This window comes from Sphingomonas sp. CD22 (genome assembly GCF_034556155.1).
Taxonomy (GTDB): domain Bacteria; phylum Pseudomonadota; class Alphaproteobacteria; order Sphingomonadales; family Sphingomonadaceae; genus Sphingomonas.
The window spans coordinates 1-55,139 of record NZ_JAYDYX010000013.1 but is presented as its reverse complement, the minus strand read 5'-3'; the positions used below and the strand labels follow the sequence as shown (position 1 = coordinate 55,139).

Below are 55,139 nucleotides of genomic sequence, written 5' to 3'. Positions count from 1 at the left end.
CCAAAGCACGCGCTTGCCGGACCGCGCCGCAGCGCGTGCGGCGATGCCGACCGAAAACAGCGTCGCCGCGGCATCGTCGGTCAGCGTCGGCGTCGCCGGCGACACCTCGTGCAGGCCGCCCAGCACGAGTCCGCCCTCGGCGAGCCGCGTGTCGAGCGCTTCGATGTCAAAGGGTAGAACCGCCAGCTTCGGCCCGCGCACGGCACCCAGCTCCTCGCGCAAGCGAGCCAGGGCATCGTCGGGTTGGGGGTTAGCGGACATGGCTGTTGCGACTCATCTGTTCGCTATATGTTCCAGAATTGTTGACGAAGGGTCAAGGCGTTACGGGAGGGATTCGGTGAACCGAAACGGGATCGACGCTGCCGGGTCCGCAGCTCCGACGGGGGGAGCGCGCGCGGACTACGACCATGTCGGACGCCGCCTGCGCACGCTCGAGCAATGCGCGCTGTACAAGCGGACGTTGCGCCTGACCTGTCCGCGTTGCGGTCATGTTCGGGTGCTGGATGCGGTATGCCTGTGGTGGATGTTCAACCGCCGCGGCTGGGACGATGGCCTGCCCGCCGTGGCAGCCCGCCTTTGCTGCGCCGGCTGCCGTGAGCAGAAAGCAATAGCGCGACCGCGCGTCACGGTCGGTCGCGAACCGCCGACCGGCGCGCCGCTGCCCTATCCGGACGAGGCGACGTGGAAGAAGCTTGTCTCGCGCCATCGCTCGTGATCGAAGACGAAGATGTGCAATCTCTATAACTTGAAGGTCGATCCGCGCGGCTATTTCGATGCGCTCGCCGCGGTCGACGACGCGGCCAACGTGCTGGGGATCGAGAAGGACTATGCCGCCCCCGGCAAGCCCGGCTATGTCGTGCGCTACGAAGATGGCCACCGCGTGCTGAGCACGATGCGCTGGGGCTTCCCGACACGGAAACCCCGCAAGCGTGCCGCTCGCGAGGGGGAACTGCCGTTCCTCTACGACTGGTGGACCAACGCCCGCAATCTGCACAATAATTTGTGGAAGCCCTGGCTGTTGCGGACCGAGCATCGCTGCCTCGTGCCCTTCACCCGCTTCGCCGAACCCAAGGCTGTCTCGGACAGGCAGGGGCCGGGCGACACCAACTGGTGGTTCACCGTCGAGGACCAGCCGGTGCCGTGCTTCGCCGGACTGTGGAAGGTCGATGCCGACCACGCCCGCGTCTATGCCTTCTGCACCACCGAGCCCAATCCGCTCGTCGCGCCGAAACACCCCAAGGCGATGCCGGTGATCCTGCTCGCCGAGGACCAGGAACGCTGGCTGACCACGCCGGTCGAGGAGGCGCTGACGCTGCTCACCGCCTATCCTTCGCAGTTGATGCAAGTCGCCTGACCGATGGCCCGCAATCGCTATTACGACGGCCCGCCGAGCGATCACTTCGACGGCATCCGCTTCTTCAATCCCGGTCAGGCAAGCACCGATCGCGGCCTCTCCGACATGCTGCGCTGGAAGCTCGGCGGCCGTGCGGCAAAATGGCCAGCGTCGGTGCTGACCGTCCCGGCCATACCCGAGGCACGCGTCGACGGGCTCGCATCACGATGGTCGGCCATGCCTCGCTGCTGATCCAGGCCGCAGAGGGATTTAGAGAGCTATAGCGTAGACATAGTGCTCATCCGGGTCTGGCGCGGCCCGCCACTTACTTGCTTCCTACAGTCTGAATTGGCCCGTCCCCCGGGTCGCGACGTATCGGTTGCCTGCGGTGGCCGTGGACAAAACGGGTACAAATGGTTAACGGCCGCGGATGGCGGCATCCTTGTTTCTCCTTCTGGCGGTGGTGTTGGCGTTTGCCGGGGGGAGCGGGCCGTGGATCATGATCGGGACGATCGTGCTGGCGGCAGCGGCGGGGACGCGGTTGCCCGATCTCGACACGCCGTTGCGGCTGCGGCATCGCAGCGCGCTGACGCACGGTATCCTGCCACTCGCGGTCGCGCTGCTCGATCAGCGGACATGGCCGGTCGCGGCGGGGCTGGGGTTCGGGATCGGCTTTCATCTCGCGGCGGATCTGTTTCCGAGCACGATGCGGGGTTATGCGACGATCAAGCTGCCATTGTGGGGTTCGATCGGCGTGGTCCCGTCCTATCTGTGGATCGTGGTCAACACGGCCGCCAATCTGATCGGCGGGATCATCATGCTGGAGCGGATCGCGACGCATCGGGTGGTCGCCGGCGCGCTGGCGGCGACCGGCGTGCTCGGCGCGGCGTATCTCCTGCGGGCGCAGGGCGGGTGGCCGGCACTGGCGATCCTGGCGCTGCTCGGCTGGCTGATGACGCGATAGCGCCGCCGCCCTGTGGCGCGGTCAGCGCAGGCGGGCGTGGTTGCGGTGCGCGGTGCGGATCAGGTTGCTGAAGATCAGGCGGACGAGGTCGACCTGCCGGTTGCTGCCGGTCTTAACGAACACCTGCTTGAGATAGCCGCGCGCGGTGCTGACCTTGACGTGGAGCGACTGCGCCGCCGCCGCAAGCGTCTGGCCCGAGGCGAGCAGGCAGGCGAGCTCGGTCTCGACCCGCGACAGGCGGAACAGCTTGCAGACCGGCTCGGCGAGTTGGTGGATGTCGAGCCCGGGATCGACGAAGAACAGGAGCGCGCCGCCTTCGTCGGGCGTTTCCGTCGAGCGCGGTGCGCAGACGAACGACGTCACCAGCGGCGGGCCGTGGTCGCGGTGCAGCATCAGCAGCGACATCGGCTCGAGCGCCGCGGTCGATCCCGAATGCGCCAGCACATGGCCGACCGCGGTGGAGAAGGCGCCGGCGTCGCCGCGATGCGTCGCCTGCACCTGGCCGCGGTGTTCGCGGATGCCGTCCTGCCGGTCCATCAGCACCCGCGCGGCATCGTTGGCGAAGACGATCTGCCCGTCGCCGGACAGCAGCACGATGCCGATCGCGATGAGGTTCAGCCCGGCGCTCACCCCCTCCGCGACGCGCCGCTCCAGCCGGGTCGATTGCCACAGGCGGAGATAGGCGGAGACGCTGGGCCATTCGCGCAGGCACGCGCGCTCGATCTCCGCGCGGCGGCCCTCGTCGACGTCGGCGAAGATCACATTGACGAAGATGGCGGCGTGGCCCGGCGTGTGCGGGACCGGGATCACCAGCGCGGCGGCGTCGTGCGGCGGCGCGAGCCGCTCGCACCAGACCGGCGCCGGCGGCCTGTGCCCCGGCGCGCAGTCGATCTGGTCGGCGATGCGCAGCAAGGGCGCCGCGAAGGTGTCGCCGAGGCCGGCGGCGGCGAGGCAGCTCGGCATCCCCTGGCGCGGCGAGCCGGTCAGCGCCCAGCCGTCGGCACCGAGCGTGCGGGCGAAATGGCCGGCGATCAGGGCGATGTCGTCTGCGGTGGAGGTCGGCTGGTCGTCGGTGTCCAATGTGATGCGGGCGATACGGTCGGCAACCGGTGCCGGCCCCGCCCTTGAATATAGCGTGCCCTGCTCGTCGTATGGCCGCAACACATCGCTGCGCAGCGCGGCCGTACGAAAGAGCAAGGGCAGATCTCTGTCTGCCGCCACCGAATCACCTCTCCATGCGTCGACCCGTTCGACTCTCGCCAGGCCTGTCTTTTTTACGCCGACTCATCGGTTGATTATTGACGCGCACGATAACTCATTTTGAAACAACAACAATAGGACGAATTTACCCCCTGTTTGGGGGTAAAGGCGGCCCCCAAACGGGCGGGATGATGAGTGGCAAAGGGGGGTAATCGTGAACGCAGCATTAACCCTATGAGTCGATCCGGCTCGGCCAGCAGCAGCATTGCCGGGCTTACCAGGATCGCCGGGGGTTACCGGCCAACAAGGGATGCCTGCCATGAAATCGCGCCTTCTGATCGCCGCATCACTCCCCGTCTTGGCATGGACCGCCTCGGTTCAGGCGCAGACGACCCAGCCGGGCTCCACCTATTCCACGACGACGACCAACACCGGCACCGCCGCGGGCGGCGACGCGGCCAACGGCTCGTACAATGCCGACAATTCGCGCGTCGACACCAACAGCTCGACCAACACCGATGCGTCGAACCGCTCGCTGACCTACAGTTACGCGTCGAACAAGGCGGTGACCGACAATACGACGCTCACCCACGCCGATACGGACAGTTCGGTCAACGACAGCAACAACACGGCGACCAACACCGACGCATCGAACCGCTCGACGACCGATGCATCGAACCGTTCGACGACCAACACCAACAATTCGATGAACGACAGCAACAACACCGCGACCAACACCGCCACCGACGCGTCGAACCGCTCGACCACCAACACCGACAATTCGAACCGCTCGCAGACCTCGATGGACAGCAGCGGGGCATCGGGCGCGCAGGTCGCCGCCAACAACGGCAGCACCGCGACGGACAGCCGCAACCAGTCGGTGACCAGCACCGACAATGCCGACCGGTCGTACACCGACAATTCGGACCGCTCGACCACGACGCACACCAGCACCACCAATTCGGCGGCAAGCGGCGCGCAGGTCGCGGCCAACAACGGCGCCAGCGCATCGGACAACCGCAACCAGTCGGTCACCAACACCGACAATGCCGACCGGTCGTACACCTATAACGACAATGCCGATCGCTCGACGGTGAACACCGACAATTCGGACCGCTCGACCACCAACACGACGCGCACCTCGTCCGCTTCGGGCGCACAGGTCGCCTCGAACGGCAGCGGCTCGGCGACCGACAGCCGCGATCAATCCGACAATTCGCACACGTCCAACACGACGACCAACACCGACAATTCGGATCGCTCGACCAACACGTCGACCAGCAGCGCGTCGGGCGCACAGGTCGCCTCGAACGGCAGCGGTTCGGCGACCGACAGCCGCAACCAGTCGACCACCGACAATTCCGACCGGTCGGACCGCTCGCAGAACAGCTCGGCGACGGGCGCGCAGGTGGCCGCGAGCAACGGCAACGCCACCGACAGCCGCAACCAGTCGACCAACGACAATTCGGATCGCTCCAGCCGCAACACCGCGCGCAACGAGGGCAGCGGTTCGGTCGCGACCGGCGGCGACGCCACCTACGCCGACAGCTCGTCGCGCAGCACCGGCTATGCCACTGCGGGCACCGGCGCCGCGTCAACCTCGAACGTGTTCGGCGCGAGCGCGGTCGTCTCGTCGGCGACGCTCGCCAGCTACGTCACCGGCGTCCGTGTCGATTACAACCAGACGCCGGGCGGCGCGAGCGGCGCGGTCGACAACAGCCTGACCACCGGCGACGGCGCGTTCCAGAACCTCGCCGGACTGCAGTCGCTCAACATGAACACCGGCGCGGGTGCATCGCAGAACTCGGCGGTCAACGTCAGCGTCTCGGCCGGGTCGATCAACCTCGGTCAATAAGCCGCACGGCGGAGGGGGTGGCGGTGCCGCCCCCTCCTTTTCCATCGATCGATAGGGAGACCCAGCCATGCGTATTCTCTTCATCGGCCCCGCGCTGCTGATGGTCGCGACGCCCGCCCTCGCCGGCGCACAGGCGGTGCCACCGGCGCCGGCGGCGAGCCCGTTCGACGCGGCGAAGCCGGTCGACGACAGCGCGCTGCATGCGGTGACCGGCCAGTCCGACCTGTCGCAGGTGATCCGCGCGCAGAACACCGGCGTGGTCAGCGGCAACAGCGTCAACGGCCATTCCGAAACCGGGACGATCAGCTTCGATTCCAGCGCGTTCCAGAACCTCAACGGACTGTCGCTGCTGAGTGCGAACACCGGGAACAACGTGTCGATCAATTCGTCGCTGAACGTGAACGTCGCGATCAACCAATGACGCGCGTGGCGATCGGTCTGGCGCTGGCGACGATGGCGGCGGGATGCACCGGCATGCCGCTGCCCGAAGGGGGCAACGGCGTGAACTTCTCGCCGACGCTCAACTTCGCCACGCCGGTGACCAGCCTGATCGGCCGCCGGTTCGAGACGGTGGTGCGCCAGCAATATGACTTCAGCTGCGGCTCGGCGGCGCTGGCGACGCTGCTGCGCTATCATTACGACGATCCGCAGAGCGAGCAGAGCGTGTTCCTCGGCATGTTCCGCGACGGCGATCAGGCGCAGATTCGGCGGCTGGGCTTCTCGCTGCTCGACATGAAACGCTATCTGGCGGCGCGCGGCATCGCCGCGGACGGCTTCAAGGTCAGCGTCGAACAGATCGCCAGGGCGGGGATACCAGGCGTCGCGTTGATCAACTTCGACGGTTATCGCCACTTCGTCGTCGTCAAGGGGATCGACGACCAGACGCTGCTGCTCGGCGACCCCTCGCTCGGGCTGCGGCGCGAGACCATCCGCCGGTTCGCGAAACAGTGGAACGGCGTGTTCTTCGTGCTGAGCGGCCGCAACGCGATCGGCCAGTCGCATTTCAACATGGCCGCCGATCTGATCCGCGCGCCGCACGGCCGTCCGTTCCTGACCGCCGATCCGCTGGAGAGCGCGCAACTGGCGCTGACCCGCCCGCAATTGGGAGAGTTCTGACATGCCGATCGCCTTGCTGATCGCCGCGGCGCTCGCCGGTGCCGCCGGGCCGGGTGACGATCCGCCCGCGGTGCCCGATGCGGAGCTGGCGACGATGCGCGGCGGGCTGCTGCTGCCCAACGGGCTGAACGTCGCGATCGGTATCGACATCCAGACGCGGATCGACGGCGTGCTCGCGCTCCACACCATCTATTCGAGCGAAGGGCCGAACGCCGGCGTGCGCGTCTATACCGACGGGACGACCAGCCCCAGCGCGGTGCCCGGCACCGTCACCGTCGCGACCGGCGATCCCGATTGGCCGACCGTCTCGGTCTCGCGGACGCCGACCGGCACGACGGTGACCGCGCCGGGACCGGACGCGCCGGCCAGCGTCAACATCGTCGCCGGTCCCGCGACGGGCTGGCTGGATGCCGCCGGCCAGACGCTGGTGCCGGTCACCGCCAACGGTCCGGCGGTGGCGGCGAGTTCGGGCAGCGTGCGGCTGACCAGCGACGATCGCGGGACGCAGGTCGCGCTCGTCACCCCGGCGACCGAGATCCGCCATCTCGTCGGCCAGGCGACCGGCGCGGTCATCGCGAATACCGGCAACGATCGTGCGATCGATACGGTCAGCACGATCAACGTCAATCTGGTCGGGCTGCCGGTCGCGCTGATGAACGGCGTGCTGCTGGTCAACCGGATCGCGACCGACGCCGCCGGACAGCGCTGAACCAAGACACTAGAGGGGATCACCATCGATGCGACCGGCCGTCTGCCATGCGTTTCTTCCACTCGGCCTGATCGCGCTGCCGGCATCGGCACAACAGACGGTGTCACCCGCCGCTGCCGCCGTGCCCGCCGCCGCGGTCGACGGCACCGACGATCTGCGCCGCACCCTGGCCGGCGAACGGCAGGAGCTGGAGCGGCAACAGCGGGCGCTGGACGAACAGCGCGCGCGTATCGACCGGCTCGAAGCGCGCCTGTCCGGGCGGAGCGAGCCCGATCGGCAGGTCGCGCAGACCGCGCTGCCGCCGGGCGGCGTGCCTTTGCCCGCGTCGCCGCCGCCCGCGCCGCCGCGCAGCGCATCCGCGGGACCGCAGGTGCAGACGGTCGGCGAGGCGCCGTCCGACCAGCGGCAGGTGCAGGTCGCGGTTCTCGCCGAACAGGGCGGCATCATCACCAAGGCGGGTCGCGCCACCGTCGAGGTCAATTTCGAATATGCCCGCGCCGATCGCAATCAAGTGGTGTTCCGCGGCGTGCAGATCCCGGAGGCGGTGCTGATCGGCGTGTTCGACATCAACGAAAGCCGGCAGGACGTGCTCACCGTCGGCACGGTCGGACGGCTGGGGCTGACCAGCCGGCTTGAGATCAACGGCCGGCTGCCGTTCGTCTATCGGTCGGACAAGTCGGTGCTGGCGCCCGTCGCCAACCCGAGCCAGCCCAATGCCGGGCAGCTCGACCGGCCGGTGAGTGGCGCCGACATCGGCGATATCGACTTCGGCCTTCGCTATCAGATCACCGACGGTCGCGATGGCGCACCCTATCTGATCGCCGGCGTCCAGGCGGTGTCACCGACCGGGACCGATCCGTTCAAGGTGCGGCGCGACGCGCTCGGCAATGCGCTGAAGGGGGCGACCGGCGCCGGATTCTGGGGCGTGACGCCGAACCTGACCGCGATCCTGCCGACCGATCCCGCCGTGCTGTTCGCGACGCTGGGCTATACCTACAATTTCGCCCGTGACATCAACCGGCAGATCGGCGCGGCCTATATCGAGCGCGTCGCGCCGGGCAATCAGCCGTCGGCCAGCGCAGGAATCGCGATCGCGCTCAACCCGCGCACGTCGATCAGCCTCGGCTATGCGCAGACCTGGGCGCTGGGCACCAAGACGCGGGTGCGCGCATTGAACCAGACGACGCAGGCGCTGGGCGAGGCGATGACCGCGGAAAGCCGCGACCTGCAGATCGGACGGCTGCTGTTCGGCGTGAGCTACCGCACCTCGCCCTCGACGACGCTCAACTGGAACGTCGAGGTCGGCGCCACCGACGATGCCGCCGATGTCCGCACGACGCTGCGCATTCCGTTCACCTTCACCGCATATTGATCCGCGGATCGGCTCAACCGACGCCGGTGGGACCGTCGATGACGCGGCGGACCTTGGTGGCCAGCTCAATGCGCTTATAGGGCTTCTGGATCAGCTCGAATTCGGCGCCGCGGGCGTCGACGCGCTCGATCGACGATTCGGCATAGCCGGTGGTGAGCAGCACGCGCATCCGCGGGCGGCGGCGCTTGACCTCGCGGGCGAGCATCACGCCGTTCATCCCGCCGGGCATGATCAGGTCGCTGAACAACAGGTCGATCGTACCGGCGCCGTCGAGCAGCTCCAGCGCCGTATCGGCATTATCGGCGCGCAGCACCGAATAGCCGAAGTCGGTCAGCACCGCCTCGGCATAGTCGCCGACATCGGCCTGATCCTCGACCAGCAGCACCGTCTCGTTGCCGCGCTTGTCGGCGAGCGGGCGCGACGGCTGCGATCCCTGCGGTTCGACCGCGGCGGCCTCGCAGGGGAACAGCATCCGCACGGTCGTGCCGTGGCCTTCCTCCGAATAGATGCGCAGCGAGCCGCCCGACTGTTTCATGAAACCATAGACCATCGACAGCCCGAGCCCCGTGCCCTTGCCCTGATCCTTGGTGGTGAAGAACGGCTCGGTGACGCGGGCGAGGATTTCCGGCGACATGCCGGTGCCCTGGTCGGCGATCGTCAGCATGACGTATTCGCCCGGTTCGAGCTCGCCAAAGCCCTTGTCGCCCGCCTCGATCGTGCGGTTGCGCGCCTCGATCGTGATCGTGCCGCCGTCGGGCATCGCGTCGCGCGCGTTGAGCAGGATGTTGATTACCGCCAGCTCGGCCTGGGTGGGATCGATGCGCGCGTTGCAGATGCCGGGGCCGCGGTGGATGTCGACCTTGATCGCGCCGCCGGCGGTGCGTTCGATCAGCGGCTGCAACTGGTCGAGCAGATCGTCGAGGTTGACGACGCGGCCCTGCAGCTTCTGCTTGCGCGAGAAGGCGAGCAATTGCTGGGTGAGCGACGCGCCACGTTCCGCCGCCTGCATCACCGCGCGCATCGAGCGCGCCGCCTTCTTGCGATCGAACTCGCCGTCGCGTTCCAGATTGGACAGGACGATGTCGCCGAAACCCTGGATCACCGTCAGCAGGTTGTTGAAGTCGTGCGCGACGCCGCCGGTGAGCTGGCCGACCGCCTCCATCTTCTGCGCCTGGCGCAGCGCGTCCTCGGCATCGCGGCGGCGGGTGACGTCGAGCTGCGACGCGAAATAATAGACCAGCTCGCCGTAGGCATCGAACACCGGCGACATGAACAACGCGTTCCAGAAGGCGGAGCCGTTCTTCTTGTAGTTGAGGATCTCGACCGAGGTCTCGTGGCGCTGCTCGATCGAGCGGCGCAGTTCGGCGATCGTGTCCTGGTCGGTATCCGGCCCTTGCAACAGGCGGCAATTGTGCCCGATCAGCTCGTCGAGACCGTAGCCGGTCATGTTGACGAACGCGGGATTGGCGAAGACGATGGGATTGTCGGGCTGGTGCGGATCGGTGACGATCATCGGCATCCGCGTCGTCGAAACCGCGGCGAAGAAGATGCCGTTCTTGTCGTCGCCCATGTCGTGGTTGACGATGCTCTGCAGGTGCGGCGGCGGGCCGCCCCGCGGTTTTTCCGGGGTACCGTCGGCCATGACGTTCCAAGCGCTAGAGTAAGGCTTGGCCTCGAGGCACCGCCGATCGAGCGGAAAAACCCACTTGGATTAGACTTGTTCCCGGACTGGCATGATCCAGATCAGAACGCGGGATCGTCGCCGGGCAGCGCCGAGACGTGGATGCCGCACTCGACCTTGTCCCAGCCGCGCCAGCGGCCGGCGCGCGGGTCTTCGCCCGGCTTGACCTTGCTCGTGCACGGCGCGCAGCCGATCGACAGATAGCCCTGCGCCTCCAGCGGGTGGCGCGGCAGGTCGTGCTCCGCGAAATAGGCGTCGAGCTGGCTTTTCGACCAATCGGCGAGCGGGTTGAGCTTGAGCCGGCCCTCGTCTTCCTCGAAGCGCGGCAGCGCGGTGCGCGTCCCCGCCTGGAAGCCCTTGCGGCCCGAGATCCACGCATCGAACGGCGCCAGTGCGCGGCGCAGCGGTTCGACCTTGCGGATCTCGCAGCAGCCGTCGGGATCGTAGGACCAGCGCATGCCGGTCGCATCCTTCAGCCCGAGCATGCGCGGATCGGGGCGGAAGACGCGCAGGTCGGTCAGGCCAAGCCGCTCGGACAGCTCGTCGCGATAGGCGAGCGTCTCGCCGAACATCTTCTGCGTGTTGGTGAAGACGACCGGCACGTCCTTGTCGATGCTCGCCACCATGTGCAGCAGCACCGCCGATTCTGCGCCGTAGGACGAGACGGAAGCGATGCGGCCGGCAAGCTCGCCGGTCAGCAGCTCGCGCAGCATGTCCGCGGCGGCCACGCCGGCGAAGCGGATCTGCATCGCGGCGGCATCGGCGGTGGTGAAGGGCGGGGCGACGTCCAACACGTCGAGCGCGCGGGCGGCTTCACCCATGACGCAGCTTCCATACTGGCACGATCGCATCGGCCGCGGGCTGGTAGCGATAGTCGTAGCGGTCGAGGCTGCGTTGCAGCGTGTCGGCATCGATCGGTGCTTCGGGGGCGAAGCTGTCGAAGCCGCAGCGGCGCATCAGCGGCACCTGGTCGACGAGCACGTCACCCGCCGCGCGCAGCTCGCCGGTATAGCCCGCCTCGCGCAGCACGCGGGCGGCGCTGTAGCCGCGGCCGTCGCGGAACGAGGGGAAGCTGACTTCGACCAGCGCGAGCTGGCCGAGCTGCGGCAGCAGCGCGCGCGCATCCTCGCCGGCTTCGAGCCGCACCGCGGTGGCGTTGCTCTGGCCGAGGAAGGCGTCGAGCGTCACCGCGGGCTCGTCATGCGGTTCGTCGTCGCGGAAGCGGAGCAGGGCTGCATCAACCATAGATCGCCTCCTTGAAGGGTTCGAAGCCGATGCGGCGATAGGTGTCGAGGAAGCGCTCGCCGGGCTCGCGCGTCGCGAGATAGCGGGCGGTGACCCGCTCGATCGCGTCGACGACGCCGTCCTCCGAGAAGCCGGGGCCGGTGATCTTGGCGAGGCTGACGTCCTCCGCGCCCGATCCGCCGAGCGAGAGCTGGTAGTTTTCGGTGCCCTTCTTGTCGACGCCGAGGATGCCGATGTGGCCGGCATGGTGGTGGCCGCAGGCGTTGATGCAGCCCGAGATCTTGAGCTTCAATTCGCCGAGGTCGCGCTGGCGGTCGCGATCGGCGAAGCGCGCGGCGATCTTCTGCGCCAGCGGGATCGAGCGGGCGTTGGCGAGGCTGCAATAATCGAGGCCGGGGCAGGCGATGATGTCGGTGATGAGATCGAGGTTGGGCTCGGCGAGACCGGCCTCCGCCAGTCTTCGCCAGACTTCACCAAGGTCGCGCTTAGCGACGTGCGGCAGGACGATGTTCTGCGCGTGCGTTACGCGTAACTCGTTGAAGGAGAACCTTTCTCCCAAATCGGCGAGCAGGTCGATCTGGTCGGCGGTGGCATCGCCCGGAATGCCGCCGGCGGGCTTCAGGCTGACGTTGACGATCGCATAGCCGGGTTGCTTGTGCGCGGCGACGTTCTGGTCGAGCCAGACCGCGAAATCGGGGTCGCTGCGGTCGATCTCGGCCGGCGCCTCCGCGTCGAAGGCGGGGGCGGCGAACATCGCGGTGATCCGGTCGAGCTCGGCGCGCGGCGGGTCGATGCCGAGCTGCTTGACCGCAAGGAATTCCTCCTCGACCTGGCGGCGATATTCGTCCGCGCCGATCTCGTGGAGCAGGATCTTGATCCGCGCCTTGTAGATATTGTCGCGCCGGCCGTAGCGATTGTAGACGCGCAACGCGGCTTCGAGATAGCTCATCAGATCGTCGGCGGCGACGAAATCGCGGATCAGATGGCTGATCATCGGCGTGCGGCCCATGCCGCCGCCGACATAGATCGCAGCGCCCAATTCGCCGTCGCGCGTGACCAGCTGGATGCCGATATCGTGCAGGCGCATCGCGGCGCGATCCTCCTGCGCGGCGATCACCGCGATCTTGAACTTGCGCGGCAGGTAGCTGAATTCGGGGTGGAAGGTGCTCCACTGGCGGATCAGCTCGGCCCACGGGCGGGGATCGGCGACCTCGTCCGCGGCGGCGCCGGCATATTGGTCGGCGCTGATGTTGCGGATGCAATTGCCGCTGGTCTGGATCGCATGCATCTCGACCGTCGCGAGGCGGGCGAGGATGTCGGGCGTGTCGGCGAGCTTGATCCAGTTGAACTGCAGGTTCTGGCGCGTGGTGAAATGACCATAGCCGCGGTCATATTCGCGCGCGATGCTGCCGAGCATCCGCATCTGGCGGCCGTCGAGCGTGCCATAGGGAATGGCGACGCGCAGCATGTACGCGTGGAGCTGGAGATAGAGGCCGTTCATCAGCCGCAACGGCTTGAACTGGTCCTCGGTGAGCTGGCCGGACAGGCGGCGCTCGACCTGATCGCGGAACTCGTCAACGCGGGCATCGACGATCGCCTGGTCGTATTGGTCGTATTTATACATGATCGGCTTTCCGGCCTGCGTGCGTGGCGAAGGCTGTTGGGTTCGCGCGAAGACGCGAAGACGCGGAGAGAAGAAGATTTTGGTTCGCGCGGAGGCGCGGAGGCGCGGAGGGGTTGCGCCGGTGGCGTGTGGGATGGCCGCCACGTCCCTTCGTCATCCCGGCGAAGGCCGGGACCCATGGTTGCGGTATCGATTTGGGGTGAGCTGGTGCCTCACCGCATTTCAACAGGCTTAATACTAGCGGGGTTGGGACGTGGGTGGCGCTGTCGTTCCGCGTCTCACCGGCGACCGCGTGTCCGTGGGTCCCGACTTTCGTCGGGATGACGATGGGGGTGGGGGAGGTCGGGTAGGCAATCGGGGTGGGGAAAGCGTCCGCCAGCGTCAGCCACGGTCCGGTTGCCCGTCGGCCGTGCGGGGGCGAGCCGGCTACGGCAGACGCAACCCCCCCGCGCCTCCGCGCCTCCGCGCGAACCAGAACCTTCCCTGCACGCCCGCGCGGCGTAGCATGCGTCATATCACCCAGCTTCCCGCCGACGGATCGGCCGGCTTGAGCGTGAGGTCGGGGCGCACGGTGGGACCTAGCGCGCGAATGCGGTCCTTGATGTGCGCGGGGCGTGGGCCGTCGGGCGTGGGGATCGCGTCGATGAGATAGGGCACGTTGACGCGGCGCGCGCCTTCCTCGGCGCGGAGGATGCCTTCGCCCTCGGTGCCGACGTCGACCGCATCCTCGACGTGGCGCGACCAGCCGGTGCCAGTCCACCACACCACGTCGCCGGTGGGGAGGTCGTTGCCCGTCAGCAGCCTCATGCCGCGGCCCCCTCCGCGATGCGCGCCCAGCGGGCGAGCTTGTCCTCGGCGTCGGAGAGTTCGACGACCTCGCCGACGACGATGATCGCCGGGCTCCGCACCGCCTCGCGCGTCACCATCGCGCCGAGATCGGCGAGCAGGGTGCGGATCGCGCGGCTGCCCGCGAGCGTACCGCGTTCGAGCACCGCGACGGGCATGTCGGGGGCGACGCCATCGGCCATCAATTTGTCGGCGATGTCGGCGGCGGTGGCGACGCCCATGTAGATCACCAGCGTGCGGCCCTGACCGGCGAGGCCCGACCAATCCTGATCGGACAAGCCCTTGCACTGGCCGGCGACGAAGCTGACCGCGCTGCTGTGGTCGCGATGGGTGAGCGGCAGCATCGCCTCCGCGGCGCAGCCCAGCGCCGCCGAGACGCCGGGGATGACCTCGACCGGCAGGCCGGCGGCGCGCACCGCCTCGACCTCTTCGCCGCCGCGACCGAAGATGAAGGGGTCGCCGCCCTTGAGGCGGACGACGATCGCGCCGGTCTTCACATGCGCGACGATGAGGGCGTTGATCGCCTCCTGCGGCAGCGTGTGGCGGGCGCGGCGCTTGGCGACCGAGATGCGCTGCGCCTGCGGCGGCGCGATGTCGAGCACGCGGGGATCGATGAGGCCGTCGTGGACGACGATGTCGGCGCTGCGCAGCGCCTCGACCGCGCGGACGGTGAGCAGACCGGGATCGCCCGGACCGGCGCCGACCAGGATGACGCGCCCGCGGGCGTTGGGATCGAGAAGCGTGGCCATGTTCCGCCAGATGGGCCGGGGCGGGCGGGGGGACAAGCCAGCGTTGCTTTGGCGGGGGTTAGGGGAGCTTTCGATGGCGGGCGGACGGCCCGGCCGGATGGTGCCCCGGCCTCGTTCCGGGCGCGCGGCGGCGCGGCGGGGGCGACAGCCGCCAAAACGGATAATCGCTTATTCATGAAGCCTTAGCATCCGTGTGAATAGATTGGCTTTTATGATACAGGTCAAGCCAGCCGGATGTCAGGGATGTCGCGGCGAGGAGCATCAATTCGCCATCGCGATGGCGTTCCAGCCGATCGTCGACGTCACCACCGGGCGGCCCTTCGCCTATGAGGCGCTGGTGCGCGGCGCGGACGGCGCGGGGGCGGCGAGCGTGCTGGCGCAGGTGACGCCGGACAGCCGCTACGCCTTCGACCAGCAATGCCGGGTCGCGGCGATCGAGGGCGCGGTGGCGGCCGGGATCCTCGACACGGATGCGCGGCTGTCGATCAACTTCCTGCCCAATGCGGTCTATTCGCCGCTCGCCTGTATCCAGCTTACGTTGAAGACCGCGCATGCGACGGGCTTTCCGACCGACCGGCTGATCTTCGAATTCACCGAGAACGAGGAGATGACCGACACCGCGCACGTCAAGACGATCGTCGAATCCTATACCGCGATGGGCTTCGGCACCGCGATCGACGATTTCGGCGCGGGTCATGCCGGGCTCGGGCTGCTCGCCAAGTTCCAGACCGATTACATCAAGCTCGACATGGAGTTGATCCGCGGCATCGAGCGGAGCCTGCCGCGGCGGATGATCGTCGAGGGCGTGGTGCGGATCGCCGAGTCGCTGGGTATCGCGGTGATCGCCGAGGGAATCGAGACGATCGAGGAATATGACATGCTCTCGGGGCTCGGCATCCGCTACATCCAGGGCTATCTGCTCGCGCGGCCCGGGTTCAAGTGCCTGCCGGCGGTGACCCTGCCCGAATCGCGGCGCGTCGCGGCCGGGTGAGGCCGGCGGTGCGGTAGAAAGCGGCGATCGCCCGTGGGGTGGCGAGGCGGACGACGGGCAGGTCGATCGTCGCGGCCAAGGCATCGTAGCGGCGGCGGTTGGCGCGGGTGGTGGTCGCGATGTGGCGCAGCATCGCCCATTTGACGCTGTCGCGGTTGCCCGCCAGCGCGCCGATCCGGTCGCGGTCGAACCAGCAGCGGGCGACGTAGCGACGCAGGCTGGTCAGGGTCGGCACGTCGAGCAGCACGACCCCGGTCGCACGCGCCAGCCGCTGCGGCAGGCAACGTGAGTAGTTGCCGTCGATCACCCAGCGTTCATCGAGGATCGCAGCGTCATGCAGCGCGACGAACGCGGCGACCGGGCGGGGCTGCCAGTCGGTGTCGGGCAGATGGTGGAGCTGGTCGAGATGGACGACCGGCAGGTCGCGCGCCTGCCCGATCGCCTGCGCCAGCGTCGACTTGCCGCTGTTCGAAGGACCCATGATGCAGATGCGCGGACCGAGAGCGGCGAGGGGCATGCGGTTATGTAGAAGATTGCGGCATGCTCGCGAAGCGCGGCGAATCAGAAGTAGCTGATCACCGATGCGCTGCCGTCGGGATTACGCGCCGCGGCGCGGGCGAGGAGTGCGCGCTTTCGTGGGGTGCGGCGGCCGCCTTTGTTGCGCAGTGCATCTACGGGCAGGTCCGCGACGCCGGTGAGGCGGGCGCGCTCTGCGGTTTTTGCGAGAAATGTCGTGAGATGATACGTCTGCATGCCGATGTCCGTGCGGATCGATCGCTGCGTATAACCCGAGAGCGTGGGCGATGAATGACGTTGTCTGATCGCGTCGGGCGCTGTCTGCGCCCACGCCGTCATTTCGGACTCGTTCGAGACCTCTGCGAAAGTCGGTGTGCTCCATATTGGCATTGTACCCCGGCGGAGGCCGGGGCCCAGTTTGGCGAAGGTTTGTAATAGCTTACAGCGGCTTTCCCAACTGGGCCCCGGCCTTCGCCGGGGTACATCGGGTGTTTCGCTGAGGTCTCGGCTCGTCCCGGGGACCACGCTGCGGCGAGGAGAATGGCTGGAGGCGAGGCTGTTGCCTTGCGGCCCGGTGGACCCCGGAACGGATTCGGGGTGACGGGCTTTCGTGGTCGGCTCGATCCTCGTTGCCTGCCTCCGGGTTCGTGCTTTCCTCAGTGCCGCGCTAGGCGTCGCGCAGTCCGATGCCGATGTTGGCGCGGGCGGCTTCGGCTTCGTTGCTGACCACGGGATAGGCGCAGTAATCGGCGGCGTAATAGGCGCTGGGGCGATGGTTGCCGCTCCAGCCGATGCCGCCGAACGGCGCCGACGAGGAGGCGCCGTTAGTCGGGCGGTTCCAGTTGACGATGCCGGCGCGGATGCCCGCCCAGAAGCGGTCGTAGAGCGCCGGGGTCTGGCTGACCAACGCCGCCGACAGGCCGTAGCGGGTGTTGTTGGCGAGCGCGATCGCCGCGTCGAAATCGGCGGCGCGATAGACTTGCAGGATCGGGCCGAACAGCTCGATGTCCGGATGTTCGGTCGCCGCGGTCATGTCGATCAGCGCCGGGGTGAGGAAGGGGCGGTCGGCGTCGGGGCGTTCGAGGTGGCGGATCGGGCGGCCGCCGCGCATCAGCAACGCGAGGAAGCTTTCGCTCAACTGATCGGCGACGTCATTGTCGATCACCGGACCCATGAACGGCTGCGGATCGTCGTGGGGGCTGCCGACGATCAGCCGGCCGACCATGGCGCAGATCGCGTCGATCAGCGGCTGGTAGAGGCGATCCTCGACGATCAGCCGGCGCGCGGCGGTGCAGCGCTGGCCGGCGGTGGTGAAGGCGGACTGGATGACGAGCACCGCCGCCGAATGGAGATCGGGCGTGTCCCAGACGATGATCGGGTTGTTGCCCCCCATCTCCAGCGCGAGGATCTTCTCGGGCTTGGCGGCGAAGGCGCGGTTGAGCGCGAGGCCGGTGCGCGCCGATCCGGTGAACAGCAGGCCGTCGATATCGGGATGGTCGGCGAGCGCCTTGCCCTCGGCGGGGCCGCCGATCAGCAGCCGGATGCAGGCTTCGGGGATGCCGGCGGCGCGGTAGCAATCGACGAGGAAGGCGCCGGTCGCGGGCGTCTTCTCCGACGGTTTGAAGACCACCGCATTGCCGGCGAGCAAGGCGGGGACGATGTGGCCGTTGGGCAGATGCGCGGGGAAATTGTACGGCCCGAGCACCGCAAGCACGCCGTGCGGCTTGTGGCGCAATGCCATGCGGCTGCCCATCGGCGATTCGAGCCGGCGTTGCGCGGTGCGTTCGGCATAGGCGCTGACCGAGATGTCGACCTTGGCGATGACGCTGTCGACTTCGGTGCGCGCTTCCCAGAGCGGCTTGCCGGTTTCGCGCGCGAGCAGGTCGGCGAAGGCCTCATGGCGCTGGCGGACGACGTTGCCGAAGCGGCGCATCGTTTCGATGCGGACGGTGAGCGGTTGCGCGGCCCAGCTCGCCCAGCCGGCGCGGGCGGCGGCGACTTCGTCGTCGGCGTCGCCGATCGCGCCGCTCCACAGCTCGGCGCCGGTGGCGGGTTCGTGGGAGATGATCGCGTCGGCCATGCGTACCCTGTCTGTGCTGTCCAACGGGTTAGGCGAATGGCGGCGGGGCGGCAAGGTGGGGGCGGGGGTCTGGGGATGCGCGCAATCGCGGGTGTGCCGTGTCCTCCCCCGCCAGGGGGAGGTGGCACCGCGTAGCGGTGACGGGGGGAAGGGAGACCTTCGTTACGCCAGCGCGTCGCCCATCTCGCGGATCGCGGCCACCTTCCCCTCAAGCGCGCGCCAGTCGTCGGCGTCGGCGATCGGGGACCAGATCGCCTCGACCTCGTCGATCAGCATGCTGCAGGGTTCGCCTTGCCAATAGCGGTGGCTGCGGTCCTTGCGGGGGGCGTAGGCGGCGAGGGCGTCGCGGAACGGCTGCCACGCCTCGCCGTAGCTGTCGGGCAGCGTGCCGCCGAAAACGTCGAAGAAGAAGCGGTCGAGCGGCGCGGCCGACGCGTGCAGCGCGCGTTCCATCGCCTGGACCAGCGCGCGGTCGTCCTCCGGCGTGCACGGCAGGACGCCCAGCCGCCAGAGCAGCGCCGCGGTGATCTGCGGCTGGTAGCGGGGCGCGAAGGTCTCGAGCGTGGCGATCAGCGGGTCGCTCTCGGCGATCAGACGCAGCGAGGCGGCGAGCTGCATCACGTCCCAATGGATCGCCTCGGGCTGGCGGCCGAAGGCGTAGAGGCCGGCATGGTCGAAATAGGCGGCGGTGAAGCCGGGGTCCCAGGTCGGGGCGAAGCGCCACGGGCCGTAGTCGAAGCTCTCGCCGGTGACGTTGATATTGTCGCTGTTGAGCACGCCGTGGACGAAGCCGGCCGCCATGTAGCGCGCCGCGAGCGTCGCGGTGCGGCCGACGACATGGTCGAGCAGACGCAGCGGATCGTCCGAATCCTCGCCGTAGAGATTGGTAAGGACATAGCGGACCAGTGCGCGCATGCCCGCCTCGTCCTGATGATAGGCGAGGCGCTGGAAGCTGCCGATGCGGATATGGCCGTGGTTGAGGCGCACCAGCACCGCCGAGCGCGTCGGCGAGGGTTCGTCGCCGCGCATCAATCGCTCGCCGGTCTCGATCAGCGACAGCGTGCGGCTGGTCGGGACGTTCAGCGCCTCGAGCATCTCGGTGGCGAGGATCTCGCGCACGCCGCCCTTCAACGTCAGCCGGCCGTCGCCCGAGCGGCTGTAGGGGGTGGTGCCCGATCCCTTGGTGCCGAGATCCATTAGCCGGTCGTCGACATCACGCGTTTGCGCGAAGGTGAAGCCGCGGCCGTCGCCGATGTCGGGATTGTACTGGCGGAACTGGTGACCGTGATAGCGCAGCGCCAGCGGCTGCGGCAGCGTGCCGGGGAGGGGGGCGAAACGCCCGAACGCCTGCGTCCATTCGGCGTCGGTGAGCGTGTCGAGGCCTACCTCGGCGGCGGCGCGGTCGTTGCGGAAGCGCAGCCGCGTCTCGGGGAAATCGGCGGCGGCGACCGGATCGGACAGCGTCGGCCCGAGATCGAGCAGCGCGGATGCGGGGCGGTATGCTTGCGGGTTGATGGGCATGTGTGGATATGGAGGTCGCCAACCGCAGGACGCAACCATGGCCGCTTATGAAAACTGCTATTGGCTGTCGGCCGACGGGCTGAAGCTGCATTATCGATTCTATCCGGGCGACGAGCGCCTGCCGCCGGTGCTGTGCCTGCCCGGCCTGACCCGCAACGCGCGCGATTACGATGCGCTGGCCGCCCGGCTGGCGGGGCGGCGGCAGGTGATCGCGGTCGACTTTCGCGGCCGCGGCAAGAGCGAATACGCCAAGGACCCGATGACCTATGCGCCCGCGACCTATGTCGCGGACGTGCAGGCGCTGCTCGCCGAGCGCGGCATCGCGCGCGTCGTCGCGGTCGGCACCTCGCTCGGCGGGATCGTGACGATGCTGCTCGCGCAGGCGGGGGCGGGGATCGCCGCCGCGCTGCTCAACGACGTCGGGCCGGAGATCGAGGCGAGCGGGATCAGCCGTATCCGCGGCTACGTCGGCAAGGGCAGCAGCTGCCCGACCTGGATGCACGCCGCGCGGACGCTGCAGGACGCGCATGCCGACGTCTATCCCGACTGGAAGATCGAGGATTGGCTGGCGATGGCCAAGCGCGTCTACCGCCTCAACAGCAGCGGGCGCATCGTGCTCGATTACGACCTCAAGATCGCCGAGCCGTTCAAGACGCCGGGCAACGAGAGCGGGCCGGACATGTGGGCAGCGTTGTCGGCGTTGCGTGCGGTGCCGGTGCTGATCGTGCGCGGCGGCCGGTCCGACGTGCTGGCGCAGCCGGTGGCGGAGCGGATGCTCGCGGCGCTCGACCAGGCCGAATTGGTGACGCTGCCCGGCGTCGGCCATGCCCCGACGCTGAGCGAGGCGGCGTTGCACGACCCGATCGACCGGCTGCTGGAGAAAGCACTGTCGTGACGCCCGCCGGCGACGAGCCGGATGGGGCGCCGCGGCTCGTCCTGCTCGACATCCTGCGCGGCGTGGCGATCCTCGCCATCCTGTTCCTCAACGTCAGCGAGATGGGCGCGTCGATGACCGCCAATTGGTCCGACATCCGCCATATCGGCTGGAGCGGCGCCGATCAGGCGGCGTGGTGGGCGCAGACCGTGCTGGTCGAAGGCACGGCGCGGGCGCTGCTCGAAATGCTGTTCGGGGCGGGGATGCTGATCCTCACCGAGCGGATCGCGGCGGCGAGCGACAATCCGCTGGCGGTGGCGCTGCGCTACGGCTGGCGCAATGCGGTGCTGTGGGCGCTGGGCATCGCGCATATGTTCCTGCTGCTGTGGCCGGGCGATATCCTGCACACCTATGCGGTGGCGGCGCTGGTCGCCTGTGGTTTCCGGACGCTGCCGACGCGGGCGCTGTTCGTCGTCGGCCTGTCCTATGCGGCGTTCACGCTGGCGACCGGGCTGACCACGCAGGTACCGGCGGCGGCGCACGCGCAGATGGCGGCGGCCAATGCCGCGGCGGTGACGCGCGAGGATGCCTTCGGCCACGGCACGCGCGCGCAATGGACCGCCGGGCAGCGGCGGGTCGGCTTGGAGCGGCTGGGCGGCGAGGAGGTCGTCTACGTCTGGGAGGCGGCGGCGACGATGCTGATCGGTGCGGGCCTGTTCCGGCTGGGGGCGCTGCAGGGCGGCTGGTCGCGGCGGCGCTACTGGCGGATGCTGGCGTGGGGCTATGGCGTCGGCCTGCCGCTGCGCCTGTACGGCGCGTGGGAGGCGACGCGGTTCGACGGGCGGGTCGCGATCGCATGGATGTGGGATGATGTCGCGCGGCTGGCGATGACGCTGGGGCATGTCGCGCTCGTCGCGTTGCTCGCATCGCGGGCGCGGTGGCTGGCGCCGTTCGCGGCGGCGGGGCGGACCGCGCTGACGCTGTACGTCGCGCAGACGCTGATCGTGTCGTGGCTGGTGTTCTCGCCCTACGGGCTGGGGCTGTACGGGCGGCTGGGCTGGGCGGCGATGATGGCGCTGGCGCTGGCGGTCGACGCGCTCTTGCTGTGGCTAGCGGTTCACTGGGTGCGGCGGTTCCGCATCGCGCCGGTCGAATGGGCGTGGCGGTCGGTGGTCGAACGGCGGTGGCTGCCGCTGCGGTAAACCGTTCTTCCGCGAACCCCGCCGCGCCGCTACACGACACGATATGCCGCAACCCGTTCATATCCTGCATCTGCATTCGAGCTTCAGCCTGGGCGGCAAGGAGGCGCGGGCGGTGCGGTTGATGAATGCGTTCGGCGATACGGCGCGGCATACGATCGTCAGCGGCGTGCCCGACCAGCTCGGCGCGCGCGACGCGATCGCCAAGGGCGTGCGCTACGAGATCGCGCAGGACCCGCCGGCGCTCACCGGGCGGCCGTCAGTGGCGCGCTACGAGGCGCTGGCGCGGTTCATGCGGCGCTTCGATCTGGTGCTGACCTACAATTGGGGCGCGATCGACGGGGTGATGGCGCGGCGGGTGTTCCCCAAGGGCGCGCCGCCGCTGGTCCATCACGAGGACGGCTTCAACGCCGACGAGGCCCGGGGGCTGAAGATCGAGCGCAACGTCTATCGCCGCATCGCGCTGGGCGCGGCGCAGGCGCTCGTGGTGCCGTCCGAGGTGCTGGAGGAGATCGCGCGGCGGACGTGGAAGCAGCCGGCGGCGCGCCTTCACCGCATCGCCAACGGTATCGATACCGCGCTGTATGCGGGCAAGCCGGAGCTGCGCGCGATCCCCGGCTTCGTGCCCAACGGCAAGGAGGTGGTGATCGGCGCGCTGGCCGGCCTGCGCGAGGTCAAGAACCTGCCGCTGCTGGTGCGCGCCTGCGGCGGGATCGCGGGTCGGTTCCGGCTGGTGATCGTCGGCGAGGGGCCGGAGCGGGCGGCGATCGAATCGACCGCGGCGGCGATGGGGATCGCGGATCGCGTGGCGATGCCGGGGTTCCTGGGGCGGCCGCATCGCTTCGTCGGCCATTTTGATATCATCGCGCTCTCCTCGGCGAGCGAGCAATTCCCGATCAGCGTCGTCGAGGGAATGGCGGCGGGCCTGCCGGTGGTGAGCACGCCGGTCGGCGACGTGCCGCGGATGGTGGCGGCGGAGAATGCGCCCTTCGTCACCGGCGGCGACGAGGTGCTGCTGCGCGACGCGTTGCAGGCGCTGGTCTCCGATGCGGCGCTGCGGTCGCGGGTCGGCGCGGCGAACCGCGCGAAGGCGCGCGCCGAGTTCGACGAGGGCACGATGATCGCGCGGTACAAGGCCTTGTATGGCGCGGCGATGGGGCGGCCGGGGGTGTTGGGATAGGGCTGGTGTTCGCTTTGCGGCTCAACGCGAGCCTTCTGCAACGCTAGGCCCTTTACCCGCTGGGGTGCAGTCCGGGTGTGGGGCAGAGCGGCTTTCGCAATGCTCCCGCGCGAGCGGAGCGCGGCGGCTGCCGTCGCGCTCACACCTCCTCGGCGAGTTCCTCGCTGAGTCGCGTGGCGAAGTGGAGCGAGGCGGCGGCCTCGCCGGAGGATGCGAGCGCGAGGTCGGCGGCGCCTTGCAGCAGGCCGTCCTCGACTTCGGGTTCCTGCGCCTCGGCGGCGGCGACGGTCGCGGCGAGGATGTCGCGGGCGCCGATTTCGCCATAGGTCAGCGCGAATGCGTCGAGCGCGGCGGCGAAACAGGCGCGGTCGCTGACCGGGACGGCACCGTGCTGCTGGAGCGACGCGCAGGCGGCGCCGAGGACATAGGCGCGCGACCAGGCCGAACCGGTCGGCCCGTGATCGGGCAGCGCGCCCGCGACGCAGCCGAGCCGCGCGAATTGCGGCAGCAGCAGCGTGCCGAGCGGCGAGCTCGGCGGCACCGGCAGCAGCGCACCCGGCGCACGCCGCGGCGCGATCAGGTGATTGAGGACCCCCATCGGTGTAACCTTCCCCTCGCGTGATGCGTCGATCGGGAGGGTGTGGCGCAACGGGGTTAACCGCGGCCTAAGGCGCGACGGACGGCGCCGACGGGCGCGCAATTTCTTCGCTTCCCGGCATCCTTCTTGTATAGCCGGTCGTATTTACCCCCGGATGAGGTGCATTTTTCCGTGTTCAAGGGCCTGAAGCCGATTGTCTATAATGGCCGCGAGGTCTGGCCGCTCGTCGAGGGCGGCAAGGGCGTCGCTGCGACCAATCACGCTTCCGCAGGGGCTTGGGCCGCCGCCGGCGGCATCGGCACCGTGTCCGCGGTAAATGCCGACAGCTACGACCCCGAGGGCAAGATTATCCCGCAGGTGTATCGCGCATTGACCCGCCGCGAACGGCACGAGGAACTGGTCGAATATGCGATCGAGGGTGCGGTGCAGCAGGTGCACCGGGCCTATGAGATCGCCGGCGGCCAGGGTGCGGTCAACATCAACGTGCTGTGGGAGATGGGCGGCGCCCAGCGCATCCTGCACGGCGTGCTGGAGCGGACGCGCGGCATGGTCGCGGGCGTCACCTGCGGCGCCGGCATGCCCTATAAATTGTCGGAGATCACCGCCTCCTACGGCGTATCCTATCTGCCGATCGTGTCGTCGGGCCGGGCGTTCCGCGCCTTGTGGAAGCGTGCTTATTCGAAGGCGTCGGAATGGCTGGCGGCGGTGGTCTACGAGGACCCGTGGCTCGCCGGCGGCCACAACGGCCTGTCGAACGCCGAGGACCCGCTGAAGCCGCAGGACCCGTTCCCGCGCGTCGCCGAGCTGCGCGCGGTGATGCGTGAGGGCGGTATCCCCGACAGCACGCCGATCGTGATGGCGGGCGGCGTCTGGTACCTGCGCGACTGGAACGACTGGATCGACAATCCGGAACTCGGCACGATCGCCTTCCAATATGGCACGCGGCCGCTGCTGACGCAGGAAAGCCCGATCCCGCAGGATTGGAAGGCCAAGCTGACCCAGATCGAGGAAGGCGAGGTGCTGCTGCATCGCTTCTCGCCGACCGGTTTCTATTCGTCGGCGGTGCGCAACCCGTTCCTGCGCAATCTTGAGGCGCGATCGGAGCGGCAGATCGCCTTTTCGACGCAGGAGGCGGGCGATCACGTCTTCCAGCTCGACGTCGGCGTGAAGGGCAAGAATTTCTGGGTGACGCGCAACGACCTGCTGCGTGCGCGCCAGTGGTTCGGCGAGGGCTATACCGACGCGCTGAAGACGCCGGACAACACGCTGGTCTTCGTGACCCCGGTCGAAAAGGGGATCATCCGCAAGGATCAGGCGGATTGCATGGGCTGCCTGTCGCAATGCTCGTTCTCGAGCTGGGCGGATACCGACACCAATTCGACCGGGCGGCTCGCCGACCCGCGCAGCTTCTGCATCCAGAAGACGCTGCAGGACATCGCGCATGGCGGCGACATCGACCAGAATCTGATGTTCGCCGGACATGCGGCGTATAATTTCAAGCGCGATCCGTTTTACTCGAACGGCTTCGTGCCGACGGTGAAGCAATTGGTCGATCGCATCCTGACCGGGGACTGAGCGGACCGTCGGCACGATGGACGCGGCGGTCGAGACGGCATTGATCGCGGTGGCGCAAGCGATGCGCACCGCGGTCGCGCCGTGGTGGATCATCGGCAGTGCGGCGGTGGTGCTGCTCGGCGGCGATACCGCGGTGGCCGATATCGATCTGCTGACCGACGAGCGGGACGCGTTGGCGCTGGCGGCGCGGCTGGGCGTGGCGTTGGCGGCGAGCGATTCGCATCCGCGCTTCCGGTCGCAGGTGTTCGCGCGCTGGCCGCGGGGCGATCGCGACGTCGAGATCATGGGCGGCCTGATGCTCGCCGAAGGTTCGGGCTGGGCGGCGCTGGTGCCGGCGACGCGGGTGGCGGTCGCGGTCGGTGACGAGACCGTGTTCGTGCCGGCGCGGGAGGAGATGATCGCGATCCTCACGCGCTTCGGGCGGGACAAGGATCGCGCGCGGGCGCGCATCCTCGAATGTACGGGAGCGCCGGGTTGAGGCGCTCGACGCTCCCGAACCTCGCTTAGTCGGCGACGGTGCCGACGACCGCGCCGCCGGCGCCACCGACCGCCGCACCCTTTTCGACGCTGCCGCCGGTCGCGGCGGCGACGCCCGCACCACCCGCGGCGCCGATGCCGGCACCCTTGAGCGTCGAACACGCCGACAGGCTGATCGCGGAGCCGAGCAGGAGCGCGGAGACGGCGAGCGGCTTGATCTTCATCATTGATTTCCCTTGCTGATTTGAAGCCGCTTTAATGGTGCGGCGCAGCAGGATGTTCCGATCGGCAACATTTTGTCACAATCGAATGGCGGTTCAGGCCCAGCCGTCGAGCACCTGATCGGGCGGGCGATGGCCGTCCGCCCACATGCGGATGTTCTGGATGACGCGCTCGCCCGACGCCTGCCGCCCTTCGAGCGTCGCCGAGCCCATATGCGGGGTCATCACCACATTGGGCAGCGCGAGCAGCCGCGGGTCGATGCGCGGCTCGTGCTCCCACACGTCGAGCCCGGCGCCGGCGAGGCGGCCCGCCTCCAGCGCGTCGACCAGCGCGCCCTCGTCGAGGATGCCGCCACGCGAGGTGTTGATGACGTAGACGTGGGGCCGCATCAGCCCGATGCGGCGGCGATCGATCAGGTCGCGGCTGTCGGCGTTGAGCGGCGTGTGGATGCTGACGATGTCGGCGAGCCCGAGCAAAGCGTCGAGATCGGCATGGAAGGTCGCTCCCAGCTCCGCCTCGACCACCGCGGGCAGGCGGCGGCGGTTGTGATAATGGATCGACAGGCCGAAGGCGCGCGCGCGCCGCGCGACCGCCTGGCCGATGCGGCCCATGCCGACGATGCCGAGCGTCTTGCCGCCGATGCGATGGCCGAGCATGCCGCCGGGGCTCCAGCCGTGCCATTCGCCCGCGCGCACCAGCTTCTCGCCCTCGGCGAGCCGCCGCGGCACCGAGACGATCAACGCCATCGCCATGTCGGCGGTATCCTCGGTCAGCACGCCGGGCGTGTTGGTGACGATGATGCCGCGCGCGCGCGCCGCCTTCAGCGCGATATGGTTCACGCCGGCGCCGTAATTGGCGATCAGCCGCAGCCGGTCGCCCGCGCCCGCGATCAGCGCGGCGTCGATCTCGTCGGTGACGGTGGGGACGAGCACGTCGCAATCCGCCATCGCGGCGGCGAGCTGGTCGCGCGTCATCGCCGCATCGCCGCGGTTGTTGGTCGTGTCGAACAGCGCCTCGAGCCGGTCCATCACCGTGTCGGCAAGCTCGCGGGTGACGATCACCCTGGGGGTCCTGCGGGGCTCTGGCATCGCGGCATCGGCTTGGCGGAGCGCGCCGGTCGCGTCAACGGATCGTTGCTCCTGCCCGCGTCCGCGCTAGAGAGGGGTTCCAGTTTGAGGAATGTTATGATGCGCCATTGGGCTTTAGCGGTCGCGGGACTGGCGATGCTGGCGGCCGACGGCGGTGCGCTGGCCGCCGAGGCGAAGAAGACGCTGCCCTATTATGCGTCGATCAACGCCGGTCGCGCGCGGATGCGTACCGGCCCGGACAAGACCTATCCGGCGAGCTGGCTGTACCAGCGCGCCGATTTGCCGGTGCGCGTCGTCGCGACGTTCAAGCAATGGCGCAAGGTCGAGGACCCCGACGGTACGCAGGGCTGGATGCTCGCCGCGCTGCTGAGCGAGCGACGGACGGCGATCGTCCGCGGCGCGCAACCGATCGAGATGCACGAACGTGCGTCGACGGGCGCGAAGCTGCTGTGGCGCGCCGCCCCCGGCGTCGTCGGGCGGCTGAGCGCGTGCGGCGGCGGCTGGTGCCGGTTCGACGTGCGCGGGCAGGCGGGCTTCGTCGAGGTGGGGAGCCTGTGGGGCGTGGAGCCGGCGGAACGGCTCCCCTGATCCGCCGGGCGTCCCCTCCCACGCAGGGAGGGGCGGCGCGTCAGTGCATCAGTTCGACCGCCATCGCGGTGGCCTCGCCGCCGCCGATGCAGAGCGACGCCATCCCGCGGCGCTGGCCGTTGGTCTGCAACGCCGACAGCAGGGTGGCCAAGATGCGTGCGCCGCTCGCGCCGATGGGATGGCCGAGCGCGCAGGCGCCGCCGTGGACGTTGAGGCGGGCGGGATCGATGCCGAGATCGTGGATCGCGATCATCGACACCACCGCGAACGCCTCGTTGACCTCGAACAGGTCGATGTCGTCGCGGCTCCAGCCGGCGCGCTCCATCGCCTTGCGCATCGCGAAGACCGGCGCAGTGGTGAATTTGGCGGGATCGTGCGCATGCGCGGCGTGCGCGACGACGCGGGCGATCGGGGTGAGGCCGAGCCGCTCGGCGACGCTGGCGCGGGTCATCACCAGGGCGGCGGCACCGTCGGAGATCGACGAGGCGTTGGCGGCGGTGATCGTGCCCTCGCGCGAGAAAGCGGGCTTGAGCGTCGGGATCTTGGCGACGTCGCCCTTCGCCGGCTGTTCGTCGAGCGCGACGGTGGTCGAACCCTTGCGGCCCTTCACCTCGACCGGCACGATCTCGCGATCGAACGCGCCCGACCCCTGCGCACGCTGCGCGCGGTGCAGCGATTCGATCGCATAATCGTCCATCGCCTTGCGGGTGAACTGATAATCGGCGGCGGTATCCTCGGCGAAATTGCCCATCAGCTTGCCGGGCTCATAGGCATCCTCGAGCCCGTCGAGATACATATGGTCGTAGAAGGTGTCGTGGCCGATACGCGCGCCGCCGCGATGCTTGCGCGAGAGATAGGGCGCGTTGGTCATGCTCTCCATCCCGCCGGCGACGAGCAGGTCGACCGATCCCGCGGCGAGCGCATCGGCGGCCATGATCGCGGCCTGCATGCCCGATCCGCACATCTTGTTGACCGTCGTCGCCTCGACATGCGTGCCGAGCCCGGCGCCGATCGCCGCCTGCCGCGCGGGGGCCTGGCCGAGGCCGGCGGGAAGGACGCAGCCCATGTAGATACGCTCGATCGCGTCCGCCGAGGCGCCGGCGCGGTCGACCGCGGCCTTCACCGCTGCGGCGCCGAGTTCGGTCGCCGAGGCGCCGGCGAGCGCACCCTGGAACGAGCCCATCGGCGTGCGGGCGTAACTGACGATGACGACGGGATCGGTGGACATACGCTCTCCGGTGTTTCTAGTTGGAGGCGATCTAGGGTGCGGCAGGGGGCGGGGCAATGACGGGATACGGCGGGTCCAGCGTTGCTGCGGGTCGGCACAATGACGGCCGGACCGATGGCCCTGTCCATTCCTCCCCCGCCAGGGAGTGCCGGGTTGGATTGCCCCCGGCAATCCAAGCACATGCCGGGGGCATGTGCGGCCCGGCGCTGTGGCGCGGCGTAGCCGTGACGGAGGGGGAGGAAAGGGCGGAAGTTTTGTTATCTGGGCTTCCACCCTTTCCTCCCCCTCCACCATTCGGCTTGCGCCGAACGGTCCCCCTCCCCCTGGCGGGGGAGGAATTGTGGAGGGGGATACATTTCCACGCCCGCTCGCTCAGCCGTCATGCAGGAATTTATCGAACCAATTCGGTGGTTTGCGTCGATCAGCGGGATGATTGCGGCGACGATCGTGGCGTTGGACTGGGGGCGGCGCGATACCGGTTGGGCGATGGTGCTGTTCTGCCTGTCGGCGATCGCCTGGCTGATCGGGGCGGCACTGATGCGCGACTGGGCTTTGGGGTCGCAGAACGTCGTGCTGCTGCTGATCGATCTGCTCGGCGTCTATCGCTACCTCATCCGCGATCCCGATCCCGAGGAGGCATAACGTGAGCGCCGTCGGCTGGGCGGCGCTGCTCGGCGGGCTGGGCGCGATCTTCGGCAGTTTCATCGCGGCGCTGGTGATCCGCTGGCCGGCGGGACGGTCGATCGCGCGCGGGCGGTCGGCGTGCGACGCCTGCGGGCGGACGCTGGGGCCGGCCGAGCTGGTGCCGATCGTCAGCTTCGTGGCGCAGCGCGGACGATGCCGGGGCTGCGGCGCGCGGATCGATCCCGCCCATTTGGGCATCGAGCTGGCGGCGCTGACGATCGGCGTGCTCGCGGGGGGGGTGGCGCCCGGTTCGGCCGGCGTCGCGGGGGCGGTGTTCGGCTGGCTGTTGCTGGCGCTGGCGGCGCTGGACATCGTCGCCTTCTGGCTGCCCGACCGGCTGACCGCGCTGCTCGCGCTGGCCGGGCTGGCGAGCGGCGCGGCGGGGCTGATGCCGGACCTCGCGGATCGGCTGATCGGCGGGATCGCGGGCTACGCGGCGCTCGCCGGGATCGCGCTCGGCTACAAGGCGTGGCGCGGGCGCGAGGGGATGGGCGGCGGCGATCCCAAGCTGATGGGCGCGATCGGCTTGTGGCTCGGCTGGCGGATGCTGCCGGCGGTACTGGTGATCGCGAGCCTGATCGGGCTCGGCGTCGCGCTGTTCGCGCATCTCGGCGGGCGGCGGATGGCGCGCGACACCGCGCTGCCGTTCGGCGCGTTGCTCGGCGTGGCGGCTTACCCGGCGTGGCTGGCCATGGTAACGATCGCGCCATGATCGCGCTGTTCCTCGCCGTCGCTGCCCAAGCCGCCGCTCCCGTGCCCCCCGCCGCGCCATCCGTGCTCGGCGCGATCGGCCAGCAGCGGCTGCCGGCCAAGGGCTGCGCCGCCTATCTGTGGAACCCCGCCGATCGCCAGTTGGTGGCGATGGCGGTCGCCGATCCCGCGACGCTGCGGCTGTCGATCGGCGGCAAGACGATCGACCTCGCGCGCAGCGGCGGGGAGGGGCCGGGGCGGCTCGGTTTCGCGGATGCGGCCGATTATCGCGGCGGCGATCTCAGCGTGCGGCTGTCGATGGAGATCGTCCAGCAGGACGGGCTGACCGCGGGTGCGCGCGTGCCGAGCGGGTCTTTGCAGATCGAACGGCCGGGGCAGGACGCGATCGCGGTGCCCGTCGCCGGACTGATCGGCTGCCGCAGCTAAGGCGCAGCACCGGAAGCGTTGCAGATTCGCCACGCTCCCGAAATTCGTTTCGGCTGGCGAACCAATGTCATTTCGGACCGTTGTCGATGCTGCGGGGCGCGATCCCCGTGCTGCTTCGACGGATTTTCGATGACGCTACGTTTCGCTCTCGCCAGCCTCTCCGCCGCTGCGCTGCTCGCCGGCAATGCGCACGCCCAACAGGTCGATGTCGGCGCCTCCGCGCCGCCGCCCGATACTGCCGAGGCGGGGGTGGACAGCAGCCGCGGCGATACCCAGCACCGCCCGCGCACCGCGATCACCCGGACGCGCGACACCTCGCCCTCGGCGCTGATCGGCGACACGCAGAGTGCGCCGCCGGCCGGCCTGATCGGCGACTGGCAGGAGATCCGCACCCGGCTCGGCCAGCGCGGGATCGGCGTGACCGCGCGTTATGCATCGGAAAGCGGCTACAATGTCGCGGGCGGCGACCGGAAGCTGTTCCGCGAGACCGGGCAGTTCGACGCGGGCGTGCTGCTTGATCTCGACAAGCTCGCCGGGCTCAAGGGCGGCGCGTTCCAGGCGACGGTGACGTGGCGGCGCGGGCGCAATCTGACCGCGGATGCCGGCATCGATTCGCTGCAACAGGTGCAAGAGGTCTATGGCCGCGGCCAGACCGTGCGCATGACGCAATTTTGGTACGAACAGCGGATCGGGCCGCGCGTCGAGATCAAGCTCGGCCGCACCAATCCGGGCGAGGATTTCGCCGTCTTCTCGTGCCATTTCATGAATCTGAGCTTCTGCGGCGCGCAGCCGGGCAATCTCGTCGGCGACTATTGGCAGAATTGGCCGGTCGGCCAATGGGGCGGGCGGGTGCGCGTCGACCTGCCGCGCGACCTCTATGTGCAGGGCGGCGTCTACGAGATCAATCCGCGCAATCTCGACAACGACTTCTTCCTCTGGCGCTTCCACGGCGCGACCGGCGCGCTGATCCCGGTCGAAATCGGCTGGACGCGCGGCGGTGACGAAGGGCAGGTCGGTTCGTACAAGGTCGGCGCTTGGCTCGGCACCGCGCGCGGTGACGACGTCTTGCTCGACGTCAACCGCAATCCCAGCATCGTCACCGGCCTGTCGCCGCTCCAGCATACGAGTCGCTACGGCGTCTACGGGACGATGCAGCAGCAGCTCACCGGGACGTCGAAGGACGGCAAGGCGCTGACCGGCCTGTCGATGTTCGCCAATGTCACGCAGGCGGACCGCGCGACGTCGGTGACCGACAATCAGGTCTCGCTCGGGCTGTTCTACAAGGGGCTGGTGCCCGCGGTGCCGGGCGACGTGCTCGGCGTCGGCGTCGCGCGCACCAACGTCAACGGCCGCGCCGCGACCGCCGACCGGCTGGTGCCGGGAACGCCGGTGCGCCACGCCGAATATGCCGCGGAGGTCTATTACAGCATCCACCCCGCCGACTGGCTCGAGCTGCGGCCGAACCTGCAATATATCCACCACCCCGGCGGGGTGCGCGAGGCGCATGACGTCGGCGTGCTGGGGATGAAGGCGGCGATCACGCTATAAGAGTGGCTGATGCGCCCCGGCGCGGGACGCGTTGGCGCTTGTCGTTCCCGCTCCGCCGCGGTACACCGCTGTTATACACGTTAAACAGAGGTATAGCATGCAAACCGCCAGCCAGGTGCTCGATCGCGTCCTCGTCCTCGAGATGGTGCGCGTCACCGAAGCGGCGGCGATCTCCGCCTCGACGCTGACCGGACGCGGCGACGAGAAGGCGGCGGATGCCGCCGCGGTCGAGGCGATGCGCGCCGCGCTCAACGAACTCGACATCGACGGCACCGTGGTGATCGGCGAGGGCGAGCGCGACGAGGCGCCGATGCTGTTCATCGGCGAGAAGGTCGGCACCGGCAATGGCCCGGCGATCGACATCGCGCTCGATCCGCTCGAAGGCACGACGATCTGCGCCAAGGCGGGGCCGAACAGCCTCGCGGTGCTGGCGATCGCCGAGAAGGGCGGGCTGCTCAATGCCCCCGACGTCTATATGGACAAGATCGCGGTCGGCCCGAACCTGCCCGCGGGGATCATCGACCTCGACAAGACGCCGACCGAGAACGTTACCGCGATCGCCGCCGCCAAGGGCGTCGCGCCGAGCGAGATCATTGCCTGCGTGCTCGACCGGCCCCGCCACGAGGCGCTGATCGCCGAGCTGCGCGGCATCGGCTGCGGCGTGATGCTGATCGGCGACGGCGACGTCGCGGGCGTGATTGCGACGGCCGATCCCGATACGACGATCGACGTCTATATGGGCTCGGGCGGCGCGCCCGAGGGCGTGCTGGCGTGCGCAGCGCTGCGCTGCGTCGGCGGCCAGTTCAAGGGCCGGTTGCTGTTCCGCAACGACGACGAGCGCGCGCGGGCCCGCAAATGGGGCATCGCCGACCTCGACAAGCAATATGACCTGGAAGAACTGGCCAAGGGCGATTGCATCTTCGCGGCGACCGGCGTCACCGATGGTTCGCTGCTTGCGGGCGTGCGCCGGCTAAAGGGCAAGATGACCACCGAGAGCGTGGTGATGCGCGCCTCGACCGGCACGGTGCGCTGGGTGAAGGGCGAGCATCGCACGGATTGATCCGGGGCGGGCGACCGGTTGGTCGGCACGTTTGCCCTTCCTATCGTCATCCCGGCATTCGCCGGGATGACGATATTGGGTGAGTGCACGATACGATCCTCCATGGACTTCGCGCCGCATCCGCGCTGAGTGGCCGCAATGCTCGTCGCCATCCTCCTCGTCCTGACCATCGGCTATCAGCTCGTCCTGCTGCGCCGCGGGCGGATGTTCGCCTGGGGCCGCATCGCGTTCGGCGCGCGGCATCTGCGCTGGGCGGCGACGCTGTGGCTCGGTTATGGCGTCACCGCGCTGATCGGCCTGCTCGTCGTGCAGCGGCTCGCCGGCATCGGGACGCTTCCCGACGAATTCCTGGCCCTGGCGAGCGTCGCGGGGGTGCCGCCCGGCACGATCGATGCGCAGACCGTCGCGATCGGGCTCGGCGCCGGGAGCCTGCTCGGGCTGATCCTCACCTGGTGGCGGGCGCGGCGCGGGCGGGCGCCGTGGACCGCGGGCGACGCCCGATCGGTGATGCCGACCAGCGACGCCGATCTCTGGCCCGCCGCGGTCCTGGCGCTATCGGCGGGCACCGCGGAGGAGCTGTTCTACCGCCTCTGGCTGCCGCTGATCGTCGCGATGGCGACCGGGTCCGGTCTTGCCGGGATGATAGTCGCCACCACCGCCTTTGCCGCGATGCACCGCTATCAGGGCTGGGTCGGCATGGCCGCGACCTTCGTCGGCGGCGGCCTGCTCGGCGCGCTCTATATGGGGACCGGCGCCTTGTGGGTGCCGATGGGCGTGCACGCGCTCGTCGATCTCAACGCGCTGGTGCTGCGCCCGGCCCTGTCGGCGCGGGTGCGGCGACGGCTCAGCTCTTCAGCCGCCAGCCGCTCTTGAAGATCCAGCCGATGATCGCGAGGCAGACGACGAGGAAGCCGAGCGTCACGCCCAGGCTGGCGACGATATCGACGTCGCCCTTGCCGAAGAAGCTCCAGCGGAAGCCGCTGACGAGATAGACGACCGGGTTGAACAGGCTGACCGTCCGCCACGGCTGCGGCAGCATGTCGATCGAATAGAAGCTGCCGCCGAGGAAAGTCAGCGGCGTGATCAGCAGCATCGGCACGAAATTGAGCTGTTCGAAGCTCTTCGCCCAGACGCCGAGGATGAAGCCGAACAGGCTGAACGCGATCGCGGTGAGCAGCAGGAAGGCGACCATCGCACCGGGATGCAGCACGCGGATCGGCACGAAGAACGCCGAGGTGGCGAGGATGATGATGCCGAGCACCACCGACTTGGTCGCCGCCGCGCCGACATAGCCGAGCACCATCTCCATCGCCGAAACCGGCGCGGAGAGCAGTTCGAAGATCGTGCCGGTGAATTTGGGGAAATAGATGCCGATCGAGGCATTGCCGACGCTCTGCGTCAGCAGCGACAGCATGATGAGTCCCGGCACGATGAAACTGCCGTAGCCGACGCCGTCGACGCTCTGCATGCGGCTGCCGATCGCGCCGCCGAAGACGATGAAATAGAGGCTGGTGGTGAGCACCGGCCCGACGAGGCTCTGCCACAAAGTGCGCAGCGAGCGCGCCATTTCGAAGCGATAGATCGCCCAGACGCCGTGGAGGTTCATGCGCGTTGTCCCACCAGATCGACGAAGATGTCCTCGAGGCTGGATTTTGAGGTCTCCAGGTCCTTGAAGCCGATATGCCGCTCGGCAAGCTCGCGCAGCAGCGAGGGGATGCCGGTATGTTCCTCGGTCGCGTCGAAGACGTAGCGCAGCACCTTGCCGTCGTTCTGCAAACTGAGCTGCCAGCGTTCGAGGCCCGCGGGAACCGCGTCGAGCGGCTCGACCAGGGTCAGGTCAAGCTCGCGCTTGCCGAGCTTGTGCATGAGTGCGGCCTTCTCCTCGACGAGCAGCAACCGGCCCTTGTCGATTACGCCGACGCGGTCGGCCATCTCCTCCGCCTCCTCGATATAATGGGTGGTGAGGATGATCGTCGTGCCGCGTTCGCGCAGACCGTGAACCAGCTTCCACATATCGCGCCGCAGCGCGACGTCGACGCCGGCGGTGGGCTCGTCGAGGAACAGGATCTCGGGTTCGTGCGCCAGCGCCTTGGCGATGAGCACGCGGCGCTTCATCCCGCCCGAAAGCTCCATGATCTTGGCGTCGCGCTTGTCCCACAGCGACAGGTCGCGCAGCACCTGTTCGATATAGGCGCTGTGGCCCGAGCGGCCGAACAGCCGGCGCGAGAAGGTGACGGTGGCGAGCACCGTCTCGAACATGTCGACCGACAATTCCTGCGGCACGAGGCCGATGCGGCGGCGCGCGGCCTTATAGTCGCTGATCGCGTCATGGCCGGCGACCTGGATCGTCCCGGTCGAGGGCGTGACGATGCCGCAGACGATGCTGATCAGCGTCGTCTTGCCCGCGCCGTTGGGGCCGAGCAGCGCGAAGATCTCGCCCTTGTTGATCGTCAGATCGACGTTGTGAAGCGCGGTGAAGCCGCCCTTGTACGTCTTGGAGACGCCGGCGATGGCGAGAATCGGTTTTGGCATTGAGGTCCCCCGGAGTGGGCCGGAGATAGGACGGGCGGTGTCGGTTGGTAAGGGGCTGATGTCTTTGGGGTTACCGTTCCTATTCGTCATCCGGCGGGCGTCGGGATGACGAAGGGGGGAGGATGTTGCTCCAACACCTCGTCATCCCGGCGAAAGCCGGGACCCATGGTGGTGGTCGGCTGCCGTAGCGCGCCGACGCCGATGGCGCCGTGTCCATGGGTCCCGGCTTTCGCCGGGATGACGATGAGGGCTGGATAGCGCCGGTCTATTTCCCCCGCGCGGCGGCGATCGCCTTTTCCAGTTCCTCGACCGGCAGCGCGCCGGACAGCACGCGATTGCCGACGACCCAGCTCGGCGTGCCGTTCATGCCGAGTTTGGCGGCGGTCGCCATGTTCTTGGCGATCTCGGTGTCGATCGTGCCGGTGTCGAGCGCCGCCAGCGTCACCCCCGCCTTCGCAGCGGCACCCTTGATCGACACGTCGCTGACCGGCCCGCCGGCGTAGAGCGCATCGTGGAAGCCGAGGAACTTGCCCTGCTGCGCCGCCGCGAGGCTGGCGCGTGCCGCGACGCGGCTTTCGTCGGAGAGGATCGGCAGATCGCGATAGACGATGCGCAGGTTCGGATCACGCTTGAGCAGATCGGCGATCATCGGCAGCGACGCGCGACAATAGCCGCAATTGTAATCGAAATATTCGACGAGGGTGACGTCGCCCTTGGGATTGCCGGCCCAGGCGCTGCCGAACGGCGTCAGGATCGCGTCGCGGTTGGCGGCGACCGTCTCGCCCGACTGGCGCTCCTGCAAGACCTGCATCGCCTGCGGGATGATCTCGGGATGGGCGAGGACGTAATCGTGGACGACTCGCTCGATCCGCGCCTGATCGGCGCCCCCCGGTGACGTGAAACGCTCGGAACTCCATACGGCGCCGGCGCCGATCAGGCCGCCGAGCGCCGCGACCAGCGGCAGGGTATAACGGCTCATCGTTTCTTATATTTCTTCGGATTGTCGTCCATGTCGTTCTGCGCGGCCATTGCAATGTCTTGCGCGCGGATCCAATCGGACGTGTTGGCGGGAAGGTTGGCGAGCGCGTAGCGCGCGCTCTGCGCGGCGGTGCGGTGATCGCCCTCCATGCTGGCGCGTTCAGCAGTGGCGAGCGCGGCACGCGGCGTGTCGCCGGTCAGTTCATATGCGGTGCCAAGCTGATACCAGGCGAAGGGATTTTCGTCGTCGCGACCGACCGCGACGCGCAGCACCTTGATCGCCTCGGGGTAATTGGCCTTGTTCTCGGTCGCGATCAGCGCGTGGCCGAAGGTGGTGGCGATCAGCGGATTGTTGCGCGACCCGTCGGTGGCGGCGCGCAGCGGTGCGATCGCATCGACGGGGCGGCCGGCCTCAAGCAGGATCTGGCCGCGGATTTCCTGGAAATAGGGATCGTCGGGCCTGGCCTTGATCAGCGCCACCGATTCGGCGTCCGCCTTGTCGGGATAGCCGGCCTTATGCCACGCATAGGCACGGGCGTAATGCGCGTAGATGCTGCCGTCGCTCTCCGGAAAATCCTTCAGCGTGCGGTCGGGCGTCATCACATAGCCCTCCAGCTTCGCCTTCACGCGGCGGAAGCGTTCCTCCAGCGCCGGGTCGGACGGCTTGCTCCACGCCGGCGAATTCTGCAGCACCGCGGTGAGGTTGGCGATCCGCTCGCCCGACAGCGGGTGGGTCTGCATGAACGGATCGATATTCTCGACGCCGTAGCGATATTCCTGCTGCTGCAACGTCTTGAAGAAGCTGAGCATGCCCTTGCCGGTGATCCCGGCGGTGGTGAGGAAGCGCGCGCCGGCGGCGTCGGCGGAGGATTCCTGCGTGCGGCTGAACGAGAGATATTTGGCCATGCCGGCGGACTGGCCGAGCGCCATGATCCCCGCGCCCGCCTCGCCCGCGCCGGCCGCGACCGCGGCGAGGCCGAGCACCATCGACAGCAGCGTGATGTGCATCGCCGGCTTCATGCCGTTGTCGGCGAGGACGACATGGCCGTCGGCGATATGGCCCAGTTCGTGCGCGATCACGCCCTGCACCTGATTGGCGTTGACCGCCGCCTGCAGCAGGCCCGAGTGGACGTAGACGGTCTGGCCGCCGGCGACGAAGGCGTTGATCGAATCGTCGTTGATCAGCACGACCTTGACGTCGCGCGGCGACAGGCCGGCGGCCTTGACCAGCGGCACCGACATATCGCTGAACATCGCCTCGGTCTCGGCATCGCGGAGGATCGACTGCGCCTGCGCGGGGGCGGCGGAGATCAGCGCGGCGGCGGCGACGACGAGGGCGAGACGTTTCATGCTGGGGATGGTCCGGGCGGTCACGGGCGCGAGTATAGGCGGGGCGAGGGGCGGGGTCACGGCGAAAGCGGTGGGGGCGTGGGGCTGAACGGGGGATGAGTGGGAGGACATTCCTCCCCCTCCACCATTCGGCTGACGCCGAACGGTCCCCCTCCCCCTGGCAGGGGAGGAATTGAGGAACCCAATCTTGTTCGTCATCCCGGCGAAGGCCGGGACCCATGATGGCGAGCCGCCGGCGTGTCGCGCTACCGTGCATGGCGCCGCGCCCATGGGTCCCGGCTTGCGCCGGGATGACGAATGGGAGCGGGTGGGGTGAGGGTGGCAACCGGCCGGGAACCTGCTAGACGCCCACTCCTGAGCCATGGCATCCGAAGCTTCCCGCACCTCCCGATTCACCGCTTTTCGCGATCAAGGCGGACTGCGCGGCGTCGTGCGTCGCGTCTGGCGGCGCTGGTGGGTCAAGGGGCTGGCGATCCTCGCGCTGCTCGCGGCGATCGGCTATGGCGTCCTGTGGGTGACGATCCTGCGCGACCTGCCCTCGGTCGACCAGCTGCGCACCTACGAACCGCCGCTGCCCACCAACGTGCGCGGCATCGACGGTACGCCGATCCAGTCCTACGCCCGCGAACGCCGCGTCGAACTGAGCTTCGGCGAATATCCGCCGCTGCTCGTCCGCGCCTTCCTCGCCGCCGAGGACAAGACCTTCTTCGAGCATCACGGTGTCGACTATCCCGGCCTCGGCGGCGCGGTGATCGATTACGCGCGCAAGTTCGGCACCGGCCGGCGCGCCAAGGGCGGTTCGACCATCACCCAGCAGGTCGCCAAGAACCTGCTGATCGGCAACGCCTATTCGCCGACTCGCAAGCTCAAGGAGGCGATCCTCGCCTATAAGATCGAGGATACGCTGACCAAGCCGCAGATCCTCGAACTGTATCTCAACCAAATCGCGCTGGGCCGGAACGCCTTCGGCGTCGAGGCGGCGAGCCACGCCTATTTCGACAAGGAACTCGACGAGCTCGACCTCGCGCAGCTCGCCTATCTGGCGATCCTGCCCAAGGGGCCGTCGAACTACGATCCCGTCCGCCACGCCGATCGCGCGATGACGCGGCGCAATTACGTGCTCGGCGAGATGCTGCGCAACGGCTTCATCACCCAGGCGCAGCACGATCAGGCGGCGGGCGAGCCGCTCGGCACGATCCTGCGCCGCACGCCCAAGTTCGAACGGGTCGGCGGCTATTTCGTCGAGGAAGTGCGCCGCCAGCTGATCGGCAAGTTTGGCGAGACCGCGCGCGACGGCCCTTATGGCGTCTATCAGGGCGGGCTGTGGGTGCGTACCTCGCTCGACACGCGGTTGCAGGATCTTGCCGCGGAGGCGCTGCGCGACGGCCTGCTGCGCTACGATCGCGGCCGCGGCTGGGCCGGGCCGATCGCGCACAAGGACGTCGACGGCGACACTTGGCTGCAAACCCTGCTCAACACCAATATCGGGCTCGATTACAGCGACTGGCGCGCGGGCATCGTGATCGCCCGCGACGGCGACGCATGGCAGATCGGTTTCGCCGATGGCCAGACCGGCCGCCTGCCGCGCTCGGGCGCGCAGATGCCGGTACGCGGCAAGGGCGGCACGAGCTTCGGCGCGATCGAGCCGGGCGACATCATCGCGGTGGCGCCGGCGGGCAGTGAGTACAGCCTGCGCTCGGTCCCCAAGGTGTCGGGCGGCTTCGTCGTCGAGGAACCGGCGACAGGCCGCGTGCTGGCGATGCAGGGCGGCTTCGACAGCCGGTTGCAGGCGTTCAACCGCGCGACGCAGGCGCTGCGCCAGCCCGGCTCGACGATCAAGCCGATCGTCTATTCCGCCGCGCTGGAGAATGGCATGACGCCGGCGTCGATCATCATCGACGGGCCGTTCTGCGTTTATCAGGGCGCGCGGCTCGGGCAGAAATGCTTCCGCAACTTCGGCAACATGCGCGCCGCCGGGCCGCATACGATGCGCTGGGGCATCGAACAGTCGCGCAACCTGATGACCGTGCGCGCCGCCGCGACCACCGGCATGCCGAAGGTGGTCGACGTGATGAAGCGGATGGGGGTGGGCGATTACCAGCCCTATCTGGCCAACGCGCTCGGCGCGGGCGTCACCACGGTCAGCCGTATGGTCAACGCTTATGCGACGCTCGCCAACAACGGCCGTGCGCACAGCCAGACGCTGATCGACTTCGTCCAGGATCGCCACGGCAAGGTCATCCTGCCGGAAAATTGGCGCGCCTGCGACGGCTGCAACGCGCGCGACTGGGACGGCAAGGCGATGCCGCGCCCCGGCGACCGCGCGCGGCAGGTGATCGATGCGATGACCGCCTATCAGATGGTCCATATCACCGAAGGCGTGATCCAGCGCGGCACCGCGGTGGTGCTGCGCGATCTCGACCGGCCGATGTTCGGCAAGACCGGAACGACGACCGGCCCGACCGACGTCTGGTTCGTCGGCGGTACGCCGCAGTTCATCGGCGGGCTGTACGTCGGCTACGACACGCCGACCAATCTCGGCGGCTATGCGCAGGGCGGCACGTTCGCGGCGCCGATCTTCAAGGAGTTCGCGGTCAAGGCCTACGAGGGACTCGAGAAGATCCCGTTCCGCGCGCCTGCCGGCATCCGCATGGTCCGCATCGACCGCGCGAGCGGGCGACCGGTCTACGGCACCTTCCCGACCGATGCCGATCCCAAAGCGGCGGTGATCTGGGAGGCGTTCAAGCCGCAGAGCGAGCCGCGCCGCGCGATCCATCGCGGACCCGCCCCGGCCGCCGCGGCGGCGACCAACGCCCCCGCGCGCGCCGCCAATACGCCGCGCGACAGCGATTTCTTGCAAAGACAAGGCGGAATCTACTAGCGCCTGCTCCTACATAGGCGCTTCCTTCGCCATTCAGCTTACCCGGAGAGTTCCCATGCGCGCCGAAGCGCAGTCCCACGTCGACAGCATCAAAGAGGCACTGGCGCTGCTGCGCCGGTTCCTCGATTGGGACCGTGCGCTCCGCCGTCTCGACGAGCTCAACGCGCGCGTCGAGGACCAGGCGCTGTGGAACGACCCCAAGGCGGCGCAGGAGGTGATGCGCGAGCGTCGCCGCCTCGACGAGGCGATCACCGCGACGCGCGCGATCCAGTCGGAACTCGACGATACCGTCGAGCTGATCGAGATGGCCGAGGCCGAGGGCGACACCGCGATGGAGGCGGAGGGCGTCGAGGCGCTCGCCGCGCTGGCGGAACGCGCCGACCACGACAAGATCCAGGCGCTGCTCGCCGGCGAGGCGGACGCCAACGACACCTATGTCGAGATCAACTCGGGCGCCGGCGGCACCGAGAGCCAGGATTGGGCGGGCATGCTGCTGCGCATGTATACGCGCTGGGCGGAACGCCGCGGCATGAAGGTCGAGGTGATCGACTATCACGCCGGCGAACAGGCGGGGATCAAATCGGCGACGCTGCTGGTCAAGGGCGAGAACGCTTATGGCTATGCCAAGACCGAAAGCGGCGTGCACCGGCTGGTCCGGATCAGCCCGTACGACAGCGCGGCGCGGCGCCACACGAGCTTTTCGAGCGTCTGGGTCTATCCGGTCATCGATGACGACATCCAGGTCGAATACAACGAGAGCGACCTGCGCATCGACACCTATCGCGCGAGCGGGGCGGGCGGCCAGCACATCAACACGACCGATTCGGCGGTGCGCATCACGCACATCCCGACCGGTATCGTCGTGCAATGCCAGAACCAGCGATCGCAGCACAAGAACAAGGCGGAGGCGTACAACCAGCTGCGCGCCCGCCTGTACGAGCGCGAACTCGCGATCCGCGAACAGGCGGCCAATGCCGAGAATGCGACCAAGACCGATATCGGCTGGGGGCATCAGATCCGCAGCTACGTGCTCCAGCCGTATCAGCTAGTGAAGGACCTGCGCACCGGCACGACCTCGACCGCGCCGAGCGACGTGCTCGACGGCGCGCTCGACCCGTTCATGGCGGCGGCGCTGTCGCAGCGCGTGACCGGCGAAAAGGTCGAGGTGGAGGACGTGGATTGAGCCTGCGCCGGACCCTGATCGTCGCGTCCGTGCTGGCGCTGGCTGCGTGCGACGGGTCCAAACCGCTGATCAAGCGCGACGAACAGCCGATGCTCTTTCCCGTGGCGGATCGCCCTGTGGCGCATATCGTGTCGGCGCGCTGGTCGAACGAGGAGGCGCGCGACCGGCTCAACGAGGCGAGCGAGGTGATGAACAAGGCGGGCATCGCCAAGGGCATGACCGTCGCCGACATCGGCGCGGGCGAGGGCTATTACACGATCCGGCTGGCGAGCCGCGTCGGCAAGGCGGGGCGCGTGCTGGCGGAGGACATCGTCGCCAGCGTACGCGATACGCTCGCCGAACGTGTCGCGCGCGAGGATCTGGAGAACGTCTCGGTCCGCCTGGGGGCGCCCGCCGATCCCAAGCTGCCCGATGCGAGCTTCGACCGCGTGCTGATGGTCCACATGTATCACGAGATCGAACAGCCCTATGAGTTCCTGTGGCGGCTGCGGCCGGCGCTGAAGCCCGACGGGCTTGTCGTCGTGGTCGACGCCAATCGCCAGACGCAGAACCACGGCACCCCGCCGGCGCTGCTGCGCTGCGAGTTCGAGGCGGTGGGCTATCGGCAGGTATCGATGACCGAGATGCCGTCCGCCGGCGGCTATCTGGCGACCTTCCGCGCGGTCGGCCCGCGGCCCGAGCCGGAAGCGATCAAGCCCTGCGTCCTCCGCTAGCGCGGGGACGCGCCCAAGGCGGGATCGCATTCGGTCGAATTCCTCCCCCTGGCGGGGGAGGAATTTTGGGCAGATCCCCGATGCCGATGCCGATGCCGATGCCGATGCCGATGCCGATGCCGATGCCGATGCCGATGCCGATGCCGATGCCGCCTAGATCAGCCCTGCGTCGCGCAGGCTCGTCACTTCCGCGCCCGCGATGATCAGGTGGTCGGCGAGGACGAGGTCGAGCGCTTCGGCGACCCGTGCGAGTGCGCGCGTATAGGCCATGTCGGCGGCGCTCGGCCGGATGCTGCCGCGCGGATGGTTGTGCGCCAGCACCAAAGCCGTGGCGTCGAGGCGCAGCGCCTCGGCAATGATCGCGCGGAGCGGCGGCGTCACCGTGTCGGCGTTGCCGACGAAGTCGGATCGCCCGAGAAGCGTCCATTGTGGATCAAGATACAGCACGACCGCGCGCTCGATCGCCGCATCGGCCAGCCCGACGAGCAGGACGGCGGCCGCGCGCGCATCGGCGATCACGATCGGAGCAGAGGTATCCGGCACCAGCGATCCTTGCCGCAGCGACCTGCGCTACGCAGCAAAAAGCTCGCCCAAATCGGCCGCAGGCGGTAGGCGTCGCGCATGCGGCAATATCTCGATCTCATGGACCGCGTGCTGACCAGCGGCGCGGAGCAGATGGACCGGACGGGCACCGGCACGCTGTCCGTCTTCGGCGCGCAGATGCGATTCGACCTCGCGCAGGGCTTTCCGGTGCTCACCACCAAGAAGCTGCACCTGCGCTCGATCATCATCGAATTGCTCTGGTTCCTGCGCGGCGACACCAACGTGCGCTGGTTGCAGGAGCAGCAGGTCCGCATCTGGGACGAATGGGCGGACGGGGCGGGCGATCTCGGCCCCGTCTACGGCAAGCAATGGCGGGACTGGGTGGCAGCGGACGGTCGGCACATCGACCAGATCGCGGAACTGATCGAGCAGATCAAGACGCAGCCCGCCTCGCGCCGCCAGATCGTCTCCGCGTGGAACCCCGGCGACCTCCACGCGATGGCGCTGGCGCCGTGCCATTGCCTGTTCCAGACGCATGTCGTCAACGGCCGGCTGTCGCTGCAACTCTATCAACGGTCGGCGGATATCTTCCTCGGCGTACCGTTCAACATCGCCAGCTACGCATTGCTGACCCACATCCTCGCGCAGCAATGCGGGCTGGAGGTGGGCGAGTTCATCTGGACCGGCGGCGACTGCCATCTCTACGCCAACCACCTCGATCAGGCGCGGTTGCAGCTGACGCGGACGCCGGGGCCGCTGCCGCGGCTGGAGATCCTGCGCCGGCCCGAGTCGATCGACGCTTACGCCTATGAGGATTTCGTGCTGCACGATTATGCCGCGCAGCCGCATATCAAGGCGGCGGTGTCGGTGTGATCAGCTTCCACCTGGCGCGGGCCGACAATGGCGTGATCGGCCGCGACGGCGGATTGCCGTGGCGGCTGCCCGCCGATCTCAAGCGCTTCAAGGCGATGACGCTGGGACGGCCGATGGTGATGGGGCGCAAGACGTTCGAGAGCTTTCCGGCGCCGTTGCCGGGGCGGCGGCATATCGTGCTGACGCGGGACCGGAATTGGTCGGCGGCGGGCGCCGAGGTCGTGCATTGCGTGGACGAGGCGTTGGCGCTGGCCGGCGACGACGTCGCGGTGATCGGCGGGGCGGAGGTGTTCGCGTTGTTCCGCGATCGCGCGGACCGGATCGAGCTGACCGAGGTGCATTGTGCAGCCACGGGCGACGTGACGATGCCGGGGTTCGACGGCTGGCGCGAGGTGGCGCGGGAGGACGTCGCCGCCGACGGCGAGCGGCCGGCCTATAGTTTCGTGACGCTGGTGCGCTAGGAGGGCGATATCCGCCGAAGCCTGGCGATTTCGTCACCTCGGGCCTGACCAGGGCTGACAGTCGGCAGGTGGCAAGCTCACCCCGCGGTGAAGGTCAGTCCCGCCTTGTCCTGCAACCGGTCGCGCAGCGTCGTGCCGAGCAGCGCGCCGGGCGTCCAGATGCCGCCGGCGCCTTCGGTCTCCAGCAGGCAGCGTGCGGTTTCGGCGATCATCTTGCTGGTCGAGCCGTAACCCGGATCGCGGTCGCCGGTGACCACCGCGTCGAAGCGCGCGCCGTCGGGCATCAGGCCGACGAACAGCAGATCGTAATGGCCGGCGTCGCGCTCCGCCTTGCTCGGGCCTTCGCCGGGCCTGGGGCCCTTGTCGCTTGCCAGCGGATTGAGCCTGGCGATCGCATCGGCGGCGGCCTTGCCCATCTCGCCGAGGCCGGCGACCATCATCTCGTCGTAGACGAAGTCGGCGCCGTAGCGGTGGCCGAGCAGGAAATTGGTGCGGTGGACGTTCTTGGTGTTGATCGCCGCCATGATGAACGGCGCGACCCAGGTGTTGAGCGTCGCGTCGAATTCGGGGAGCAGCCCGGTCGGCTGGTGCGGACCGGTGAAGCCCGGCGTCAGCGCGAAGGGATTGGCGAGCAGGCCGAGAATGGACGGATCGCGCGCCGCGGCGGCGAGCGTCGCCTTGAGGCTTGCGGCGGTGCCGCCGGAGAAGCCCCCCTGCATCGCGCGGACGCGGCCCTTCACCCTAGGCGCGGGGTGGCCATATCTGGCGCGCGCGCATTCCTGCAAGGTCAGCACGCCGAGGTCGAACGGGATCGAATCGAAGCCGCAGGAGAAGACGATGCGCGCGCCGCTCACCTGTGCGGCGGCGTGGTGCGCGTCGATCATATGGCGCATCCACGCGGGCTCGCCGCACAGATCGACATAAGCGGTGCCCGCGGCGACGCAAGCGGCGACGAGTGGCGCGCCGTAGAGCTGATACGGGCCGACGGTGGTGACGACGACGCGCGCCGATGCGGCCATCGTCCCGAGCGAGGCGGGGTCGTCGGCGTCGGCGACGATCAGCGGCGTGTCGGCGGGCGCACCGATCAGGTCGCGCACCTCCTCCAGCTTGGCGCGGCTGCGGCCCGCCATCGCCCAGCGCGCGACCTGCTGCTGGCTGAGATATTCGGCAACGAGGCGGCCGGTGAAGCCGGTCGCGCCATAGACGATGATGTCATGGTCGCGCATGGGTCTCTCCTGTTCTGCTTTCCGTACCGGTGATGGGCGTGGTGGGGCGCGGGATCAAGATGCGGTCGGTTCGCCTTTTGGCCCCTTTCGCCGGGATGACGGTGAAGGCGAGGGCTACGCCGCCTCGCTGAACTGCAGGCTCGCCAGCCGGGCGTACAGTCCGCCGCGGCCGATCAGCGTCGCGTGATTGCCTTCCTCGACGATGCGGCCCTGATCCATCACCACGATCCGCTGCGCGGCGCGGACGGTCGCGAGGCGGTGTGCGATGACCAGCGTCGTGCGGTTTTCCATCAGCCGTTCGAGCGCCTGCTGCACCAGCCGCTCGCTTTCGGCGTCGAGCGCGCTGGTCGCCTCGTCGAGCAGCAGGATCGGTGCGTTGCGGAGCAGCGCGCGCGCGATCGTGACGCGCTGGCGCTGGCCGCCCGACAGCCGCGCGCCGCCCTCGCCGAGGTTGGTGTCCAGCCCCTGCGGCAGCGCGCGCAGGAAGTCGGCGGCATTGGCGACCTCGGCGGCGGCCCACAGTTCGTCGTCGGTCGCCTCCCATTGGCCGTAGCGCAGATTGTCGCGCGCGCTGGCGCCGAAGATCACCGTGTCCTGCGGCACCATCGCGATCTGCGCGCGGACCGCGGCGGGATCGGCCTCGCGCAGGTCGACACCATCGAGCAGGATGCGGCCCTCCGCCGGATCGTAGAAGCGCTCGGCGAGCTGGAAGAGGGTCGACTTGCCCGCACCCGACGGACCGACCACCGCCACCGTCTCGCCGGCGCGAACCGCCAGCGTGAAATCGTCGAGCGCCGCGACCTCGGGCCGGGTCGGATAATGGAAGCGGACGTGGTCGAAGGTCAGCGCGCCGCTGACCGGTACCGGGAGCGGGATCGGTGCGGCGGGGCGGGTGATCTCGGGCTGCTCGCGCAGCAACTCGGCAAGGCGGCCGGCGGCACCGGCGCCGCGCAACAGGTCGCCATAGACTTCGGTCAGCGCGCCGAACGCACCCGCGACGATACCGCCAGTCAGCACGAAGGCGGCGATCGCGCCGCCGGTGATGCGGCCCGCGGCGACGTCGGTCGCGCCCTCCCACAGCACCAACGTGATCGAGCCGAAGATCAGGAAGATCATGATCGCGGTCATCACCGCGCGCAGGCCGATCCGGCGCTTGGCCGCGGCGAGGGTCGCGTCGACTGCCGCCGTGAAGCGCTGCGCCTCACGCGGTTCCTGCCCGAACGCCTGGACGATCTTCATCGCGCCCAATGTCTCGGTGACGAGCGAGCCGACATCGGCGACGCGGTCCTGCGAGGCGCGCGAGAGGTTGCGGATGCGGCGGCCGAGCACGGTCACCGGCAGGATGATCAGCGGAATGCCGAGCAGCAGCATGCCGGCGAGCTTGGGCGACAAAGCGAAGAGGTAGATCATGCCGCCGACGCCGGTGAAGGTGTTGCGCAGCGCAATCGACACGGTGCTGCCGACGACGCCCTCGATCAAGGTGGTGTCGGAGGTGAGGCGCGAGGCGATCTCCGACGGGCGGTTCTCCTCGAAGAAGCGCGGCGTCAGGCCGAGCAGATGTGCCTGCACCTGCGTGCGGATGTCTGCGACGACGCGCTCGCCGAGCCAGGAGACGAAATAGAAGCGGATCGCGGTGGCGACGGCGAGCACCGCGACGATCATCAGCAGATAATGGAACGAGGAGGCCACCGATCCCGCGCCGCCGGGGGTAAAGCCGCGGTCGATCACCCGCTTGAAGCCATAAGGGATGCCGATCGTCGCCGCCGAGGTGGTGGTGAGCGCGGCGAGCGCGATGGCGAGCTGGCGCGGATAGGCGAGGACGCGATCCCATACGAGGCGCAGGTCGCCGAGGCGGCGGGAAGTCGGTAGCGGAGATTTGGCCATCCTTACCGCGCCTAGCAGGCGCAAGGGAACGGCTCAACGGCACCGACCGGCGCGGGCAGGGGCCTCGTCGGCGATCTCGGGCGTTCAGACCGATCGTGGCGATACATTGGTCCGATTGCATCAAACGTGATACGGATTACGTATACGGCAACCTTTTTGGGCGAAGATACAAGCATGCTCTACGATGCCTATGAAATGCAGCGCTCGATGCTCGCCGGGGCGAGTGCCATGGCCAGCTTCGGTGCGGACTGGATGCGCAATCCCGCCAATCCCTGGTCCTATCTGGAGGGCGGCTCGGTCGTCAGTTCGGCGCTGGAGGTGTTCGCCCACGCCTCGGCCACCCGGGGCAAGCCGGCGTTCGGTCTGACGCATACGACCGTCGCTGGCCGCGAGGTCGCGGTGACCGAGGAGATCGTGCTGCAAAAGCCGTTCGGTCAGCTCAAGCGTTTTCGTCGCGAGGGCGTCGAGGGCGGGCCGAAGCTGCTGATCGTCGCCCCGATGTCGGGCCATTTCGCGACGTTGCTGCGCGGCACGGTCGAGCGCATGCTGCCGAGTGCCGATGTCTATATCACCGATTGGCGCGATGCGAAGCTGGTGCCGCTGGACGAGGGGCGCTTCGATCTCGACGATTACATCGATTATCTCATCGCGTTCCTGGAGACGATGGGGGCCAACGAGGGCCAGGGCGGCACGCATATGCTCGCGGTCTGCCAGCCGTCCGTGCCGTGTTATGCGGCCGCCGCGCTGATGAGCGCCGATCAGAACCCGTGCCGTCCGAGTACGCTGACGATGATGGGCGGTCCGGTCGACACGCGCGAGGCACCGACCGCGGTCAATACACTGGCCACCGAACGGCCGCATGCGTGGTTCGAGCAGAATGCGGTGGTGCCCGTGCCGATGATGTATCCGGGCGGCGGACGGAAGGTCTATCCGGGCTTTCTCCAGCTTGCCGGCTTCATGTCGATGAACCTCGGCAATCACATGATGTCGCATTGGGAGATGTTCAAACATCTGGTCCAGGGCGACGAGGAGAGCGCCGACGCCACCAAGGGCTTCTACGAGGAATATCGCTCGGTCTGCGACATGACTGCGGAATTCTATCTGCAGACGGTCGAACTGGTGTTCCAGAAGCATGCCCTGCCGAAGGGCGAGATGATGCATCGCGGGCGGCGGGTCGATCCGGCGGCGATCAAGGACGTCGCGATCCTGGCGATCGAGGGGGAGCGCGACGACATTTCCGGTCTGGGGCAGACGAAGGCGGCGCTGACGCTGGCGACCAATCTGCCCGACGAGAAGAAGCGGTATTACATGGCGGAGGGTGCCGGCCATTACGGCATCTTCAACGGCTCGAAGTGGCGCAACCGCGTGGCGCCGGTGGTCGAGGAATGGATTGCGGCCAACGGGTGACCGCGAGTGACGGGGCGGCACGCGGCCGCCCCGGTTTCGATCAGGCGACCGAGTCGACCACCGCATGGCTGCTCGATTCGTCGCCGCGAATGGTGCCGCCGAACAGCATCTTGACCCGGCCCGAGATCGAGATGTCGGTTTCCCACAATTCGGCGCTGTCGATGTCGAAGCGCAGCAGCGTCAGGGTCGGGTCCTGCCTTCCGCCCGGAAACCATGCCTCGACCTGGTTGTTCCAGAGCTTGTCGATCTGCGCCGGATCGTTGTCGGTCGCGACGGCGCCGGCGAGGCAGGCGAAGAAGTCATGCCCTTTGCCGACGAACTGCGCCATCGCGTCGCCGCCCTTGGCGATGCGGTTGTCGCGGCCTGCGAAGAAGAACAGCGTATTGGGCTGGTCGTCGTCGATCTGCGCGGTCATGGGTTCGGAATGCTCGCCATCGACCAGGCCGATCATCACGAACGGGCTGCTGCGCAGCTTCTCGAGGAACTTGGCAGCGATTTCCTGGGGGCTGTGCTGATCGGCCATGCGTCGTCTCCTATGGGGTTGGCGGGAGAACGAGCGCAGCGGGGGTTGGTTGCGCGATAAGGCCGGTGTGGTCATGATCGCAGGCGACGGCGATCCTGCCGTCACGACAGAGGAGTAAGCCTGTGAAGCTTGCCGATCTGTGCCTGATCCTAGGCGTGCTCTTTGCCTTCGGGACTTTCGTCCTGAAGATCATCGAAGTGGCGCGCCACAGGTAAGGTGCCGGGCGGGGCTCGTGCTGACACGCGGGCCCCAAACGCATTGAGCCCCGACCGCTGACACAGTCGGGGCTCGAACAGAGGGCAGCCTGTGAAGTTGCCGGAATCTACATACTCGTCCGGACACCGACTTTCAACTCACAGCACCTCGAACAGGCCCGCTGCGCCCATGCCGCCGCCGACGCACATCGTGACGACGACATATTTGGCGCCGCGGCGCTTGCCTTCGATGAGCGCATGGCCGGTCATGCGGGCGCCGGACATGCCGTAGGGATGGCCGATCGAGATCGCGCCGCCGTTGACGTTGAGCAATTCGTCGGGAATGCCGAGCGTGTCGCGGCAGTAGAGGACCTGCACCGCAAAGGCTTCGTTGAGTTCCCAAAGGCCGATGTCGGCCATCGTCAGCCCGTTCTTCTCGAGCAGCTTGGGGACGGCGTAGACCGGGCCGATGCCCATTTCGTCGGGCTTGGTACCGGCGACCGCCATGCCGACGTAGCGGCCGAGCGGGGTGAGGCCGCGCGCGGCGGCGACGCTCTCCTCCATCAGCACCGCGGCGGAGGCGCCGTCGGACAATTGGCTGGCGTTGCCGGCGGTGATGACGCCGTCGGGGCCGACGACGGGTTGCAGCGCCTGCAAGCCTTCGAGCGTGGTGTCGGCGCGGTTGCCCTCGTCCTTGGACAGCGTGACGTCCTTGGTGCTGACCGCCTTGGTCGCCTTGTCGACGACGTTCATCGTTGCCGACAGCGGCACGATCTCGTCGTCGAAACGGCCGGCGGCCTGCGCGGCGGCGGTGCGCTGCTGCGACTGGAGGCCGTAGGCGTCCTGCGCCTCGCGGGTGATGCCATAGCGTTTGGCGACGATCTCGGCGGTCTGGAGCATCGGCATGTAGATGTCGTCGTGCATCGCGATCAACTGACGGTCGGGGGCGACGCGCATCTGCGGGGTCTGGACGAGGCTGACGCTCTCGACGCCGCCGCCGATCGCGATGTCCATGCCGTCGAGCACGATCTGCTTGGCCGCAGTGGCGATCGCCATCAGGCCGCTGGCGCATTGGCGGTCGAGCGACATGCCCGGCACCGAGGTCGGCAGGCCGGCGCGCAGGGCCGACTGGCGGGCGATGTTGCCGGCCTGATGGCCCTGCTGGAGCGCGGCGCCGATCACCACGTCCTCGACCTCGGCGCCGTCGAGACCGGCGCGCTGGACCGCGTGGCTGATCGCATGGGCGGCGAGCGTCTGGGGCGTGGTGTCGTTGAAGGCGCCGCGATAGGCGCGGCCGATCGGGGTGCGGGCGGTAGAGACGATGACGGCGGAGCGCATGGGCTAACTTTCCCTAAGTTCACGCACAAGGCGTTGGGTGGATATCCAGAGAATGAAACTTAAACAAAGGCTTGGCTGATCCATTCGGCGATCAGCGCGGGCTTGTCCGCGCCTTCGATCTCGACGGTGAATTCGGTGGTCTGCTGATATTGGCCGGGCCGCTTTTGCTCGAAGGCGAGCAGGCGGAAGCGGCCGCGCACGCGGCTGCCCGAGCGGACGGGGGAGAGGAAGCGGACCTTGTTGCCCCCATAATTGACTCCCATCTTCACGCCCGCGAGCTGCGGCGCGTCGGGCACCTTCGCGGCGAGCAGCGGCATCAGCGACAGCGTCAGGAAGCCGTGCGCGATGGTGCCGCCGAACGGCGTCGCGGCGGCGGCGACGGGATCGACGTGGATGAACTGGTGATCGCCCGTCGCTTCGGCGAACCGGTCGATCATCGCCTGCGTCACCTCGACCCAGTCGGAGACGGTTTCGGTGCCGATCCGGTCCCGCATCTGTTCGGCGCTGATCGTCGTCACGGCAATTCCTCCGTTGGTTTCCGGCGCCGCCTTTTGGCGCCCGACATTTGGCGCTAGATGCGACGCATTCTCTAGGCGCGGGAGGGTGTCCCTCGCAAGCCTTGGCCGACCGAAAGCTTGAACATGTCCTCTGCCGTAACGTCCGATGCCCGTAAAACCATGGCGCAACTGTATCGGGCGAGCGAACCCGATGTTCTAAAACCCCTGCTCGACCGTGCCGCGACAACGGCCGATTCGCGCCGGCGGATCATCGACCACGCCTCCGGCCTGCTCGCCGACCTGCGCGCGGCGCAGAACCGTGGCTGGGTGAACCAGTTCCTGCAGGAATACCGGCTCAATTCGTCGGAGGGCGTCGCGCTGCTCAGCCTCGCCGAGGCGTTCCTGCGCGTTCCCGATCCGGAGACCGCCGACCTGCTGATCGCGGACAAACTGGGCGACGCCGACTGGCGCGCGCATGCCGGTCAGTCGAACAGCAAATTGGTCAACACCGCGACCTGGGGGCTGGTCGTCGGCCGCGTGCTGGTGGGCGAGGGGCCGTCGGGGCCGCTGCGCCGGCTGATCAGCCGGGCCGGCGAGCCGTTCGTCCGCCAGGCGGTGGGCACGGCGATGAAGAAGATGGGCGAGATCTTCGTGATGGGCCGGACAATCGACGAGGCGATGCGGCGGATGCGCAAGCCCGACAACGCGGGCTTCACCGCGAGTTTCGACATGCTCGGCGAGGCGGCGCGCACCTTCGCCGACGGCCGGCGCTATTTCGACGCGTATGTCGGCGCGATCGACGCGGTCGGCAACGATCCCGCTGCAGGCCATTCGATTTCGGTAAAGCTGTCGGCGCTGCATCCCCGCTACGAAGTGGCGCGGTGGAGCGAATGCGTGCCGGCGCTGACCGAGATGCTGGAAGCGCTGGCGGTGCAGGCGGCGGCGAAGGGCATCGCGCTGACCGTCGACGCCGAGGAATCCGAGCGGCTGGAGATGAGCCTCGACATCATCGGGTCGGTCGCGGCGCTGCCGAGCCTGAAGGGCTGGGACGGGTTCGGCATGGCGGTGCAGGCCTATGGCAAGCGCGCGCGACCGGTGGTCGCCTGGGCGAACGAGCTTGGCCGGGTGATGAACGTGCGGCTGGTCAAGGGCGCCTATTGGGATAGCGAGATCAAGCGGACGCAGGTCGAGGGGCTGGCGGACTATCCGTTGTTCACCCGCAAGGCGGCGACCGACGTGTCGTATCTGGCGGTGGCCAAGGACATGCTGGCGGCGGAGAACATCCGCCCCGCCTTCGCCAGCCACAATGCGCTGACCGTCGCGACGATCCTGGAATGGGCGGGTAATGCACGCGATTTCGAATTCCAGCGGCTGCACGGCATGGGCGACGGGCTGTACGAGCGGCTGGTGCGCGAGAACGGCTATCACTGCCGCATCTATGCGCCGGTCGGCGGGCATCGCGACCTGCTGGCCTATCTGGTGCGGCGCTTGCTGGAGAATGGCGCCAATTCGAGCTTCGTCCACCAGCTCGCCGATGCGCGGTTGAGCGAGGACGATATCCTCGCCGATCCGGTGGCGAAGATCGCCGCGGTCGGCGGCGCGCGGCATCCGAGCATCCCGCTGCCCAAGGACCTGTTCGCGCCGGGGCATCGCAATTCGAGCGGGCTGGACCTGAGCGACGTCGCGACGCTGGACGCGACGGTGCGGGCGGTCAGGCAGCCGCTGGCGAACGGCGATGCGCCGGCCGCGATCGCGGCGGAGACGGGTGAAGCGGTTGCGGCGGCAGTCGGGCGCGCGCAGGCGGCGTTTCCGGCATGGTCGCGGACGCCGGTGGACGAGCGTGCCGCCTGTCTCGAACGGCTCGCCGACCTGATCGAGGAGAATCGCGACCGGTTGATGGCGATCTGCGTGCAGGAGGCGTTCAAGACGATCCCCGATGCGATCGGCGAGGTGCGCGAGGCGGCGGATTTCTGCCGCTATTACGCGGGTGAGGCGCGCAGCCGGTTGCGCGCGGTCGACCTGCCCGGGCCGACCGGCGAGCGCAACACGCTGCACATCGAGGGGCGCGGCGTATGGGCGACGGTGGCGCCGTGGAATTTTCCGCTGGCGATCTTCCTGGGGCAGACGGTGGCGGCGCTGGTCGCGGGCAATAGCGTCGTCGCCAAGCCGGCGCCGCAGACGCCGGAAATCGCGCGCTTCGCGATCGAGCTGGCGCATCGTGCCGGGGTGCCCAAGGATGCGCTGGTACTGGTGACGGGCGGGCCGGAGGTCGGCGCGGCGCTGACCGCGGACGTGCGCGTCGCCGGCGTCGCCTTCACCGGATCGACCGCGACCGCCAAGCGGATCGCGCGGACGCTGGTGGCGGACGACGATCGCCCGATCGTGCCGCTGATCGCAGAGACGGGCGGGATCAACGCGATGATCGTCGACAGCACGGCCTTGCCCGAACAGGTGGTGGCGGATGTCGTCACCTCGTCGTTCCGCTCGGCGGGGCAGCGCTGTTCGGCGCTGCGGCTGCTGCTGGTGCAGGCGGATGTCGCCGAGACGGTGATCGAGATGCTGACCGGCGCGATGGACACGTTGCGGCTCGGCGATCCCGCCGATCCCGCGACCGATGTCGGGCCGGTGATCGATCGCGCCTCCTATGATAAATTGATGGCGTATCGGGCAAGCGTGACCGAGCGGACGGTCAAGACGTTGGCGGCGCCGGCCGACGGGCTGTTCGTGCCGCCGACGCTGGTGCGGCTCGACCGGATCGAGGATCTGGATCGCGAATGGTTCGGGCCGATCCTGCACGTCGCGACCTGGGAGGCGGGCAATCTGGAGGAGACGATCGCGCGGGTCAACGCCAAGGGCTATGGCCTGACGATGGGCCTGCACAGTCGTATCGCCCGCGCCGCCGAGGTGACCGAGGCGGCGGCGGCGGTCGGCAACCTGTACATCAACCGTTCGATGATCGGCGCGGTGGTAGGATCGCAGCCGTTTGGCGGCGAGGGCCTGTCGGGCACCGGACCGAAGGCGGGCGGGCCGCACTACCTCTACCGTTTCTGCGCGGAGCGGGCGGTGTCGGTGGACACCACCTCGGCCGGCGGCAATGCGACGCTGCTGTCGCTGGACGAAGGGGGGATTTGAGGGGCGGGGGTGTCGGTCTGGTGGGTGTGGTAGCGGGTTGCCCCGAACCCGGGTGTATCCGAGATAGCGATGGTCTCAACGTGAAGGACGGCTACCCGCTGATGTACCCCGGCGGAGGCCGGGGCCCAGTTGTGTGAAGGTTTGTAATGACTTATCCCGGCCCT

General features: G+C 68.5%; 55 protein-coding genes (1 of these 55 running past the window's edge). 29 read left to right on the top strand and 26 right to left on the bottom strand.

Going from position 1 to position 55,139, the window contains the following annotated elements; translation table 11 throughout:
- Positions 1-201: the 5' end (the start) of a protein ImuA gene (locus SFC76_RS18735; RefSeq protein ID WP_322850928.1), read on the bottom strand. Its footprint begins 501 nt before the window's first position; the window shows 201 of its 702 coding nt (coding positions 1-201); it begins with the start codon at positions 199-201; its stop codon lies off the left edge, out of view.
- 58 nt (positions 202-259) lie between these two features.
- On the opposite strand from SFC76_RS18735, the gene SFC76_RS18730 reads away from it, so the two are divergent.
- The 4 genes from SFC76_RS18730 to SFC76_RS18715 all read left to right on the top strand — a co-directional run bounded on the left by SFC76_RS18730 (position 260) and on the right by SFC76_RS18715 (position 2,297).
- Positions 260-715, top strand: a complete 456-nt coding sequence (locus SFC76_RS18730; RefSeq protein ID WP_322850927.1) for a hypothetical protein — start codon at positions 260-262, stop codon at positions 713-715.
- Between the two features lie 12 nt (positions 716-727).
- The gene (locus tag SFC76_RS18725) at positions 728-1,354 is read left to right on the top strand and encodes an SOS response-associated peptidase family protein (protein ID WP_322850926.1); all 627 of its coding nucleotides are present in this window, start codon (positions 728-730) and stop codon (positions 1,352-1,354) included.
- Between the two features lie 3 nt (positions 1,355-1,357).
- Positions 1,358-1,585: a hypothetical protein gene (locus tag SFC76_RS18720; protein ID WP_322850925.1), complete on the top strand. Its 228-nt coding sequence runs from the start codon at positions 1,358-1,360 to the stop codon at positions 1,583-1,585.
- Positions 1,586-1,832: 247 nt separating this feature from the next.
- Positions 1,833-2,297: a hypothetical protein gene (locus SFC76_RS18715; protein ID WP_322850924.1), complete on the top strand. Its 465-nt coding sequence runs from the start codon at positions 1,833-1,835 to the stop codon at positions 2,295-2,297.
- Between the two features lie 21 nt (positions 2,298-2,318).
- On the opposite strand, the gene SFC76_RS18710 is transcribed toward SFC76_RS18715, so the two are convergent.
- The gene (locus SFC76_RS18710; RefSeq protein ID WP_322850923.1) at positions 2,319-3,494 is read right to left on the bottom strand and encodes a hypothetical protein; all 1,176 of its coding nucleotides are present in this window, start codon (positions 3,492-3,494) and stop codon (positions 2,319-2,321) included.
- Positions 3,495-3,816: 322 nt separating this feature from the next.
- Here SFC76_RS18710 and SFC76_RS18705 point away from each other — a divergent pair, with 322 nt between their 5' ends.
- From SFC76_RS18705 to SFC76_RS18685, 5 genes are all read left to right on the top strand, one after another.
- Positions 3,817-5,352 (top strand): hypothetical protein, encoded by a 1,536-nt coding sequence (locus SFC76_RS18705; RefSeq protein ID WP_322850922.1) that lies wholly within the window; start codon positions 3,817-3,819, stop codon positions 5,350-5,352.
- 67 nt (positions 5,353-5,419) lie between these two features.
- Positions 5,420-5,773 carry a hypothetical protein gene (locus tag SFC76_RS18700; protein ID WP_322850921.1) on the top strand — a complete coding sequence of 118 codons (354 nt, stop codon included), beginning with the start codon at positions 5,420-5,422 and terminating at the stop codon, positions 5,771-5,773.
- Positions 5,770-6,468 carry a C39 family peptidase gene (locus SFC76_RS18695; protein WP_322850920.1) on the top strand — a complete coding sequence of 233 codons (699 nt, stop codon included), beginning with the start codon at positions 5,770-5,772 and terminating at the stop codon, positions 6,466-6,468. The genes SFC76_RS18700 and SFC76_RS18695 overlap by 4 nt, the downstream gene beginning before the upstream one ends.
- A 1-nt stretch (position 6,469) precedes the next feature.
- Positions 6,470-7,177 (top strand): hypothetical protein, encoded by a 708-nt coding sequence (locus tag SFC76_RS18690; RefSeq protein WP_322850919.1) that lies wholly within the window; start codon positions 6,470-6,472, stop codon positions 7,175-7,177.
- 28 nt (positions 7,178-7,205) lie between these two features.
- Entirely contained in the window at positions 7,206-8,549 is a 1,344-nt protein-coding gene (locus tag SFC76_RS18685) for a hypothetical protein (protein WP_322850918.1), read from the top strand.
- Positions 8,550-8,562: 13 nt separating this feature from the next.
- Here SFC76_RS18685 and SFC76_RS18680 read toward each other — a convergent pair whose 3' ends face one another.
- The 6 genes from SFC76_RS18680 to cobA all read right to left on the bottom strand — a co-directional run bounded on the left by SFC76_RS18680 (position 8,563) and on the right by cobA (position 14,694).
- The gene (locus tag SFC76_RS18680; protein WP_322850917.1) at positions 8,563-10,191 is read right to left on the bottom strand and encodes a histidine kinase famiy protein; all 1,629 of its coding nucleotides are present in this window, start codon (positions 10,189-10,191) and stop codon (positions 8,563-8,565) included.
- 101 nt (positions 10,192-10,292) lie between these two features.
- Positions 10,293-11,051: a phosphoadenylyl-sulfate reductase gene (locus SFC76_RS18675; protein ID WP_322850916.1), complete on the bottom strand. Its 759-nt coding sequence runs from the start codon at positions 11,049-11,051 to the stop codon at positions 10,293-10,295.
- Positions 11,044-11,475: a DUF934 domain-containing protein gene (locus SFC76_RS18670; RefSeq protein WP_322850915.1), complete on the bottom strand. Its 432-nt coding sequence runs from the start codon at positions 11,473-11,475 to the stop codon at positions 11,044-11,046. Before SFC76_RS18670 ends, SFC76_RS18675 begins: the two co-directional genes overlap by 8 nt.
- The gene (locus tag SFC76_RS18665) at positions 11,468-13,099 is read right to left on the bottom strand and encodes a nitrite/sulfite reductase (protein WP_322850914.1); all 1,632 of its coding nucleotides are present in this window, start codon (positions 13,097-13,099) and stop codon (positions 11,468-11,470) included. Before SFC76_RS18665 ends, SFC76_RS18670 begins: the two co-directional genes overlap by 8 nt.
- Positions 13,100-13,609: 510 nt before the next feature.
- Complete coding sequence (locus SFC76_RS18660; RefSeq protein ID WP_322850913.1) at positions 13,610-13,906, bottom strand: DUF2849 domain-containing protein; 297 nt, start codon at positions 13,904-13,906, stop codon at positions 13,610-13,612.
- On the bottom strand, positions 13,903-14,694 hold the full coding sequence (gene cobA, locus SFC76_RS18655; RefSeq protein ID WP_322850912.1) for a uroporphyrinogen-III C-methyltransferase: 792 nt from the start codon (positions 14,692-14,694) through the stop codon (positions 13,903-13,905). Before cobA ends, SFC76_RS18660 begins: the two co-directional genes overlap by 4 nt.
- 277 nt (positions 14,695-14,971) lie before the next feature.
- Between cobA and SFC76_RS18650 the strand changes: the two genes are divergently transcribed.
- Positions 14,972-15,685: an EAL domain-containing protein gene (locus tag SFC76_RS18650; RefSeq protein ID WP_322850952.1), complete on the top strand. Its 714-nt coding sequence runs from the start codon at positions 14,972-14,974 to the stop codon at positions 15,683-15,685.
- On the opposite strand, the gene SFC76_RS18645 is transcribed toward SFC76_RS18650, so the two are convergent.
- The 4 genes from SFC76_RS18645 to SFC76_RS18630 form a co-directional block, all read right to left on the bottom strand.
- On the bottom strand, positions 15,630-16,202 hold the full coding sequence (locus SFC76_RS18645; protein WP_322850911.1) for an AAA family ATPase: 573 nt from the start codon (positions 16,200-16,202) through the stop codon (positions 15,630-15,632). The genes SFC76_RS18650 and SFC76_RS18645 overlap by 56 nt on opposite strands.
- A gap of 44 nt (positions 16,203-16,246) precedes the next feature.
- Positions 16,247-16,540: a hypothetical protein gene (locus tag SFC76_RS18640; protein WP_322850910.1), complete on the bottom strand. Its 294-nt coding sequence runs from the start codon at positions 16,538-16,540 to the stop codon at positions 16,247-16,249.
- A gap of 328 nt (positions 16,541-16,868) precedes the next feature.
- Positions 16,869-18,281 carry a succinylglutamate-semialdehyde dehydrogenase gene (astD, locus tag SFC76_RS18635; RefSeq protein WP_322850909.1) on the bottom strand — a complete coding sequence of 471 codons (1,413 nt, stop codon included), beginning with the start codon at positions 18,279-18,281 and terminating at the stop codon, positions 16,869-16,871.
- 162 nt (positions 18,282-18,443) lie between these two features.
- The gene (locus SFC76_RS18630) at positions 18,444-19,802 is read right to left on the bottom strand and encodes a protein adenylyltransferase SelO family protein (protein WP_322850908.1); all 1,359 of its coding nucleotides are present in this window, start codon (positions 19,800-19,802) and stop codon (positions 18,444-18,446) included.
- 37 nt (positions 19,803-19,839) lie between these two features.
- On the opposite strand from SFC76_RS18630, the gene SFC76_RS18625 reads away from it, so the two are divergent.
- Genes SFC76_RS18625 through SFC76_RS18615 form a run of 3 tightly spaced genes read left to right on the top strand, consistent with a single transcriptional unit; the run spans position 19,840 to position 23,055 of the window.
- Complete coding sequence (locus SFC76_RS18625; RefSeq protein ID WP_322850907.1) at positions 19,840-20,697, top strand: alpha/beta fold hydrolase; 858 nt, start codon at positions 19,840-19,842, stop codon at positions 20,695-20,697.
- On the top strand, positions 20,694-21,878 hold the full coding sequence (locus SFC76_RS18620; RefSeq protein WP_322850906.1) for a DUF418 domain-containing protein: 1,185 nt from the start codon (positions 20,694-20,696) through the stop codon (positions 21,876-21,878). The genes SFC76_RS18625 and SFC76_RS18620 overlap by 4 nt, the downstream gene beginning before the upstream one ends.
- 43 nt (positions 21,879-21,921) lie before the next feature.
- The gene (locus SFC76_RS18615; RefSeq protein ID WP_322850905.1) at positions 21,922-23,055 is read left to right on the top strand and encodes a glycosyltransferase family 4 protein; all 1,134 of its coding nucleotides are present in this window, start codon (positions 21,922-21,924) and stop codon (positions 23,053-23,055) included.
- Positions 23,056-23,194: 139 nt separating this feature from the next.
- Here SFC76_RS18615 and SFC76_RS18610 read toward each other — a convergent pair whose 3' ends face one another.
- Entirely contained in the window at positions 23,195-23,653 is a 459-nt protein-coding gene (locus tag SFC76_RS18610; protein WP_322850904.1) for a hypothetical protein, read from the bottom strand.
- Positions 23,654-23,824: 171 nt separating this feature from the next.
- Between SFC76_RS18610 and SFC76_RS18605 the strand changes: the two genes are divergently transcribed.
- Both SFC76_RS18605 and SFC76_RS18600 read left to right on the top strand, forming a co-directional pair.
- The gene (locus SFC76_RS18605; RefSeq protein WP_322850903.1) at positions 23,825-25,228 is read left to right on the top strand and encodes an NAD(P)H-dependent flavin oxidoreductase; all 1,404 of its coding nucleotides are present in this window, start codon (positions 23,825-23,827) and stop codon (positions 25,226-25,228) included.
- Positions 25,229-25,244: 16 nt separating this feature from the next.
- Positions 25,245-25,706 (top strand): nucleotidyltransferase domain-containing protein, encoded by a 462-nt coding sequence (locus SFC76_RS18600; protein WP_322850902.1) that lies wholly within the window; start codon positions 25,245-25,247, stop codon positions 25,704-25,706.
- Positions 25,707-25,731: 25 nt separating this feature from the next.
- Here the strand turns inward: SFC76_RS18600 and SFC76_RS18595 are convergent, their stop codons facing one another.
- A complete protein-coding gene (locus SFC76_RS18595; RefSeq protein ID WP_322850901.1) occupies positions 25,732-25,932 on the bottom strand; it encodes a hypothetical protein in 201 nt (66 codons plus the stop codon).
- Positions 25,933-26,022: 90 nt separating this feature from the next.
- A complete protein-coding gene (locus tag SFC76_RS18590; protein WP_322850900.1) occupies positions 26,023-27,015 on the bottom strand; it encodes a 2-hydroxyacid dehydrogenase in 993 nt (330 codons plus the stop codon).
- A gap of 99 nt (positions 27,016-27,114) precedes the next feature.
- Between SFC76_RS18590 and SFC76_RS18585 the strand changes: the two genes are divergently transcribed.
- Entirely contained in the window at positions 27,115-27,603 is a 489-nt protein-coding gene (locus tag SFC76_RS18585) for an SH3 domain-containing protein (protein WP_322850951.1), read from the top strand.
- A 40-nt stretch (positions 27,604-27,643) separates the two neighbouring features.
- On the opposite strand, the gene SFC76_RS18580 is transcribed toward SFC76_RS18585, so the two are convergent.
- Entirely contained in the window at positions 27,644-28,831 is a 1,188-nt protein-coding gene (locus SFC76_RS18580) for an acetyl-CoA C-acyltransferase (protein ID WP_322850899.1), read from the bottom strand.
- A 429-nt stretch (positions 28,832-29,260) separates the two neighbouring features.
- On the opposite strand from SFC76_RS18580, the gene SFC76_RS18575 reads away from it, so the two are divergent.
- From SFC76_RS18575 to SFC76_RS18550, 6 genes are all read left to right on the top strand, one after another.
- Positions 29,261-29,473, top strand: coding sequence for a hypothetical protein (locus SFC76_RS18575; RefSeq protein ID WP_322850898.1), 213 nt, complete (start codon positions 29,261-29,263; stop codon positions 29,471-29,473).
- Between the two features lies 1 nt (position 29,474).
- A complete protein-coding gene (locus SFC76_RS18570) occupies positions 29,475-30,227 on the top strand; it encodes an A24 family peptidase (protein ID WP_322850897.1) in 753 nt (250 codons plus the stop codon).
- Positions 30,224-30,652, top strand: a complete 429-nt coding sequence (locus tag SFC76_RS18565) for a hypothetical protein (RefSeq protein ID WP_322850896.1) — start codon at positions 30,224-30,226, stop codon at positions 30,650-30,652. Before SFC76_RS18570 ends, SFC76_RS18565 begins: the two co-directional genes overlap by 4 nt.
- Positions 30,653-30,781: 129 nt before the next feature.
- Positions 30,782-32,200 (top strand): carbohydrate porin, encoded by a 1,419-nt coding sequence (locus SFC76_RS18560; RefSeq protein ID WP_322850895.1) that lies wholly within the window; start codon positions 30,782-30,784, stop codon positions 32,198-32,200.
- Positions 32,201-32,297: 97 nt separating this feature from the next.
- The gene (gene glpX, locus SFC76_RS18555) at positions 32,298-33,260 is read left to right on the top strand and encodes a class II fructose-bisphosphatase (RefSeq protein ID WP_322850894.1); all 963 of its coding nucleotides are present in this window, start codon (positions 32,298-32,300) and stop codon (positions 33,258-33,260) included.
- A 138-nt stretch (positions 33,261-33,398) separates the two neighbouring features.
- Positions 33,399-34,133: a CPBP family intramembrane glutamic endopeptidase gene (locus SFC76_RS18550; protein WP_322850950.1), complete on the top strand. Its 735-nt coding sequence runs from the start codon at positions 33,399-33,401 to the stop codon at positions 34,131-34,133.
- Here the strand turns inward: SFC76_RS18550 and SFC76_RS18545 are convergent.
- The 4 genes from SFC76_RS18545 to SFC76_RS18530 form a co-directional block, all read right to left on the bottom strand.
- Positions 34,105-34,866 (bottom strand): ABC transporter permease, encoded by a 762-nt coding sequence (locus SFC76_RS18545; RefSeq protein ID WP_322850893.1) that lies wholly within the window; start codon positions 34,864-34,866, stop codon positions 34,105-34,107. The genes SFC76_RS18550 and SFC76_RS18545 overlap by 29 nt on opposite strands.
- Positions 34,863-35,792: an ABC transporter ATP-binding protein gene (locus SFC76_RS18540; RefSeq protein WP_322850892.1), complete on the bottom strand. Its 930-nt coding sequence runs from the start codon at positions 35,790-35,792 to the stop codon at positions 34,863-34,865. The genes SFC76_RS18545 and SFC76_RS18540 overlap by 4 nt, the downstream gene beginning before the upstream one ends.
- Before the next feature lie 265 nt (positions 35,793-36,057).
- Entirely contained in the window at positions 36,058-36,771 is a 714-nt protein-coding gene (locus SFC76_RS18535) for a DsbA family protein (protein ID WP_322850891.1), read from the bottom strand.
- The gene (locus SFC76_RS18530) at positions 36,768-38,120 is read right to left on the bottom strand and encodes a M48 family metalloprotease (RefSeq protein ID WP_322850890.1); all 1,353 of its coding nucleotides are present in this window, start codon (positions 38,118-38,120) and stop codon (positions 36,768-36,770) included. Before SFC76_RS18530 ends, SFC76_RS18535 begins: the two co-directional genes overlap by 4 nt.
- Before the next feature lie 361 nt (positions 38,121-38,481).
- On the opposite strand from SFC76_RS18530, the gene SFC76_RS18525 reads away from it, so the two are divergent.
- The 3 genes from SFC76_RS18525 to SFC76_RS18515 are packed head-to-tail and all read left to right on the top strand — an operon-like array spanning position 38,482 to position 42,897.
- Positions 38,482-41,001 carry a penicillin-binding protein 1A gene (locus SFC76_RS18525; RefSeq protein WP_322850889.1) on the top strand — a complete coding sequence of 840 codons (2,520 nt, stop codon included), beginning with the start codon at positions 38,482-38,484 and terminating at the stop codon, positions 40,999-41,001.
- 55 nt (positions 41,002-41,056) lie between these two features.
- Positions 41,057-42,184, top strand: a complete 1,128-nt coding sequence (gene prfB / locus SFC76_RS18520) for a peptide chain release factor 2 (protein ID WP_322850888.1) — start codon at positions 41,057-41,059, stop codon at positions 42,182-42,184.
- Entirely contained in the window at positions 42,181-42,897 is a 717-nt protein-coding gene (locus SFC76_RS18515) for a class I SAM-dependent methyltransferase (protein ID WP_322850887.1), read from the top strand. Before prfB ends, SFC76_RS18515 begins: the two co-directional genes overlap by 4 nt.
- Before the next feature lie 153 nt (positions 42,898-43,050).
- On the opposite strand, the gene SFC76_RS18510 is transcribed toward SFC76_RS18515, so the two are convergent.
- Positions 43,051-43,440, bottom strand: coding sequence for a JAB domain-containing protein (locus SFC76_RS18510; RefSeq protein ID WP_322850886.1), 390 nt, complete (start codon positions 43,438-43,440; stop codon positions 43,051-43,053).
- A gap of 78 nt (positions 43,441-43,518) precedes the next feature.
- Here SFC76_RS18510 and SFC76_RS18505 point away from each other — a divergent pair, with 78 nt between their 5' ends.
- Both SFC76_RS18505 and SFC76_RS18500 read left to right on the top strand, forming a co-directional pair.
- Positions 43,519-44,313: a thymidylate synthase gene (locus tag SFC76_RS18505; RefSeq protein WP_322850885.1), complete on the top strand. Its 795-nt coding sequence runs from the start codon at positions 43,519-43,521 to the stop codon at positions 44,311-44,313.
- Positions 44,310-44,774: a dihydrofolate reductase gene (locus SFC76_RS18500; protein ID WP_322850884.1), complete on the top strand. Its 465-nt coding sequence runs from the start codon at positions 44,310-44,312 to the stop codon at positions 44,772-44,774. The genes SFC76_RS18505 and SFC76_RS18500 overlap by 4 nt, the downstream gene beginning before the upstream one ends.
- Positions 44,775-44,851: 77 nt before the next feature.
- Here SFC76_RS18500 and SFC76_RS18495 read toward each other — a convergent pair whose 3' ends face one another.
- Complete coding sequence (locus tag SFC76_RS18495) at positions 44,852-46,000, bottom strand: saccharopine dehydrogenase family protein (RefSeq protein ID WP_322850883.1); 1,149 nt, start codon at positions 45,998-46,000, stop codon at positions 44,852-44,854.
- Positions 46,001-46,114: 114 nt separating this feature from the next.
- Positions 46,115-47,884, bottom strand: a complete 1,770-nt coding sequence (locus SFC76_RS18490; RefSeq protein WP_322850882.1) for an ABC transporter transmembrane domain-containing protein — start codon at positions 47,882-47,884, stop codon at positions 46,115-46,117.
- Between the two features lie 174 nt (positions 47,885-48,058).
- Between SFC76_RS18490 and SFC76_RS18485 the strand changes: the two genes are divergently transcribed.
- Positions 48,059-49,291, top strand: a complete 1,233-nt coding sequence (locus SFC76_RS18485) for a polyhydroxyalkanoate depolymerase (protein ID WP_322850881.1) — start codon at positions 48,059-48,061, stop codon at positions 49,289-49,291.
- A gap of 40 nt (positions 49,292-49,331) precedes the next feature.
- Here the strand turns inward: SFC76_RS18485 and SFC76_RS18480 are convergent, their stop codons facing one another.
- From SFC76_RS18480 to SFC76_RS18470, 3 genes are all read right to left on the bottom strand, one after another.
- Complete coding sequence (locus SFC76_RS18480) at positions 49,332-49,814, bottom strand: pyridoxamine 5'-phosphate oxidase family protein (RefSeq protein ID WP_322850880.1); 483 nt, start codon at positions 49,812-49,814, stop codon at positions 49,332-49,334.
- Positions 49,815-50,167: 353 nt separating this feature from the next.
- Complete coding sequence (locus SFC76_RS18475; RefSeq protein WP_322850879.1) at positions 50,168-51,346, bottom strand: acetyl-CoA C-acyltransferase; 1,179 nt, start codon at positions 51,344-51,346, stop codon at positions 50,168-50,170.
- Positions 51,347-51,405: 59 nt separating this feature from the next.
- On the bottom strand, positions 51,406-51,840 hold the full coding sequence (locus SFC76_RS18470; RefSeq protein ID WP_416222447.1) for a MaoC family dehydratase: 435 nt from the start codon (positions 51,838-51,840) through the stop codon (positions 51,406-51,408).
- A gap of 183 nt (positions 51,841-52,023) precedes the next feature.
- On the opposite strand from SFC76_RS18470, the gene putA reads away from it, so the two are divergent.
- Positions 52,024-54,975, top strand: a complete 2,952-nt coding sequence (gene putA / locus SFC76_RS18465) for a bifunctional proline dehydrogenase/L-glutamate gamma-semialdehyde dehydrogenase PutA (protein ID WP_416222446.1) — start codon at positions 52,024-52,026, stop codon at positions 54,973-54,975.
- Positions 54,976-55,139 lie beyond the last annotated feature (164 nt).

Excerpts from the sequence above, each read along its gene's own strand:
- SFC76_RS18680 (WP_322850917.1), bottom strand. The coding sequence starts at position 10,191 with ATGGCCGACGGTACCCCGGAAAAACCGCGGGGCGGCCCGCCGCCGCAC.
- SFC76_RS18590 (WP_322850900.1), bottom strand. The coding sequence starts at position 27,015 with ATGCCAGAGCCCCGCAGGACCCCCAGGGTGATCGTCACCCGCGAGCTT.
- SFC76_RS18675 (WP_322850916.1), bottom strand. The coding sequence starts at position 11,051 with ATGGGTGAAGCCGCCCGCGCGCTCGACGTGTTGGACGTCGCCCCGCCC.
- cobA (WP_322850912.1), bottom strand. The coding sequence starts at position 14,694 with ATGGCCACGCTTCTCGATCCCAACGCCCGCGGGCGCGTCATCCTGGTC.
- SFC76_RS18535 (WP_322850891.1), bottom strand. The coding sequence starts at position 36,771 with ATGAGCCGTTATACCCTGCCGCTGGTCGCGGCGCTCGGCGGCCTGATC.
- SFC76_RS18565 (WP_322850896.1), top strand. The coding sequence starts at position 30,224 with ATGATCGCGCTGTTCCTCGCCGTCGCTGCCCAAGCCGCCGCTCCCGTG.
- SFC76_RS18480 (WP_322850880.1), bottom strand. The coding sequence starts at position 49,814 with ATGGCCGATCAGCACAGCCCCCAGGAAATCGCTGCCAAGTTCCTCGAG.
- SFC76_RS18630 (WP_322850908.1), bottom strand. The coding sequence starts at position 19,802 with ATGCCCATCAACCCGCAAGCATACCGCCCCGCATCCGCGCTGCTCGAT.
- astD (WP_322850909.1), bottom strand. The coding sequence starts at position 18,281 with ATGGCCGACGCGATCATCTCCCACGAACCCGCCACCGGCGCCGAGCTG.
- SFC76_RS18550 (WP_322850950.1), top strand. The coding sequence starts at position 33,399 with ATGCTCGTCGCCATCCTCCTCGTCCTGACCATCGGCTATCAGCTCGTC.
- SFC76_RS18495 (WP_322850883.1), bottom strand. The coding sequence starts at position 46,000 with ATGCGCGACCATGACATCATCGTCTATGGCGCGACCGGCTTCACCGGC.
- SFC76_RS18730 (WP_322850927.1), top strand. The coding sequence starts at position 260 with ATGGCTGTTGCGACTCATCTGTTCGCTATATGTTCCAGAATTGTTGAC.
- SFC76_RS18615 (WP_322850905.1), top strand. The coding sequence starts at position 21,922 with ATGCCGCAACCCGTTCATATCCTGCATCTGCATTCGAGCTTCAGCCTG.
- SFC76_RS18585 (WP_322850951.1), top strand. The coding sequence starts at position 27,115 with ATGCGCCATTGGGCTTTAGCGGTCGCGGGACTGGCGATGCTGGCGGCC.
- SFC76_RS18575 (WP_322850898.1), top strand. The coding sequence starts at position 29,261 with ATGATTGCGGCGACGATCGTGGCGTTGGACTGGGGGCGGCGCGATACC.
- SFC76_RS18660 (WP_322850913.1), bottom strand. The coding sequence starts at position 13,906 with ATGAGGCTGCTGACGGGCAACGACCTCCCCACCGGCGACGTGGTGTGG.
- SFC76_RS18700 (WP_322850921.1), top strand. The coding sequence starts at position 5,420 with ATGCGTATTCTCTTCATCGGCCCCGCGCTGCTGATGGTCGCGACGCCC.
- SFC76_RS18725 (WP_322850926.1), top strand. The coding sequence starts at position 728 with ATGTGCAATCTCTATAACTTGAAGGTCGATCCGCGCGGCTATTTCGAT.
- SFC76_RS18720 (WP_322850925.1), top strand. The coding sequence starts at position 1,358 with ATGGCCCGCAATCGCTATTACGACGGCCCGCCGAGCGATCACTTCGAC.
- SFC76_RS18490 (WP_322850882.1), bottom strand. The coding sequence starts at position 47,884 with ATGGCCAAATCTCCGCTACCGACTTCCCGCCGCCTCGGCGACCTGCGC.
- SFC76_RS18685 (WP_322850918.1), top strand. The coding sequence starts at position 7,206 with ATGCGACCGGCCGTCTGCCATGCGTTTCTTCCACTCGGCCTGATCGCG.
- glpX (WP_322850894.1), top strand. The coding sequence starts at position 32,298 with ATGCAAACCGCCAGCCAGGTGCTCGATCGCGTCCTCGTCCTCGAGATG.
- SFC76_RS18640 (WP_322850910.1), bottom strand. The coding sequence starts at position 16,540 with ATGACGGCGTGGGCGCAGACAGCGCCCGACGCGATCAGACAACGTCAT.
- prfB (WP_322850888.1), top strand. The coding sequence starts at position 41,057 with ATGCGCGCCGAAGCGCAGTCCCACGTCGACAGCATCAAAGAGGCACTG.
- SFC76_RS18560 (WP_322850895.1), top strand. The coding sequence starts at position 30,782 with ATGACGCTACGTTTCGCTCTCGCCAGCCTCTCCGCCGCTGCGCTGCTC.
- putA (WP_416222446.1), top strand. The coding sequence starts at position 52,024 with ATGGCGCAACTGTATCGGGCGAGCGAACCCGATGTTCTAAAACCCCTG.
- SFC76_RS18540 (WP_322850892.1), bottom strand. The coding sequence starts at position 35,792 with ATGCCAAAACCGATTCTCGCCATCGCCGGCGTCTCCAAGACGTACAAG.
- SFC76_RS18545 (WP_322850893.1), bottom strand. The coding sequence starts at position 34,866 with ATGAACCTCCACGGCGTCTGGGCGATCTATCGCTTCGAAATGGCGCGC.
- SFC76_RS18705 (WP_322850922.1), top strand. The coding sequence starts at position 3,817 with ATGAAATCGCGCCTTCTGATCGCCGCATCACTCCCCGTCTTGGCATGG.
- SFC76_RS18580 (WP_322850899.1), bottom strand. The coding sequence starts at position 28,831 with ATGTCCACCGATCCCGTCGTCATCGTCAGTTACGCCCGCACGCCGATG.
- SFC76_RS18530 (WP_322850890.1), bottom strand. The coding sequence starts at position 38,120 with ATGAAACGTCTCGCCCTCGTCGTCGCCGCCGCCGCGCTGATCTCCGCC.
- SFC76_RS18715 (WP_322850924.1), top strand. The coding sequence starts at position 1,833 with ATGATCGGGACGATCGTGCTGGCGGCAGCGGCGGGGACGCGGTTGCCC.
- SFC76_RS18475 (WP_322850879.1), bottom strand. The coding sequence starts at position 51,346 with ATGCGCTCCGCCGTCATCGTCTCTACCGCCCGCACCCCGATCGGCCGC.
- SFC76_RS18645 (WP_322850911.1), bottom strand. The coding sequence starts at position 16,202 with ATGCCCCTCGCCGCTCTCGGTCCGCGCATCTGCATCATGGGTCCTTCG.
- SFC76_RS18625 (WP_322850907.1), top strand. The coding sequence starts at position 19,840 with ATGGCCGCTTATGAAAACTGCTATTGGCTGTCGGCCGACGGGCTGAAG.
- SFC76_RS18600 (WP_322850902.1), top strand. The coding sequence starts at position 25,245 with ATGGACGCGGCGGTCGAGACGGCATTGATCGCGGTGGCGCAAGCGATG.
- SFC76_RS18695 (WP_322850920.1), top strand. The coding sequence starts at position 5,770 with ATGACGCGCGTGGCGATCGGTCTGGCGCTGGCGACGATGGCGGCGGGA.
- SFC76_RS18595 (WP_322850901.1), bottom strand. The coding sequence starts at position 25,932 with ATGATGAAGATCAAGCCGCTCGCCGTCTCCGCGCTCCTGCTCGGCTCC.
- SFC76_RS18525 (WP_322850889.1), top strand. The coding sequence starts at position 38,482 with ATGGCATCCGAAGCTTCCCGCACCTCCCGATTCACCGCTTTTCGCGAT.
- SFC76_RS18610 (WP_322850904.1), bottom strand. The coding sequence starts at position 23,653 with ATGGGGGTCCTCAATCACCTGATCGCGCCGCGGCGTGCGCCGGGTGCG.
- SFC76_RS18485 (WP_322850881.1), top strand. The coding sequence starts at position 48,059 with ATGCTCTACGATGCCTATGAAATGCAGCGCTCGATGCTCGCCGGGGCG.
- SFC76_RS18665 (WP_322850914.1), bottom strand. The coding sequence starts at position 13,099 with ATGTATAAATACGACCAATACGACCAGGCGATCGTCGATGCCCGCGTT.
- SFC76_RS18690 (WP_322850919.1), top strand. The coding sequence starts at position 6,470 with ATGCCGATCGCCTTGCTGATCGCCGCGGCGCTCGCCGGTGCCGCCGGG.
- SFC76_RS18670 (WP_322850915.1), bottom strand. The coding sequence starts at position 11,475 with ATGGTTGATGCAGCCCTGCTCCGCTTCCGCGACGACGAACCGCATGAC.
- SFC76_RS18505 (WP_322850885.1), top strand. The coding sequence starts at position 43,519 with ATGCGGCAATATCTCGATCTCATGGACCGCGTGCTGACCAGCGGCGCG.
- SFC76_RS18650 (WP_322850952.1), top strand. The coding sequence starts at position 14,972 with ATGGCGTTCCAGCCGATCGTCGACGTCACCACCGGGCGGCCCTTCGCC.
- SFC76_RS18470 (WP_416222447.1), bottom strand. The coding sequence starts at position 51,840 with ATGCGGGACCGGATCGGCACCGAAACCGTCTCCGACTGGGTCGAGGTG.